Annotated in this window: 48 protein-coding genes and 2 pseudogenes (1 of these 50 running past the window's edge); 40 read left to right on the top strand and 10 right to left on the bottom strand. The window is 60.2% G+C overall.

Annotation, left to right across the window (positions count from 1 at the left end; translation table 11 throughout):
* Positions 1–620, bottom strand: a 620-nt coding sequence (locus AC1DIS_RS22015) for a carbon starvation CstA family protein (RefSeq protein WP_477781076.1), incomplete at its 3' end; no start/stop codon positions are given.
* Between the two features lie 242 nt (positions 621–862).
* Between AC1DIS_RS22015 and AC1DIS_RS22020 the strand changes: the two genes are divergently transcribed.
* Positions 863–2,224, top strand: a complete 1,362-nt coding sequence (locus tag AC1DIS_RS22020) for a cache domain-containing protein (RefSeq protein WP_018925860.1) — start codon at positions 863–865, stop codon at positions 2,222–2,224.
* Between the two features lie 33 nt (positions 2,225–2,257).
* The gene (locus AC1DIS_RS22025) at positions 2,258–2,890 is read left to right on the top strand and encodes a response regulator (protein ID WP_018925859.1); all 633 of its coding nucleotides are present in this window, start codon (positions 2,258–2,260) and stop codon (positions 2,888–2,890) included.
* A gap of 6 nt (positions 2,891–2,896) precedes the next feature.
* On the opposite strand, the pseudogene AC1DIS_RS22030 reads toward AC1DIS_RS22025, so the two are convergent.
* Positions 2,897–3,183, bottom strand: a pseudogene (locus AC1DIS_RS22030) (hypothetical protein).
* Positions 3,184–3,386: 203 nt separating this feature from the next.
* On the opposite strand from AC1DIS_RS22030, the gene AC1DIS_RS22035 reads away from it, so the two are divergent.
* From AC1DIS_RS22035 to AC1DIS_RS22045, 3 genes are read left to right on the top strand one after another with little or no spacing between them, the layout of a single operon-like run.
* Positions 3,387–4,925, top strand: coding sequence for an efflux transporter outer membrane subunit (locus AC1DIS_RS22035; RefSeq protein ID WP_258614326.1), 1,539 nt, complete (start codon positions 3,387–3,389; stop codon positions 4,923–4,925).
* Positions 4,918–6,057: an HlyD family secretion protein gene (locus AC1DIS_RS22040; RefSeq protein ID WP_018925856.1), complete on the top strand. Its 1,140-nt coding sequence runs from the start codon at positions 4,918–4,920 to the stop codon at positions 6,055–6,057. Before AC1DIS_RS22035 ends, AC1DIS_RS22040 begins: the two co-directional genes overlap by 8 nt.
* Complete coding sequence (locus tag AC1DIS_RS22045; RefSeq protein WP_018925855.1) at positions 6,047–7,078, top strand: DUF2955 domain-containing protein; 1,032 nt, start codon at positions 6,047–6,049, stop codon at positions 7,076–7,078. The genes AC1DIS_RS22040 and AC1DIS_RS22045 overlap by 11 nt, the downstream gene beginning before the upstream one ends.
* Here the strand turns inward: AC1DIS_RS22045 and AC1DIS_RS22050 are convergent.
* Positions 7,063–7,515 (bottom strand): YMGG-like glycine zipper-containing protein, encoded by a 453-nt coding sequence (locus tag AC1DIS_RS22050; protein WP_064617823.1) that lies wholly within the window; start codon positions 7,513–7,515, stop codon positions 7,063–7,065. The two genes, AC1DIS_RS22045 and AC1DIS_RS22050, sit on opposite strands and share 16 nt — an antisense overlap.
* Positions 7,512–8,438: a helix-turn-helix domain-containing protein gene (locus tag AC1DIS_RS22055; protein WP_477781077.1), complete on the bottom strand. Its 927-nt coding sequence runs from the start codon at positions 8,436–8,438 to the stop codon at positions 7,512–7,514. Before AC1DIS_RS22055 ends, AC1DIS_RS22050 begins: the two co-directional genes overlap by 4 nt.
* A gap of 162 nt (positions 8,439–8,600) precedes the next feature.
* Here AC1DIS_RS22055 and AC1DIS_RS22060 point away from each other — a divergent pair, with 162 nt between their 5' ends.
* The 7 genes from AC1DIS_RS22060 (at position 8,601) to AC1DIS_RS22090 (ending at position 16,038) form a co-directional block, all read left to right on the top strand.
* Positions 8,601–9,959 carry a glutamine synthetase family protein gene (locus AC1DIS_RS22060; RefSeq protein WP_018925852.1) on the top strand — a complete coding sequence of 453 codons (1,359 nt, stop codon included), beginning with the start codon at positions 8,601–8,603 and terminating at the stop codon, positions 9,957–9,959.
* Positions 9,960–10,009: 50 nt separating this feature from the next.
* Positions 10,010–11,098: a polyamine ABC transporter substrate-binding protein gene (locus tag AC1DIS_RS22065; protein WP_019578877.1), complete on the top strand. Its 1,089-nt coding sequence runs from the start codon at positions 10,010–10,012 to the stop codon at positions 11,096–11,098.
* Entirely contained in the window at positions 11,095–12,396 is a 1,302-nt protein-coding gene (locus AC1DIS_RS22070) for an NAD(P)/FAD-dependent oxidoreductase (RefSeq protein ID WP_477743116.1), read from the top strand. Before AC1DIS_RS22065 ends, AC1DIS_RS22070 begins: the two co-directional genes overlap by 4 nt.
* A gap of 174 nt (positions 12,397–12,570) precedes the next feature.
* A complete protein-coding gene (locus tag AC1DIS_RS22075; RefSeq protein ID WP_477748740.1) occupies positions 12,571–13,167 on the top strand; it encodes a paraquat-inducible protein A in 597 nt (198 codons plus the stop codon).
* Positions 13,164–13,832, top strand: a complete 669-nt coding sequence (locus AC1DIS_RS22080; RefSeq protein WP_064617819.1) for a paraquat-inducible protein A — start codon at positions 13,164–13,166, stop codon at positions 13,830–13,832. Before AC1DIS_RS22075 ends, AC1DIS_RS22080 begins: the two co-directional genes overlap by 4 nt.
* Positions 13,813–15,468: a PqiB family protein gene (locus tag AC1DIS_RS22085; RefSeq protein WP_086944305.1), complete on the top strand. Its 1,656-nt coding sequence runs from the start codon at positions 13,813–13,815 to the stop codon at positions 15,466–15,468. Before AC1DIS_RS22080 ends, AC1DIS_RS22085 begins: the two co-directional genes overlap by 20 nt.
* A 15-nt stretch (positions 15,469–15,483) precedes the next feature.
* A complete protein-coding gene (locus AC1DIS_RS22090; protein WP_064617815.1) occupies positions 15,484–16,038 on the top strand; it encodes a PqiC family protein in 555 nt (184 codons plus the stop codon).
* A 7-nt stretch (positions 16,039–16,045) separates the two neighbouring features.
* On the opposite strand, the gene AC1DIS_RS22095 is transcribed toward AC1DIS_RS22090, so the two are convergent.
* Complete coding sequence (locus tag AC1DIS_RS22095; protein ID WP_477743233.1) at positions 16,046–17,317, bottom strand: sensor histidine kinase; 1,272 nt, start codon at positions 17,315–17,317, stop codon at positions 16,046–16,048.
* Positions 17,318–17,615: 298 nt separating this feature from the next.
* Here AC1DIS_RS22095 and pmrG point away from each other — a divergent pair, with 298 nt between their 5' ends.
* The 3 genes from pmrG to AC1DIS_RS22110 all read left to right on the top strand — a co-directional run bounded on the left by pmrG (position 17,616) and on the right by AC1DIS_RS22110 (position 21,760).
* Positions 17,616–18,293 carry a lipopolysaccharide core heptose(II)-phosphate phosphatase PmrG gene (pmrG, locus tag AC1DIS_RS22100; RefSeq protein ID WP_086944307.1) on the top strand — a complete coding sequence of 226 codons (678 nt, stop codon included), beginning with the start codon at positions 17,616–17,618 and terminating at the stop codon, positions 18,291–18,293.
* A 188-nt stretch (positions 18,294–18,481) separates the two neighbouring features.
* The gene (gene arnT / locus AC1DIS_RS22105) at positions 18,482–20,203 is read left to right on the top strand and encodes a lipid IV(A) 4-amino-4-deoxy-L-arabinosyltransferase (protein ID WP_064617811.1); all 1,722 of its coding nucleotides are present in this window, start codon (positions 18,482–18,484) and stop codon (positions 20,201–20,203) included.
* 27 nt (positions 20,204–20,230) lie between these two features.
* On the top strand, positions 20,231–21,760 hold the full coding sequence (locus AC1DIS_RS22110; RefSeq protein ID WP_477743118.1) for an ArnT family glycosyltransferase: 1,530 nt from the start codon (positions 20,231–20,233) through the stop codon (positions 21,758–21,760).
* Between the two features lie 3 nt (positions 21,761–21,763).
* Here the strand turns inward: AC1DIS_RS22110 and secF are convergent, their stop codons facing one another.
* A complete protein-coding gene (secF, locus tag AC1DIS_RS22115) occupies positions 21,764–24,337 on the bottom strand; it encodes a protein translocase subunit SecF (protein ID WP_477743119.1) in 2,574 nt (857 codons plus the stop codon).
* A 188-nt stretch (positions 24,338–24,525) separates the two neighbouring features.
* Between secF and AC1DIS_RS22120 the strand changes: the two genes are divergently transcribed.
* The 14 genes from AC1DIS_RS22120 to AC1DIS_RS22185 all read left to right on the top strand — a co-directional run bounded on the left by AC1DIS_RS22120 (position 24,526) and on the right by AC1DIS_RS22185 (position 41,376).
* Positions 24,526–25,191, top strand: coding sequence for a response regulator transcription factor (locus AC1DIS_RS22120; RefSeq protein WP_086944310.1), 666 nt, complete (start codon positions 24,526–24,528; stop codon positions 25,189–25,191).
* Positions 25,181–26,596 carry a sensor histidine kinase gene (locus AC1DIS_RS22125; RefSeq protein WP_018925839.1) on the top strand — a complete coding sequence of 472 codons (1,416 nt, stop codon included), beginning with the start codon at positions 25,181–25,183 and terminating at the stop codon, positions 26,594–26,596. The genes AC1DIS_RS22120 and AC1DIS_RS22125 overlap by 11 nt, the downstream gene beginning before the upstream one ends.
* 265 nt (positions 26,597–26,861) lie before the next feature.
* Positions 26,862–27,878, top strand: a complete 1,017-nt coding sequence (locus tag AC1DIS_RS22130) for an iron ABC transporter substrate-binding protein (RefSeq protein WP_064617803.1) — start codon at positions 26,862–26,864, stop codon at positions 27,876–27,878.
* Positions 27,879–27,881: 3 nt separating this feature from the next.
* The gene (locus tag AC1DIS_RS22135; protein ID WP_477781083.1) at positions 27,882–29,480 is read left to right on the top strand and encodes an ABC transporter permease; all 1,599 of its coding nucleotides are present in this window, start codon (positions 27,882–27,884) and stop codon (positions 29,478–29,480) included.
* On the top strand, positions 29,477–30,547 hold the full coding sequence (locus AC1DIS_RS22140; RefSeq protein ID WP_477781078.1) for an ABC transporter ATP-binding protein: 1,071 nt from the start codon (positions 29,477–29,479) through the stop codon (positions 30,545–30,547). Before AC1DIS_RS22135 ends, AC1DIS_RS22140 begins: the two co-directional genes overlap by 4 nt.
* A 415-nt stretch (positions 30,548–30,962) precedes the next feature.
* On the top strand, positions 30,963–32,111 hold the full coding sequence (gene arnB / locus AC1DIS_RS22145) for a UDP-4-amino-4-deoxy-L-arabinose aminotransferase (protein WP_018925835.1): 1,149 nt from the start codon (positions 30,963–30,965) through the stop codon (positions 32,109–32,111).
* Positions 32,108–33,127, top strand: a complete 1,020-nt coding sequence (arnC, locus tag AC1DIS_RS22150) for an undecaprenyl-phosphate 4-deoxy-4-formamido-L-arabinose transferase (RefSeq protein WP_018925834.1) — start codon at positions 32,108–32,110, stop codon at positions 33,125–33,127. Before arnB ends, arnC begins: the two co-directional genes overlap by 4 nt.
* Positions 33,124–35,118 carry a bifunctional UDP-4-amino-4-deoxy-L-arabinose formyltransferase/UDP-glucuronic acid oxidase ArnA gene (gene arnA / locus AC1DIS_RS22155; protein WP_477781079.1) on the top strand — a complete coding sequence of 665 codons (1,995 nt, stop codon included), beginning with the start codon at positions 33,124–33,126 and terminating at the stop codon, positions 35,116–35,118. Before arnC ends, arnA begins: the two co-directional genes overlap by 4 nt.
* Complete coding sequence (gene arnD / locus AC1DIS_RS22160) at positions 35,118–36,002, top strand: 4-deoxy-4-formamido-L-arabinose-phosphoundecaprenol deformylase (RefSeq protein WP_477743121.1); 885 nt, start codon at positions 35,118–35,120, stop codon at positions 36,000–36,002. The genes arnA and arnD overlap by 1 nt, the downstream gene beginning before the upstream one ends.
* Positions 35,999–37,654, top strand: a complete 1,656-nt coding sequence (arnT, locus tag AC1DIS_RS22165) for a lipid IV(A) 4-amino-4-deoxy-L-arabinosyltransferase (protein WP_064617798.1) — start codon at positions 35,999–36,001, stop codon at positions 37,652–37,654. The genes arnD and arnT (AC1DIS_RS22165) overlap by 4 nt, the downstream gene beginning before the upstream one ends.
* Entirely contained in the window at positions 37,651–37,995 is a 345-nt protein-coding gene (gene arnE / locus AC1DIS_RS22170) for a 4-amino-4-deoxy-L-arabinose-phosphoundecaprenol flippase subunit ArnE (protein ID WP_018925830.1), read from the top strand. Before arnT (AC1DIS_RS22165) ends, arnE begins: the two co-directional genes overlap by 4 nt.
* A complete protein-coding gene (gene arnF, locus AC1DIS_RS22175) occupies positions 37,992–38,405 on the top strand; it encodes a 4-amino-4-deoxy-L-arabinose-phosphoundecaprenol flippase subunit ArnF (RefSeq protein ID WP_019578860.1) in 414 nt (137 codons plus the stop codon). The genes arnE and arnF overlap by 4 nt, the downstream gene beginning before the upstream one ends.
* Positions 38,402–39,781 carry a UDP-glucose dehydrogenase family protein gene (locus tag AC1DIS_RS22180; protein WP_018925828.1) on the top strand — a complete coding sequence of 460 codons (1,380 nt, stop codon included), beginning with the start codon at positions 38,402–38,404 and terminating at the stop codon, positions 39,779–39,781. The genes arnF and AC1DIS_RS22180 overlap by 4 nt, the downstream gene beginning before the upstream one ends.
* Positions 39,754–41,376, top strand: coding sequence for an ArnT family glycosyltransferase (locus tag AC1DIS_RS22185; protein ID WP_477781080.1), 1,623 nt, complete (start codon positions 39,754–39,756; stop codon positions 41,374–41,376). Before AC1DIS_RS22180 ends, AC1DIS_RS22185 begins: the two co-directional genes overlap by 28 nt.
* Positions 41,377–41,518: 142 nt before the next feature.
* On the opposite strand, the gene AC1DIS_RS22190 is transcribed toward AC1DIS_RS22185, so the two are convergent.
* Positions 41,519–42,484 (bottom strand): LysR family transcriptional regulator, encoded by a 966-nt coding sequence (locus tag AC1DIS_RS22190; protein WP_064617794.1) that lies wholly within the window; start codon positions 42,482–42,484, stop codon positions 41,519–41,521.
* Between the two features lie 328 nt (positions 42,485–42,812).
* Here AC1DIS_RS22190 and argH point away from each other — a divergent pair, with 328 nt between their 5' ends.
* The 11 genes and pseudogenes from argH to AC1DIS_RS22245 all read left to right on the top strand — a co-directional run bounded on the left by argH (position 42,813) and on the right by AC1DIS_RS22245 (position 54,594).
* Positions 42,813–44,240 (top strand): argininosuccinate lyase, encoded by a 1,428-nt coding sequence (gene argH, locus AC1DIS_RS22195; protein WP_477781081.1) that lies wholly within the window; start codon positions 42,813–42,815, stop codon positions 44,238–44,240.
* Between the two features lie 83 nt (positions 44,241–44,323).
* Positions 44,324–45,094 (top strand): annotated as a pseudogene (locus AC1DIS_RS22200) (amino acid ABC transporter permease); the annotation flags it as partial.
* A gap of 10 nt (positions 45,095–45,104) precedes the next feature.
* Complete coding sequence (locus AC1DIS_RS22205) at positions 45,105–45,869, top strand: amino acid ABC transporter ATP-binding protein (protein WP_018929141.1); 765 nt, start codon at positions 45,105–45,107, stop codon at positions 45,867–45,869.
* A 39-nt stretch (positions 45,870–45,908) separates the two neighbouring features.
* A complete protein-coding gene (locus tag AC1DIS_RS22210) occupies positions 45,909–46,733 on the top strand; it encodes an ABC transporter substrate-binding protein (RefSeq protein WP_028940620.1) in 825 nt (274 codons plus the stop codon).
* Positions 46,734–46,810: 77 nt separating this feature from the next.
* A complete protein-coding gene (locus tag AC1DIS_RS22215; RefSeq protein WP_018929139.1) occupies positions 46,811–47,659 on the top strand; it encodes a polysaccharide deacetylase family protein in 849 nt (282 codons plus the stop codon).
* Complete coding sequence (locus AC1DIS_RS22220) at positions 47,652–48,539, top strand: polysaccharide deacetylase family protein (RefSeq protein WP_477745488.1); 888 nt, start codon at positions 47,652–47,654, stop codon at positions 48,537–48,539. Before AC1DIS_RS22215 ends, AC1DIS_RS22220 begins: the two co-directional genes overlap by 8 nt.
* 14 nt (positions 48,540–48,553) lie before the next feature.
* A complete protein-coding gene (locus tag AC1DIS_RS22225; RefSeq protein WP_477781084.1) occupies positions 48,554–49,897 on the top strand; it encodes an MmgE/PrpD family protein in 1,344 nt (447 codons plus the stop codon).
* 55 nt (positions 49,898–49,952) lie between these two features.
* Complete coding sequence (locus AC1DIS_RS22230; RefSeq protein WP_477743125.1) at positions 49,953–51,131, top strand: MFS transporter; 1,179 nt, start codon at positions 49,953–49,955, stop codon at positions 51,129–51,131.
* Between the two features lie 160 nt (positions 51,132–51,291).
* Positions 51,292–51,987, top strand: a complete 696-nt coding sequence (locus AC1DIS_RS22235) for an HPP family protein (protein WP_477743126.1) — start codon at positions 51,292–51,294, stop codon at positions 51,985–51,987.
* A 345-nt stretch (positions 51,988–52,332) separates the two neighbouring features.
* A complete protein-coding gene (locus AC1DIS_RS22240; RefSeq protein ID WP_477743127.1) occupies positions 52,333–53,439 on the top strand; it encodes an enoyl-CoA hydratase/isomerase family protein in 1,107 nt (368 codons plus the stop codon).
* 3 nt (positions 53,440–53,442) lie between these two features.
* Positions 53,443–54,594, top strand: coding sequence for an acyl-CoA dehydrogenase family protein (locus AC1DIS_RS22245; protein ID WP_477743128.1), 1,152 nt, complete (start codon positions 53,443–53,445; stop codon positions 54,592–54,594).
* Positions 54,595–54,702: 108 nt separating this feature from the next.
* Here AC1DIS_RS22245 and AC1DIS_RS22250 read toward each other — a convergent pair whose 3' ends face one another.
* The 3 genes from AC1DIS_RS22250 to AC1DIS_RS22260 all read right to left on the bottom strand — a co-directional run.
* Positions 54,703–55,476, bottom strand: a complete 774-nt coding sequence (locus AC1DIS_RS22250; protein ID WP_019649661.1) for an enoyl-CoA hydratase — start codon at positions 55,474–55,476, stop codon at positions 54,703–54,705.
* Between the two features lie 30 nt (positions 55,477–55,506).
* Positions 55,507–56,634: an acyl-CoA dehydrogenase gene (locus tag AC1DIS_RS22255; RefSeq protein ID WP_019649660.1), complete on the bottom strand. Its 1,128-nt coding sequence runs from the start codon at positions 56,632–56,634 to the stop codon at positions 55,507–55,509.
* Positions 56,635–56,806: 172 nt separating this feature from the next.
* Positions 56,807–57,671: the 3' portion of an acetyl-CoA C-acyltransferase gene (locus AC1DIS_RS22260; protein ID WP_018929130.1), read on the bottom strand. The gene runs 329 nt beyond the window's last position; the window shows 865 of its 1,194 coding nt (coding positions 330–1,194); the start codon falls outside the window, past its right edge; the stop codon is at positions 56,807–56,809.

Genomic DNA, 57,671 nt, shown 5'->3' on the forward strand with positions numbered 1-57,671 from the left:
CCCATGAACATCGCGATCGGGATGGTCGCCATCACCGTGAAAATGCCCCACGGGCTCTCGGCCAGGGCCTTGACCACGATCAGCGCCAGCACCGCGAGGATGATGATCATGATCAGGAAGCAGCCGAACAGCGCTATGGTCCCGGGGATGCGGCCCATTTCTTCACGGACCATGTCGCCCAGGGAACGGCCGTTGCGGCGAGTGGACATGAACAGGACCATGAAGTCCTGAACCGCACCGGCCAGCACCACGCCGGCAATCAGCCACAGCGTACCGGGCAGATAGCCCATCTGCGCCRCCAACACCGGACCGACCAGCGGCCCCGCGCCGGCAATGGCTGCGAAGTGATGACCGAAGAGTACGTGTTTATTGGTCGGCACATAGTCCAGACCATCGTTGTTGAGTACGGCGGGAGTGGCCCGATTGGGGTCGAGCTGCATCACCTTGGTGGCGATGAACAGGCTGTAATAGCGGTATGCGACGAGATAAATAGCGACGGCTGCGACTACGATCCAGAGGGCGTTGATGGCTTCGCCGCGGCGCAGGGCCACGACACTTAGCGCAAACGCTCCCAAGACAGCCACGGCAAACCAGGCGAGGTGTTTAGCCAGACGGGGCATAGCGTGTCTCCTGCCGACAGTCAGTGACTGCGGCGGTAATTATTATAATTGTGTCCGCTTTGCGGAGCGGGCCCAATATCCACCCATGCTGTCGACAAATAAATCCGCGTTACTACGTACGTGGCGTCTACGTAGTTCTACGTAGACGGTTTGTCATTCTGTCCAGCACTGCTACTGGAGGCGCGTATCTTTGGCATATGATGCCGGGCCTTCGCCCTCCCTCGGTCTGGCCAGGAGTAGAGATGCAGCTCAAACACAAAATCGTCGCGCTCGGCATTCTGCCGCTGGTGTTGGCGATCGCGGTCATCTGCGCGCTGGTGATTTCCCTGAACCGCCAATTGGGTGATCAACAGGCGCAACTGATCGAAGACAGCATTCTGGCCAGCAAGCGCGCAGAGCTGAAAAACTACGTTGAAATGGCACAAAGCCTGATCGCACCGCTGTACGACAACGGCCGTGGTGACGAACACGCACAGCAACAAGTGCTGGAAGAACTGCGCAAGCTCAGTTTTGGCATCAATGGCTACTTCTTCGTCTACGACCGCGAAGGCCGCAGCCTGATGCACGCACGCCAGTCAGAGCTGGTGGGCCAATACCTGTGGGACATGAAAGACCCTCACGGCCTGCCGGTAATCCAGGCGTTGCTCAAAAGCGCGGCATCCGGCGAAGGCTTTCAGCGTTACGCCTGGAACAAACCCTCTTCCGGCCAAGTGACCGACAAGCTCGCCTACGTAGTGATGCTCGATCGTTGGGGCTGGATGCTCGGCACCGGCATCTACCTTGAAGACGTTGAACGCGCCACCCAACAAGCGCGTGCCGAGGTGGCTCAGGGCATCCGCACAACCATGCTGGCGATTGCCGCGGTGGCGCTTGTAGCGGTGCTGTTTGTGTTCGCCAGTGGCATGACGCTGAACGTCAGCGAGCACCGCCTGGCCGACAAAAAACTGCAGCGCCTGACTCAACGCATCGTCAGTTTGCAGGAGGAAGAACGGTCACGGGTTTCCCGAGAGCTGCACGACGGCATCAGCCAGCTACTGGTCTCTATCAAGTTTCAGTTCGAACTGGCCAGCCATGTGCTGGAGAATGGCCAAGACAAAGGCTTGAGCATTTTAAGAGACGCCACCGAGCGCCTGGGGGAAGCGATCGGTGAGGTTCGCAGCCTCTCCCACGACCTGCGCTCATCCTTGCTCGACACCCTCGGCCTGCCGGCGGCAATCGGTCAACTCGCCGCCGAGTTCGAGCAACGCAGCGGTCTTGTTGTAACCTTCAACGATAACGAATTCGACTGTCACCTGGCTGATGGCGCCGCCGCCTCGCTGTTTCGCATCGTGCAAGAAGGCCTGACCAACATCGAGCGCCACGCCCAGGCAAAACACGTCATCATTACCCTGCACGGCTGCGAAAAGTCCGTACGGTTGACGGTGATCGATGACGGCATAGGTTTCAATGTCGCCCAGGTCGAACGTCGCCAGGCCGGCATTGGTCTGCGTAATATCCGCGAGCGAGTCGAGCATTTTGGCGGTCGATTCGACCTGACCTCGATGCCGGGAAGAAGTGAGCTGGACGTGCTGCTGCCGATGAAGCCACCCGGTACAGAACGCTGACTCACCCCATAACAATTAGAGTGAATGCCTGCGATGAACCTGCCCTACCCGATCCGCGTCGCCCTGGTCGACGATCACTCCCTGGTCCGCGATGGCATCAAATCGCTGCTGGCGGTCATGGCGCCGCTGGAAGTGGTGGGCGAAGCCGAGAATGGCGCCGATGCCATTGAGATGGTCGGGCGCTGTCAGCCGGATCTGTTGCTGGTCGACATCAGCCTGAAGGATATCAACGGGCTCGAGCTGACCCGGCTGTTACGCAGCCAGTACCCGTCGCTCAAGGTGCTGGTGCTGAGCATGTACGACAACTACGAATACGTCAGTGAATCGGTTCGCTCGGGGGCTAGCGGCTATGTACTGAAGAACGCGCCTTCACGGGAAATCATTGCGGCCATCGAAGCCATTGTCAGTGGCGGGACGTTCTACAGTGCCGAAATCGCCCAACGGCTCATCGCCGATAAAAGTACCGACAACGAACTGACACCGCGCGAGAGCCAGGTGCTGTACAAAATGGCTCAGGGGTTGAACAACAAGGAAATGGCTCGCGAGCTGGACATCAGCGTCCGCACAGTGGAAACCCATCGCCTGAGCATCCGCCGCAAACTCAACATCGACAAACCCGCCGCCCTCGTRAAATACGCGATCGATCACGGGATCATCTCTCGTTAGAAGCACTCACACCGTACTCACGTTGACCACACGCGCCGTGCGGATAAACAAAGCACGCACCTTGTCCCAGAAATTCCCGCCCAGTACGAAAAAGCTGCCGACCAACATGGCATCGCCCAGCGCCTGGACCTGCCAGAGGTTCGGTCTCAGCCCCGGCCTGGGCCGGGCACATCCGCAGCGGCGGCGAGCGGCACCAACAGCCAGGCGAGCACTGTCAAACTGAGAATCCCGATGCCTGCTTTGAAACGCCAACCGGTGGAGCTGGGGGCAATCTCGTCCTGGGGACTGGTCATGGTCTTCGTACCCTTCTTTTTCACCCGAATGAATAACTTTCAAAAGCGTAGCAGTTGCTCGGTGCCCTGTTTGTCAAACATGACCTTGTGTTTGTCTTGGCTGTACTAACCTAAGCGGAACCGGTTCAAGCCCGCACAGCCAGGGCATTCAATATTGGGGACGCTAGGATGACGTTTTCCCGTGACCTACTTGCAGTGCTGCGATGCTGACGCGCTTGGGTCGGCTGCTTCTACTGAGCGCCTTCGCTCTTGGCGGCTGCGTGCGTCTGGGGCCGGATTTTCAAGCCCCGGGCGAGGCCTGGACAAAACTCTGGAGCAGCCCTGCGCTTGAACAGGCCAGCCAAAGACGCGCCTATCCCGATGTGCGCCAGTGGTGGCAAGTGTTCGCCGACCCGGTCCTCGACGGGCTGATCGCCGAAGCGGATGCGCACAATTCCAACCTGAAAATTGCCGGCCTTCGTGTCATGGAAGCCCGTGCCCGGTTGGGGATTGCCCAAAGCGGACGCTATCCGCAACTGCAGCAGGCCAGTGCCGAGAGCTTGTACATCAACCGTCGGCAATACGGCGGCAACAACCCGCAAGACAGCCATTTCTGGCAACACAGCGTGGGCTTTGATGTCGGTTGGGAGCTGGACTTCTGGGGACGTTTCAGTCGGGCCATCGAGTCGTCAGATGCCAGTTACTTTGCGGCTCAAGCCAATTATGAAGACGTACTGGTACTGCTGCGTGCTCAAGTGGCCGACACTTACTTCTCATTGCGCACCACCGAAGCGCGTTTACGCGTCGCCCGGGAAAACGCCGAACAGCAAAAGCGCAACTTTGAAATCACCGAGAAACTGTTCAACAGCGGCCAGAGCGCCGAGCTCGATTTGCAACAAGCCAAGACCCAGTACCTCGGCACCTTGAGCAGCATTCCCGAGCTTGAAGGGCAAGTGCTGCGCACCCGCAACGCATTGGCCGTACTGATCGGACAGCCGCCCAACGCCCTGCCCCGATTGCTCGAAAACCAGGGACTGATTCCGCTGGTAGACCGTGCCGTGCTGCAAGACGTACCCGCCAGCCTGCTGTTGCGTCGACCGGACGTACGCGCCGCCGAACTCAACGTCGCCGCCCAATCGGCACTGATCGGTGTGGCAGAAACCGACTTCTATCCATCGCTGACCTTGCTCGGCAGCATTGTCTGGTCGACCGACACACTGAAGGGCACCTCCAACAGCCTGGACCTGATCGGCGGCCCCAGTTTGCGCTGGAACCTGTTTGATCACGGTCAGATCAGCAACAACGTGCGGGTGCAGGATGCGCGGTTGCAGCAGCTGATCGAGGTTTATCGCGACAAAGTCCGCGAGGCTGCACGCGAAGCCGATGATGCCGCCAGCGGCCTGAGCAAATCACTGGAACGCGAGCGCATCCTGAGCGAAGCGCAGGTCGCCGCCAAGCGCTCGCTGAGCCTGGCCAACAGCCAATACCGCGAAGGCTACTCGGACTTCCAGCGGGTGCTGGATGCCCAACGCGCATTGCTCGAACAACAGGACAATTACCTGGTCAGCCGCAGCAATGCCGTGAGCAACCTGATCGCCCTGTACAAAGCCCTCGGCGGTGGCTGGTACAGCGCCCTGCCAACCGTCGACCCAGGCACTCGCCAACAAATGGAACACCGCACCGATTGGGGCAACCTGCTGCATGAACCAGCCCCTTCACCAGCCCTCTCTTCCACGTCAGACAAGGTCAAAGCCGATGAGTGAGCCCTCACCGCCCGCCACTGAAGCGCCCTCTTCCAAGGCGCCCGAACCGGCTGCCGATCCGGCAAAAAAAGGCATCAAATGGGTGCTGCTGCTGATCGTCCTGAGCCTGGCCTGGTATCTGTTGGCTGACCGTTTCACGCCGTATACGCAACAGGCTCGGGTCGGTGCCTTCGTGATTCCGGTGGCGGCTGAAGTGGCCGGTCAGGTGATCCGCGTGAATGTGCGCAACAACCAGGACGTCAAGGCAGGCGATGTGCTGTTCGAAGTCGATCAGCAGCCCTATCAGATAGCCGCCGACCGCGCACGCGCAGATCTTGAGTCTACCCGCCGGCAGATCGGTGCCAGCACTGCCGGCATTGCCTCCGCGCAAGCCTCGTTGCGGGCGGCCCAGGCCAATGAACTCAAGGCCCGGCAGGATAACGAACGCCTTGAAAGCCTGTACCGCCAAGACCGCGGAACCATTTCCGTGCGCCTGCTGGAAGCTTCGCGGGCCAGCCGTGAGCAGGCCGTCAGCCAAGTCGCCGCGGCCCGTGCTGAAGTCCAGCGAGCACGGGAACAGGAAGGCGGCAGCGAGGAAGACAACGCGCTGTTACGCAGCGCCGCCACGGCGTTATCAAAAGCCGAACTCGACATGGCCAACACCCAAGTCCGCGCGCGCTCGGCGGGTTTGATAACTGACCTGCGCACCGACGTCGGGCAATTCGCCTCGGTCGGCACGCCGGTCATGACCTTGATTGCCATCCACGATGTGTGGATCAGTGCGGACATGACCGAGAACAACCTGGGGCGGGTCAAGCCTGGAACTCCGGTGGCGATCGTGCTGGACGCGCTGCCGGGCGAGGTCTTCGAGGGGCGGGTGCGCAGCGTTGGCTACGGCGTCAGCGTGGGGCAGACGCCGGCGCCGGGCACCTTGCCCAGTGTGCAAAACAGTCGCGACTGGTTGCGTCCGGCCCAACGCTTCCCGGTGATCATCGAATTTTCTGACGAGGCGATGCAGGTGCTGCGTGACAGTCGCGCCATTCGTGCCGGGGGCCAGGCCGAAGTCATGGCCTTTCCTGCGCAGAATAATCCGCTGAATCCCTTGGGACGCCTGTTTTTCTGGCTGATGAGTTGGTTGTCTTATGCCTACTGATCGCCCGCCCGGATTCCAACGGGCGCCGCGTCTGGCCGTCGGCACGGCGCTGTGCCTGGCCATCAGCTTCGGCCTGGCACTGCCGATTCCGTTTATTGCGCCGGTGCTTTGCGTGTTGCTGTTGGCCACGCTTAACAAACCCCTGCCATTCAAGGCAGGCGTGATGCTGGCAGTGGTTGCGATGCTGACCACCGGCATCGGGCTGTTACTGATCCCGGTCCTGCGTTATTACCCCCTCAGCGGCGTGCTGCTGATCGGTGTCGGTCTGTTCCTGGCCTTTGGTTTCGGGCTGCGCGGCGGCAACACCTTGGTCGTGACCTTTCTGATCATCGGCCTGACGATGATTTCCTCGGCCGGCGTTGCCGAGTTCGATCTGGCGATAATGGTCATCGGTGCCCTGGTCAAGGCCTTGCTCCTCGCCGTCATCGTCGTCGCGATCAGTCACTGGCTGTTTCCCGACCCGGCCAATGCACCCTTGCCAGCTGCCGCCAGCGCTATGCCGGCGCAAGAAGTGCCAAGGATAGCGCTGCGTGCCACCCTGATCGTGATCCCAGCGTTCTTGTTGGCGCTGATCGACCCGGCCAGTTATCTGCCGATCATTTTGAAAGCGGTCAGTCTGGGCCAGCAGAGTTCAACGGTAACGACGCGCAACGCCAGTCGCGAACTGCTCGGCTCGACCTTGATGGGCGGGCTGTTGGCCATTGTGTTCTGGTGCGCGCTCAGCCTGTTCGTGCACTTGTGGATGTTCTTTCTGTGGATGCTGCTGTTCGGCTTGCTGTTGGCGCGCAAGCTCTATGCCCTGAGTCCGACTCGACAAACCCCGGGGTTCTGGCTCAACAGCCTGATCACGCTGATCATCCTGCTGGGCCAGTCGGTGCAGGACAGTCTTGCCGGCAAAGACGTCTATACCGCCTTCGCCGTGCGCATGGGGTTGTTTATCGCCCTCACGCTCTATGCCGACCTGATGGTTCACCTGATTGAACAGCGGCAGAGAACGCCCGGTGCTCAGGGCGTTACCTGATAACCCCGCCCTTGCAGGCAGCTGGTATAGGCGGTTGAACTGGTCGACGCGTTGGTCTTTTGCTGCGCCCGACGCTCCTGACGCTGGCGCGCGCCACCAACCACTGCGCCCGCCGCTGCGGTTTGCCCGGCCCGGTTCTGCCGATATTCCTGTTTCACATCGTCGTCGACCCCCTCGTAAAACTCGTCATGCTGACGCCCCCGGACCTCAGCGCCCACCGCCCCGGCAGCAGCACCCACCGCAGCACCGCGCAAGCGCCCGCCCGAGGGTGGTGGTGTTGAGGAACTCTGACTCGCCGCGACGTTGCGGCAATCGTTGATGTCCAGCTGGGTTTGTTGCGAACTCTGCCCTTTCAACGGCACAACCGTTTCGGCCTGGACCTGCGTACAGGCCATCGACACTACGACACACAGACTGAAAGACGATAACCGACTCATGATGACCTCCGACAAGGTCCACTGTGTTGGCGGGCGAGCGTCTGGCTGGGAAGCTCCTGGAACAACGCTCGATAACTGCTGGAAAACCGCCCCAAATGCCAGAACGACCAGTGCATCGCCACTTGCGCGACTGTCGTGTCGCTGGCCGTTGGGCTGAGCAACTCACGGCGCGCACTGTTGAGCCGGCGCAAACGCAACCAATGCGAGGGCGTCATCCCGGTGTACGCCTTGAACGCGTGCTGCAACTGACGCAACGAAACCCCGGCCACCTGGGACAGTTCCAGCAAGTTGAGGGTTTCTTCCGGGGTATCGGCGGCCCATTCGGCGACGCGCTYCATGATCGTTCGCTCTTCGGCCCGACGCTGCAAGCCTGCGCGATCCAGGCACACACAAGCGTTATCGAGGATGAACAAACAGTCCTCCAGCAACTGCTGGGTCAATGCCTCTTTGCTCGGCGGATCCAGCGTCTGCTCCAGTCGCGTCAAGGTGCCGCTCAACCAGCGGCTGAACAGCGCGTTCTGCCCGCAATTGAGCGGCGACATGAACAAGCCTTCGAGCCGCGCCACGTCCAGGCCATGCCGTTGAACGAATTGCGGTCCGAACACCACGGCGATTTCCTGGTAGTTCTCCGGGGTGATCCAGATGTTGCGGCTCTCGCCGTTCAACATGTACAGCGAGTTGTCGTTGCGATCGAAACAGAACGCCAGTGAACCTTCGGGGGCGCTGAAATTCTGCTCGACCCGGGTGTTCATCTGCTCTTCGTAAATCTCCACGCCTTGCAAGTCCAGATAGCGCACCCGCCCGGCGAAATGCCCCGGCGACATCTGCTGATAGTGCTGAACCCAACCCGGTGTGGCGCGGATCTGCTCGGCCACGTCGGCGGTGTTGAAGGCTTGAACCTGTAACGGATTGCACGCTGTCATGGGGTGACCTTACGCACTCGTTTGGTGCGTTTTGGTGCGGCTTAAAGTGGATAGATGGAACGCCACGGCTCACCCAAGATAGTCGTCAACGCGCCACAGGGGAAGTGTCCGGTGGATGAAGGCGCCTTCCCCGGCGTAATTCAAACCAACAATGAGGTCTTTATGAATGTCCCTTTCGATCAGCTGTTCACGTGGCTGAAAGATCACAAGATTACCGAGGTCGAGTGTGTGGTCAGCGACTTGACCGGCATTGCTCGCGGCAAGATTGCACCCACCAACAAGTTCCTGCATGAGCGAGGCATGCGCCTGCCGGAAAGTGTGCTGTTGCAAACGGTAACCGGGGACTTTGTCGACGACGACATCTACTACGACCTGCTCGACCCGGCCGACATCGACATGGTCTGCAAACCTGTCGCCGACGCGGTTTACGTGGTGCCGTGGGCCATCGAACCCACCGCCATCGTGATCCACGACACCTTCGACAAGTTCGGCAACCCCATCGAACTGTCGCCGCGCAACGTGCTGAAGAAAGTGCTGCAGCTTTACACCGACAAAGGCTGGCAGCCGATTGTCGCGCCGGAAATGGAGTTCTACCTGACCCAGCGCTGCGAAGACCCGGACTTACCACTCAAGGCGCCGCTGGGGCGTTCTGGCCGTGCGGAAAGCGGTCGACAGTCTTTTTCCATCGACGCCGCCAACGAGTTCGATCCACTGTTTGAAGACGTCTACGACTGGTGCGAACTGCAGGGCCTGGACCTCGACACGCTGATCCACGAAGACGGCCCGGCGCAGATGGAAATCAACTTCCGTCATGGCGATGCGCTGGACCTGGCGGACCAGATCACCGTGTTCAAACGCACCCTGCGCGAGGCGGCACTCAAGCACAACGTGACTGCGACTTTCATGGCCAAACCCATTGGTGACGAACCTGGCAGCGCCATGCACATCCATCAAAGCGTGGTCGACATCGCCAGCGGCCAGCCGATCTTCGCCGATGCCGACGGGCAGATGAGCGAGCTGTTCCGGCACCACATCGGCGGCCTGCAAAAGTACATCCCCAAAGTGCTGCCGATGTTCGCGCCCAACGTCAATTCGTTCCGCCGCTTCCTGCCCGACACCTCGGCACCGGTCAACGTCGAATGGGGCGAAGAAAACCGCACCGTCGGCCTGCGCGTGCCGACCTCGAGCCCCGACGCCATGCGCGTGGAAAACCGTTTGCCGGGTGCCGACGCCAACCCTTACCTGGCGATCGCCGCGAGCCTGTTGTGCGGCTACCTGGGCATGGTCGAAAAGGTCGAGCCGAGCGCCGCGGTGCAGGGTCGTGCCTACGAGCGACGCAACCTGCGCCTGCCGATCACCATCGAGGACGCACTCACGCGCATGGAAGAGTGCGAAACCATCAAGCGCTACCTGGGCAGCAAATTCGTCCGGGGGTATGTCGCGGTCAAGCGCGCCGAACACGAGAACTTCAAGCGCGTGATCAGCTCCTGGGAGCGCGAGTTCCTGCTGCTCAGCGTCTAAAAAACACACGCCCGCTCCCACAAAGCCAAATAACTCAAAGAGGTGTCGATATGCGTCTATTGAAATCCGTGGTTCCGGTCGCGCTGGCGGTATTGTTCAGCGCCGGGGCGCAGGCTCAGCCAAGCGTCAGCGTCTACAACTGGACCGATTACATCGGCGAGACCACCCTCGCCGACTTCCAGGCAAAAACCGGGATCAAGGTGATCTACGACGTATTCGATTCCAACGAAACCCTGGAAGGCAAACTGCTCGCCGGCCGCACCGGGTATGACGTGGTGGTGCCGTCCAACCACTTTCTCGCGCGGCAGGTGAAGGCCGGTGCGTTCCTCAAACTGGATCGATCGCAGCTGCCCAACTTCAAAAACCTCGACCCGAAACTGCTGACGCTGCTGGAGAAAAACGATCCGCAGAACGCGCATTCCGTACCGTATCTGTGGGGCACCAACGGCATCGGCTACAACGTCGACAAGGTCAAGCAAGTGCTGGGCATTGATCACATCGATTCCTGGGCCGTGTTTTTCGAACCCGAGAACCTGAAGAAACTCAGCCAGTGTGGTGTGTCGATGATGGACTCGGCTGATGAAGTATTCCCGGCAGTCCTCAACTACATGGGCATGGACCCACGCAGCGAAAACCCTGAGGACTTTAAAAAAGCCGAAGCCAAACTCTTGAGCATCCGGCCTTACATCACCTACTTCCATTCCTCCAAGTACGTCTCGGACTTGGCCAACGGCGACATCTGCGTGGCCTTCGGTTACTCCGGCGACGTGTTCCAGGCGGCCAATCGCGCCAAGGAAGCGAAGAACGGTGTGAACATCGCCTACTCGATCCCGAAAGAAGGCAGCAACCTGTGGTTCGACCTTCTGGCAATTCCCGCCGACGCCAGCAACCCGAAAGAAGCCCACGCCTTCATCAATAACCTGCTGGACCCGCAAGTGATCGCCAAGGTCAGTGCCTCGGTGGGCTATGCCAATCCGAACCCGGCAGCCAAGGCCTACATGGATGCTGAGTTGGTCAATAATCCTGAGGTCTACCCACCCCAGGACGTCCTCGACAAACTCTACATTTCCACCACCCCGCCCCAGGCGATCATGCGTCTGATGACCCGTTCCTGGAGCAAAGTGAAGTCCAACCAATGAATCAGCATGACAAGCAACATGCCCGCTCCTATTACGCGGCATCGGCCAATGGCATGGCACCCTACCCGACGCTGGATTCGGACCTTGAAGCCGATGTCTGCGTGATCGGTGGCGGGTTCACCGGGGTCAACACCGCGATCGAACTGGCACAGCGCGGGCTCTCGGTGATTCTGCTGGAGGGCCGGCGGATCGGCTGGGGCGCCAGCGGTCGTAATGGCGGGCAGTTGATCCGTGGCATTGGCCATGACGTCAGTGGGTTCGCCCGTTATGTCGGCGAGGAAGGCGTGCGTTATCTGGAGCGTGCGGGCATCGAGTCCGTGGAGCTGGTGGGCAATCGCATCCGTGAACATGGCATCGATTGCGACCTGCGCTGGGGCTTCTGCGAACTGGCCAATACACCGGCGCAGTTCGCTGCGTTCAAGGCAGAGCTGCAAAGCCTCGCCGAGTTGGAGTACCCCCATGAAACCCGACTCGTCGGCCCCGAGCAGATCCGCCAGCAAGTGGTGGGCTCGGACCTTTATGCCGGCGGCCTGATCGACATGGGTTCGGGGCATTTGCATCCGCTGAATCTGGTGCTCGGCGAAGCGCGGCTGGCGCAATCTCTCGGGGTACGGATTTTCGAGCAGAGCCCAGTGCTGGAGTTGGTCCACGGCAGCCCCGTGCAGGTTCGCTGCGCCGGCGGCACAGTGCGCGCCGGCAGCCTGGTGCTGGCCTGCAACGCACATCTGGAAGAACTCGAACCGCGCCTGAGCGGTAAGGTGCTGCCGGCGGGCAGTTACATCATCGCCACCGAACCGTTGGCACCCGAGGTGGCCGCTCAGCTGATCCCGCAGAACCTGGCGCTGTGCGACCAGAAAGTCGGTCTTGATTACTACCGGCTCTCGGCGGATCGACGTTTGTTATTCGGCGGTGCCTGCCATTATTCCGGGCGCGACCCCGTGGACATCGGCGCCTATATGCGGCCGAAAATGCTCAAGGTCTTCCCGCAATTGGCGGATGTGCGCATCGACTACCAATGGGGCGGCAAGATCGGCATCACCGCCAACCGTTTCCCCCAGGCCGGCCGCCTGAGCCAGTACCCGAACGTGTTCTACGCCCAGGGTTATTCCGGCCATGGCCTGAACGTGACCCACTGGTGCGCCCGGTTGCTGGCCGAAGTGATACAGGTCGGCCACAGCCGGGGGCTGGACGTGTTCAGCGCCGTGCCGCATATGACCTTTCCCGGCGGACGAACCCTGCGCTCACCGCTGCTGGCGCTTGGCATGTTCTGGTACCGGTTGCGCGAATTGCTTGGCTGAGATTCGTGGTAATGGCTTTGCACATACCCTGAAGCCGAAGTGCAGTCTGCTACAAATGCCCTCTAGTGCCGCATTCGGGTTATCCCTGGAGTAGCCTTTAGATTTGCTCAATCGCAAGTCACTTCTATATTGAGGGAGTGCTCTGACTTTTCTGCCTCCCGGCGAGTGCTGCCCATGGCGACGACTGCTCCATTGATCATCTGCGAGCACTGCGACTACGTGTATGAAAAAGTCACGCTCGCCAAACATCAAAAGGCCCTGTGTACACGTTGCGGCGGTGTGCTTGCGCGTTACAACGGCTTGTCGGTGCAGCAACGCCTGGCGCTGAGCTTCACGGCGGCCGTGCTGTGGACTTTCTCGAATTTCTATCCGGTCATGACCATCAGCCTCAAGGGCATGAAGAACAGCGCGACGCTGTGGGATTCGGTGGTGGCGCTGAGCCAGGGGCCGATCACTTTCATTGCGCTGGTGGCGGCGATTTCCATCATCATCGCGCCGATGTTCCAGCTGCTCCTGTTGATCTGGGTATTGAGCTTTGCCCTCACCTCCCGACGTTCCCCAGGCTTCAAGCTATGCATGCGCTGGCTGGAAACCCTCAGGCCCTGGAGCATGCTGGAAGTCTGCCTGCTTGGGGCGATGGTCGCGGTGTTCAAACTCGCCGGGCTGCTGGATGTGCTGCCGGGTATCGGCATGTTTGCCCTGGCGCTCCTCAGCCTGTTGCTGATCCGCATCGCCGGGCGCGATGTACGTGATTTGTGGGACACCCTATGAACAGGCCACCGCTCGCCAGCGAACTCAACCTGTGCCTGTGCCACAGTTGTGGCATGGCCTGCGACATGACCGATCAACCTCACGAATGCGAACGCTGCGGCGCGCCGTTGCATGCCCGCAAACCTGACTCTCTGACCCGGACATGGGCCTACCTGCTGGCCTCACTGGTATTTTATATCCCGGCCAATCTGCTGCCGGTCATGAACACCAGTCTGTTCGGCAACGGCTCCGACAGCACCATCATGAGCGGTGTGCTGGAGTTCTGGGCACACGGTGCATGGGACATTGCGCTGATCATTTTCATTGCCAGCATCGCGGTGCCGGGCATCAAGTTCGTTGCTCTCTCCCTGCTGCTGATCACGGTGCAACGCGGCAGCTTCTGGGCGCGCAAGGAACGTTCGAGGCTTTACCGTTTCGTCGAGCTGATCGGCTACTGGTCGATGCTCGACGTCATTGTCGTTGCGCTGGTGGCGGCATTGGTGAAATTCCAGGCTTTGGGCGATATCGAACCGCGCCCGGGCATTCTGTTCTTTGGTCTGGTGGTGGTGTTCACCATGCTGTCGGCGATGAGTTTCGACCCGCGGCTGATCTGGGATAACGAGCGGGATAGAGCGCTGCAAAACCTACAAGATGAGGAGCCCATGGATGAAGTCCCAAGCCACTGACGGTCCGCAAGCCCCTGGCCAAGCCGCGATCAAGACCCGTCGCTTCAGCGTTTCGCTGGTATGGATCGTGCCGATCGTAGCGGTGTTGGTGGGGATTTCCCTGGTGGTGCACAGCTGGCTGCAGGAAGGCCCGACCATCACCATCACGTTCAAGACCGGTAGCGGCCTGGTGGCCAACAAGACCGAGGTCAAATACCGCAATGTGGTCATCGGCCGCGTCTCGGAGGTGAAACTGAGCGGCGACCAGAAACGCGTCGACGCCACGATCCAGCTCGACAAACAAGCTGAAAGCTTCACCCGGGAAGACTCGCAATTCTGGGTTGTGCGGCCGCGCATCGGTGCCGGTGGCGTTTCGGGCATCGATACCTTGCTGTCGGGCGACTACATTGGTGCCGACATCGGCCAGGCCGATGCCCGTTCCAAACACTTCACTGGGCTGGAAAACCCGCCGCCCATTACCTATGGCGAGCCGGGCAAACGCTTTATGTTGCACACTCAGGACCTCGGTTCGCTGGACATCGGTTCCCCCGTCTACTACCGCAAGATCCCCGTCGGGCAAGTGGTGGCGTATGAACTGGATGCCGACGGCAAAGGGGTGAACATCGAAATCTTCGTACACGCACCCAACGATGCCTACGTTACCGAGAACACCCGGTTCTGGAACGCCAGCGGTATTGATGTGAATGTCGGCGCCAACGGTTTTTCGGTGAAGACCGAGTCCCTGTCAGCCTTGTTGGTGGGCGGCGTCGCCTTTCGCGCGCCGGAATACAGTCCCAACGATGAAGTGGCCATCGAGGATAAAGCCTTCGACCTGTTCGAGGATGAGCACACCGCCCTCGCCCCGCCCAACGGCAAGGCACAGTTCCTGAGCTTGCGTTTCGATCAGGCGTTGCGCGGGCTCAAGGTCGATGCACCGGTGGAGTTTCTTGGTGTGGAGATCGGCCGGGTGGTGGCAGTCAATCTGGATTTCGACGCGAAAAAACGCAGCTTCCCGGTCAATGTCGGCATCGTGATCTACCCGCAACGCCTCGGTAAGGCTCACATCAAAATGCTCGAGGCCTTGAAGCATGACCCCAATGACGAAACTGCAACCGTGCGTCTGCTAGGCTCCTTCATCGAAAACGGCCTGCGAGCTCAGGCCCGTAGCGGCAATCTGTTGACCGGTCAGCTTTACATTGCGCTCGACTTCTATCCCAAGGCGGAGAAAGTCGCGTTCGATCCGGCTGCCCGCCCTATCTCTATTCCAACCATTCCCGGCAGTCTTGAGCAGTTGCAGGAAAAACTGGAAAGCATGGTCAACAAAATCAACCAGCTGCCTATCGAACGCATAGCCGGCAACCTGGACAGCAATCTCGTCGAACTGCGCAAAGGCTTAGCGCAATTCAACGCCAAGACCCTGCCCGGCGTGCAAACCACCCTGTCGGACGTCAGCAAGACCTTGCAATCGGCCAGTTCGACCCTCGCCGAAGATTCGCCGCAACGGGAACAACTGAGCCAGACCCTGGACGAGCTTGGACGCATGTCGCGCTCGTTGCGTGAACTCTCGGACTACATGGGACGGCATCCGGAATCGCTGATTCGCGGCCGCCCCGACAATGCCGCGCCGATGGATCTGCAAGGGCCACCGCGCAACTGACCACAGGAGCTACCCATGGCATTTTCGCTGAAGATCACGCTGGTCACTGCGTTGTTGCTACTCGCCGCTTGCCGCAGTGAGCCGATTCAATTCCACACCCTGACCCCGGCTCAACCGAGCGGTGCAAGCGGCGGCGCGGACATCCAGATCGAAAGCATCACCGTGCCGCCCCAGGTCGACCGTCCGCAGATCGTCATTCGTCAAGGCAACGCCGGCCTGGCAATCCTCGAAACACAATGGTGGGGCGCAAGCCTGTCGGAGGAACTGCGCAGTGCCCTGGTCGATCAACTGGTCAACAGTAACCCGCAGCGCAAAGTGTCGTTGCGCCTGGACGTTCAGCGTTTTGATTCGATACCCGGTCAGTACGCATTGATCGACGTCAAATGGCGCCTGCGCAAACTCGGCGAAGGCGATGCTGCATTAGTCACCTGCCGCAGCACCTTGCAGACGCCTTCCGGCACGAGTATCGATGAGTTGGTGGTGGCTCATCAGAACAATGTGAAGCGCTTGGCCGCCACCATCAGCCAGGCTACCGCCGGCACATCGAAAAGCTGCCCGGCAACTAAATAAACAGTCATCAGACGCCTTCCAGTTCAATGGTGAAACAACTGCCGTTGGGCTGAAGGCTGCTGTGTTCCACTCGCCAATTCTGATGGGTGCAAATCCGTTGGACCAGTGAAAGCCCCAGTCCCAGGCCTTCTCCCCGGCGCTCGTCACCGCGAACGAACGGTTGAAACATCGTATGGCGTTTTTCTTCCGAAATGCCTATGCCACTGTCTTCGACGCTGAAACCGCGCGCCCGCAGGGTCAGGCGAATGTAGCCGTGATCGGTGTAATGCCAGGCATTGCGCAGCAAATTGCCCATGACCGATCGCAGGAACGTCAGGTTATGGCGATCCGACGAAACCTGTTCATTGTCGTAGATAAACTCGATGCCTTTTTCCCGGATCAGCGGCGCCCAGATATCCACGAGAGCATCGGCGACTTCTTTGAGCGTCGCACTTGCTGCGGTATCAGAGTCTTCCCGATCGCGAGCCAGCATCAGAAACGTATCGACCAATTGCCGCATTTCGTCGCTCGCGCGGGCAATTCGACTGACTTGAGCCACGGAGCGCCGGTCAAGCGTGGGATTGGCTAGCAGCAATTCGCAGGAACTGCCCAATACCATCAATGGCGTGCGCAGTTCGTGGCTGACATCGCTGGTAAAGAGTTTTTCCCGGTCCAGTGCCTCACGCAACCGGCCCAGGGTCTGATCGAAGGCAAGCGCCAGCGCTCCCACTTCGTCGGCCGCGTAGTCGGGATGAAGCTCAGGGGCCAGTTCCAGCAACTGCTCGCGTTGACGCACCTGGTGCGCCAGACGAATGACCGGCGCCATCACACGCCTGGCCAGCATCCGGCCTAACAAAACCGCGAGCAGGATGCTCAAGACGAACCCGACGATCACCACCGAGAATAACGCCTGTTCACGCTGTTCGACGCTTCGCCGGTCTCGCAACAAAACGTATTTGCGACCGCCCACCAGGCTTACCATGGCGTAGTACTTAGAACCCGCGTAGAGCGTTTCCTGAAAACCTGGTGCAAGCGCCGCCAGTTCCTTATCCAGCGCCATCGCACCCGGACCTTCCTGGATGAAAAACAGTTCGTCTTTCTCCGGCTGATGGCTCCACCCGGCGCTGTTTTCCATCGACAGCAAGCGGTGCAGCCCTCCTACCAGGCGGGAAGCCGTGATATTTCGATCCACCACATGCACAGTCGCGACGATGCCCATCGCAAATACGCCCGCGACCAAGGTACTCATCAAGGCAAATACGATGACAATCCGTTTATTCAGACTCAGTTTGAAATCCATTCTGTTGCTTGGCTCCACTGCCGGTTCAAACCGCGCCATCTGCTGAATCGGGCCGATGCCGCAGAGCCGAGACGCGAACCAAAGATAGACCATAGACCACTGTACGTGGTGTTCAAGACAAGCGCTGCAACAACCAACTAAAAAAAGTACTGAAATTTTTCTACGCAAATTTTTCACATCCCTTTCACCACTCCGACACCTGCCTTGAACTAGTGTCTTTCCAGGACCCTTCAAGCGTTGTTACGCTGGGTTGTATTTGAAAGTTGTTCTCTATTGCGTACCGACGGGTAAACAAAACATGGTTGATCATGTATCGCGCAAACAGCCAGCACGAATCGTTGCATCGCGGCTGGGCAAACTGGTCGCGGCAACGGCCGCTCTGGTTATCGCAGCACTCGTCACGGGGTTTGTCTGGTGGCCCAGATCTCCGATCAACCTGGCGACCGCCGGGTCCGAAGCGACCAACAGCCTGGTCGATCGCTGGCAAGCCGGTGAAGTGGTGGTACTGGTTCGCCATGCGGAACGCTGCGACCAGTCCAGCAATCCGTGCCTTGGCCCCGCCGACGGTATTACCCGAGTCGGCAGCGAAGCCGCCACAGCCGTGGGCCAAGGCTTTGTGCAGCTGGGCATGACCCAGACCGATGTGCTGAGCAGCCCAACCACCCGCACGGCGCAAACCTCGCGTTACATGTTCGGTAAAGATGCGGCGACCCAGGAATGGCTGGTCAGTTGTGGCAAAACCATGCGTAACGATGTGGTGGCGCACAAGCAAGCCCATCGAAATCTGGTGCTGGTCACGCACAGCGGTTGCATCAGCGACTTCGAAGCCCAGACCGGTTTCAAGCACGCGACGACCAGTAAGTATGGCAGTGCCTTGTTCGTGCAAATTGCCGCCGACGGGCAACCTCAGGTACTCGGCATTGTGAATGCCACTGACTGGCAGACGCTGTTGCACGGCAAAGCCTTGAAACAATAATCGCGGAAAAAAAAGTCGAAGCCGAGAAAGCCTTTTTTGCTCGGGCAGACTATAACTAGTCCGTAACCATTAGATGGCTGACGCAACTTCTGTAGTCCACATCGCTATTGTGTTGCTTTATGTAAAAAGTTCCGCTAGTGCAAGCGTGCACCTGGCGGAGCAACATCCTTCTGCGCCAAGGTCGAGTCATGACGTCCAATAACTTGTTGCCCCACCCCGACGGCTCTTTATTGCGTGGCACCGCGCGTGCGCTGCCCATCACCGAACGCTGGATCGTGCCCGGCTTGCTGCTGGCGTACGTGGTCTTCTACCTGCTGCCGCTAGTCACCCATGGTCTATGGATTCCCGATGAAACCCGCTATGGCCAGATCAGTCAGGAAATGCTGCTGAGCGGTAACTGGGTGTCCCCGCACTTCATGGGTATCCGCTACTTCGAGAAACCCATCGCCGGTTACTGGATGATCGCCATCGGTCAAGCGGTGTTTGGCGACAACCTGTTTGGTGTGCGTATCGCTTCGGCGCTGAGCACCGGGCTGAGCGTCTGGCTGACTTACCTGATTGCTCGCCGATTCTGGAATGATCCGAGCAAGAGCTTTATCTGCGCCTTGCTCTACATGAGCTTCGGCCTGATCGCCGGGCAAGCCGGATACGCCAACCTCGATCCGCAATTCACGCTCTGGGTCAACTTGAGCCTGGTCGCGTTGTGGTTTGCCATCGATAGCCATTCCTCCCGCGGCAAACTCGGCGCTTGGGCGCTGTTGGGTTTTGCCTGTGGCATGGGCTTCATGACCAAGGGCTTTCTCGCCTGGTTGTTGCCGGTGTTGATCGCCCTGCCCTACATGATCTGGCAGCGACGCCTGGGCGAGCTGTTGCGCTACGGACCACTGGCGGTGGTCGTGGCCGCGGTGGTCTGCCTGCCGTGGGTGCTCGCCATTCACCATCAGGAACCGGATTTCTGGCGGTTTTTCTTCTGGCACGAACACATCCGCCGTTTCGCTGGCGAAGATGCGCAACACGCGCGCCCGTGGTGGTTCTATTTGCCGCTGCTGGTCGCCTCGAGCCTGCCGTGGGCTGCCTTGTTGCCAACGACACTCGTCCAGGCCTGGCAGCAAAAGCGCCAGCCCGTAATCGGCTTTCTGTTGCTCTGGATGCTGTTGCCGCTGGCATTCTTCAGCTTCAGTAGCGGCAAACTGCCGACCTACATCATGCCGTGTCTGTTGCCTCTGGCGTTGCTGATGGGACACGCAGTGATGGAGCTATTGAATCAAGGACGAGGCCGGATCATTCGCATCAACGGCGTGATCAACGTCGTCATCGCCACCAGCGCCCTGATCGCCCTGCTTTATCTGCAAGCCACCAAGGAAGTCTACGAAAACACCGAGATGTTCACCCTGTCCCTGGCGTTCATCGTGTTGCTCGGCTGGATCATCACCAACGCCTTGCAGGTGCTGCGTCCATTGATATTCTGGGCCATGCCGGCACTCGGCATCTGGCTGCTGGTAGCGTTGTTGCCGGCAGCGATGCCGGCGCAGATCGTCAATAGCCAAATGCCTGACCAGTTCATCGCCGAGCATCTGGATGCCTTGAGTCAGACGACATCGTTGCTCAGCAACGATCTGGGCGCGGCGTCAGCCTTGTCGTGGCGCCTGAAGCGACCTCAGGTCGATCTGTTCAACACTGTCGGCGAGCTGAAATATGGCCTCGACGATCCCGCCATGGCGTCACGTAAAGTCACCCTGGACAACGTCGGGCAATGGATGACCGAGGCCCGCAAAAAAGGCGCGGTCGGCGTGGTGATGCGGGTTAACAGTGTCGCGGAGATGCAGGAAGTCGAGATGTTGCCCATCGATGGCAAGCGCTATCAGCGCGGCCACCTGGAGATTCTGATATTCCCGCAGAGCCAACCCTGACACCGTTCTTCCTACAGGAAACCCGCTATGAACCTTCGGGCTAGTGACAGGGGCGCCTTGGCGCTCCTGCTCGGCGCCTCTGCGCTGATTTTGTTGTTGGGCCTGGGCACGCGGGAGTTATGGGGGCCGGAAACCCGCTGGGCCAACATCGCGTTGCAAATGCTCCAGAGCGGTGACTATTTCGATCCCTACCTCAAGGGCGGGCCGTATTACGACAAACCGCTGCCCTCCTACTGGCTGATCACGGCCACCGCCTGGCTGACCGGAGGTTTAGGGCACTGGTCATTACGCTTGTCTTCGGTGGTTGCCGCCTGGCTGAGCGTCTGGCTGGTGTACTTGATCGGCGAGCAGCTAATGCGCAAAGGCACCGGATTGATTGCCGGGTGGATGCTGGCGACCACCTTTTATTTCGTGTTCTGGGCACGGGTCGCCACCGCCGACATCCTCACCGTCTGCGGTGTGCTGGCGGCGGTGTGGTGGTATTGGCGCGGGCCGCAAGACACGCGTTTCAGCCGTTACCTGGTGTTTTTCCTGCTGTTGTCCCTGACCTCATTGTTCAAAGGCCTGATCGGCTTCATTCTGCCGGGCTTGCTGCTATTGCCGCATGTGGTGCAGGACGGTCGCTGGAAAAGCCATCTCAATCTGCGGCTGTGCGGCGCCCTGGTCATCGCCGGGGCGTTTTACATGACGCCATTCATATTGTCGCACCTCTACGGCGCGCCGACTTATGGCGAAAGTGGCCTGGGCCTGGTGCTGCGGGAAAACGTCGTGCGGTTTTTCCAGCCCTTCGACAACATCGGACCGATCTACACCTATTTGATTTACCTCCCGGTCTACACTCTGCCATGGGCGCCTTGCTGGATGCTGGGGTTGTGGTTTGCGCTGCGCCACTGGCGCTGCGTCGAACCCAATACGCGCTGGCTGGTTTGGGGGTTGGGTCTGTTGATGCTGTTTTTCACGGCCAGCGGCAGTCGACGCAGTTACTACGTATTGCCCCTGGTGCCCTTCGCCCAGTTGCTGGGCGCCTGGTGGATCACCCGGCGAATGGCCGAACGCAACGCCACAGACAGGTTCGGTAGTCGCCGATTGAAAATCGGTTTCGGCCTGACCGCTGTGTTGTTGATGGCGATACTCGGTGTGTTCTATCCCTGGACCAACGGCGGTGGCGGCGTGGTTCAGTTCGGTGAGACGGTCAGGCTTGAGGCCAGCAAACGCGCACCGCTCAATACATGGCGCATGGTGATGATCGAGGTGGACAACAAAGTGCCRATGTACCTGCAAACCGGCGGCGCCCCCTTCTATTACGTGCAGCAAAGCCAGGACTTTCCTCGCACCGGCGATACCGCCGCGCTGATGACCTGGCTGGACAACACCAGCGGCCAGCACTGGGACCCGCAACGCACCATCGTTATCACCCAGTACCGCAACGGTGATGCAGTACCGCTGGACTACCTGAGTGCCGACCATCAGGTCATCACCACCACACCCACCAACGGCGAGCGCATATTCCACGGCCGTGAAGACCAGAGCGTGGCGTATATTCCCCGGGCCGAATAGGTGTCAGTGCAGGCGCTTGCTGTCGATCTTCGTCGCCAGGGTTTCCAGCGCCTCAGTACACGCAGTCAGATCCGGCGACCCAGTTCTGACTTGCTTCAACGCCCGGTCCAGGGACTTGTCGATGGAGGTCCAGCCTTCAGGATCAATCGGTCGCAGTTGTTCCTCGTTTTGGTCCCAGGCACTTTCCAGGTCAGTGATCCTGGCCCTTGCACCTTTCATGTCGCCACTGCCCAGTAGCTTTTTGGTGTCGGTAATGATGGCCATCAGGTAGGACAGATCGCCCATCGACCCGGCGGGAGTGGCTGCTACGGGGATGGCGGCACTGATCTGCTTGCTATCAAACTTGGCCAGCAGAGTCTTCAAGGCTTCGGCACAGGCTTGCGGATCCGGGTTGCCGGAGCGCAGTTGGGACAGTGCACGGTCAATCGATTTATCGACCGAAGTCCAGTCAGCCGGCGACTTCGGCTGCAAGGTTTCTTCGGCTTGATCCCACGCTGTTTCCAGATCGGTGATGCGAGCCTTGGCTGCTTTCAGGTCGCCGGCGTCCACTAAACGGGCAGTGTCTACGGTAATCGTCCGGAAACTCGACAAATCGCCAAGGGAACCGGTCACCGTCGAGGCGCTCACCGTCGTTTTACCGGCCGTTGCCTGAGCCGGCACCCAGAACCACCCACCGACGCCGACCGTGCAGACGAACAGCAGTGCCCCCAGGAACGGCGTGGACGCCAGATGCGGGACACGCTTGGGGCTGAGTTTCAATGTTGAACCAACCTTCGCCACCCGAAAGCTTCGCCGGGAAAGCGTCAGCCAGATAGCGCTGGACATGAAAATCGACGACACCGCGCCGGATATCAGACCCAGCACCAGAGCCAGCGAGAACATCTGCAACGGTTCGCAGGCAAACAGATACAGGCAGGTCGACGCCATCACCACTGTCAGCACGGTGTACAGCGAACGCCTCAGGGTCTGGCTGATGCTCAGGTTGATCAGGCTCCACAAGGCCAGCGCATCCACCGGCGGGGACTTTTTCACGTTTTCGACAATGCGTCCGAAGATCACGATCTTGTCGTTCAGTGAATAGCCGATGATCGTCAGCAATGCAGCGATGTAAGTGACGTCGATCTCGAACTTGAACAGCGAGAAGATCGCCGAAACGATGAGGATGTCCTGAACGATCGGCAGCAAGGTTGCCAAGGCGATGGCCCAGGAGAAACGCAGGCCGATATAGATTGCGATGCTGGCGAATGCCGCAATCACCGCATAAATGGCCCGAGTGGCAAAATCCCGTGCAACGCCCGGGTCTGCGGTGTTTTCCTCGTACTCTACGGTCTGATACTTACCCTTGAACGCAGTAATGATCTGCTTCAGATCAGCGGGCTTGAGCACTTCATCGAAGCGTACGGCGATGTGCTGATTCTGTGCACCGCCCACGGCCACGGTGGCCGGGATGGTGCCCGCCCCGGTCATGATTTGCGTGGCGGTTTCCTGAGTGATCGCACGGTCGACGTCGATGTCCAGCGCAGTGCCAGCGGTAAAATCAATGTCCAGGTTCAGGCCGTGAGCGCGGTAATACAGCGAGCCGGAAACGATGGTCAGCAACGAGACCACAATCGCCGTTTTACCCAGGCCCAAGAAGTTGAAACGGCGAGCCTTGGTGGCGCGCGGCTTGCTCTTTCCGATCAACCAACGCTGGCTGACCCACTGGGTATCGACCAGCCACAGCATCAGCTGGCGAATCAGCAAGAAGTTAGTGGCGACACTGATCACGATGCTCACCAGCATGGTCAGCGCAAATCCTTGAATCGGCCCGATGCCGGCCGCGAACAAGGCAATCATCGCCAGCGCGGTCACCAGGTTTGCATCACGTATCGTCGGCAGCGAGCCTTTGAAACCGTTATCCACGGCTTCGCGCAGAGACCGGCCAAGGTCGATTTCCTCGCGAATACGTTCCAGGCAAATGATGCTCGCATCCGCCGCCATGCCAATGCCCAGCACAAACGCGACCACCGCCGACAGCGACAAGGTGGCACCCGAGGCGGTGAATACAATCAGCAATAGCCACAGGTAGACCAGCGTACAAAACGCGGCGATCAAACCGGCAGTGCGGTACAGCCCCACCAGCAACAGGAAAATACAGGCGATGCCGATCAAACCTGCCTGAACGGTTTCCGCCAGCGCGGTTTTGCCGAGTACGCTGCCGACGGTCTGGGTGTATTTCTCGGTCAGCTGCGTGGGCAACCCCTGCGAACTTCCGAGCAGCGAGCGTGATTCTTCGGCGGACGTCAGGCCTGCCAGTTTCACCCGAATATGGTTGGCGCCCTCGACCCGGATGTCCGGTTCGGTAATACCAATGCTGTCGGCGCGTTTACTCAGGATCGCGACCGTCTGCAACAAGTCATCCTTGGCGAGCCGGGTTTTGCCCGGTGCCGGGTTCACAACGTAATAAATCTCGTAACCACCGCGAAACTCCAGCCCGAAGCGCACATGAGTGGCCAGGCTGGAAAATGTCGCAGCCACCAGACAGGCCAGCAGCCCCGTCAGGAGGATGAACGACAGGCGTCGACTGGAAAGGCTCATGGAAGAAATCCAGAAAAGGGACTGAAAAGCGAATCGAAGCCGAAGGGCTCGCTCACCACTGGCGGGCAGTCTAAAGAAGCGAAAATGAACCGCTTGTTAACGAAGTCACATGGCTGTGCGACGGCTTGCCAGTGCGTGCCGGACATGCAATGAATGCACGCCTGCAATGCCTGATCAGGAAGCGAGCGATGAAGGTTCTGGTGGCCGAAGACAATGCCCTGCTGGGTAACAGCATCAAGCGCGGGCTTGAGGAAGAAGGCTGGGTGGTGGATCTGGCCAGGGACGGCAAAGAGGCCTTGTACTATGCCGATGCCAGTGAATACGACGTGTTGGTGCTGGACTGGATGCTGCCGCAGATATCGGGTCTGGAAGTACTCGGCGTGGTGCGCGGCAAGGGCAACGACGTGCCGGTGATCATGGTCACGGCCAGAAGCGAAGTAGTGGATCGGGTGCAGGGCCTGGATCGCGGCGCCGACGATTATCTGAGCAAACCTTTCGAAATGATCGAATTGGTGTCGCGGCTCAATGCCCTCTATCGGCGCTCGATCGCCCGTGGCTCGAAATCGCTGACACTGGGCAATCTGAACATCGAACTCGACACCTTGCGGGTCAGCATCGGCGGCCGTCCGCTGGATCTCACGGGCATGGAATACAATCTACTGGTGGCGCTGGCCGGCAAGGCGAATCAGTTGCAGACCCGCACGGTATTGCTGGGGTTGCTCTACCCTTTCGACAGCGAGCCGGACAGCAACAGCCTGGACGTGCTGCTCAATCGCCTGCGACGCAAGTTGGCTGGGGCCGACGTCGAGATTGAAACCGTTCGCGGCAAAGGGTTGATCCTTCGTGTGGCGTAACCTGGCACTGAACATCAAAATCGCGCTCACGTTGTTCGTGGTTCAGGCGTGTGTGTTGTTCGTCGGCTATGTGTGGCTGAGTCATTGGGTGCAAACCACCCGGCTCGATGAACTGCGGCACCATCTCGATACCCAGTCGGACGTCATCGAGTCGCTGATCAGCGTCGAAAACGCGCAGTTGGTCTATCAGCGCCAGGGTGAATTCGCCTCGGAACTGGATCACGATCACGACCTGTTTTTTGACTTGTCATCGATATCGGGTGAGATGCTGCAAGAATCCTGGGGACCAACGCCGTCAATGCGCAAAGCGCTTCGCGAGGCCATGAGTCAGGTTCGCGCGGGCGACGAAGAGACGTTCCTGTTCGATGTCGGTCACGAGAAATGGATCGCACAGATGGGCGACCTTGAGCGCGCCAGCCCCGAAGGCCCGCTGAAAGCCAGGCTGCTGGTGGCCACCAACGCGCAACCGGTGCTCAATGCGGTCAACGCCTTCAAACGGGTGGTGGCGCTGGCCGCGATAGGGATATTGCTGTTGACGACGCTTGGCAGTTTTATCGTGGTGTCGCTCTCCACCCGAAACCTTCGCCATTTCGCTCGACAACTGCGCACCTTGAAGCCGCCGGAATTCACCCGCCGGGTGGTGTTCGAGGCGCACTCGGCGGAAGAAAAACTGCTGTTCGACAGCTACGCGCAAATGGAAGCGGCGGTTCAGGAGGTGCTGGAACATCAACGGCTGTTTATCGCCAACGCCTCCCATGAACTGAAGACGCCGATTGCTGCCGTGACCTCTGCGCTGGAGGTCATTCTGGCGCGGCCACGGCACGCCGAAGATTACGCCCAGACCTGTCGTGATGTGCTGGCCGAAATGCAGGTGCTCAAGCGCCTGTCTCTCGGCCTGTTGGACCTTGCGCAACTGGAGGGCACCGCCGAGATTGCCGGGCAGGCAAGTGGGTTGAATGACAATGCGCTCAATGCTGTCGAGCGTTGGCGCAAGGCTGCCGAACTCAAAGGTCTCAGTCTCTCCCTGCATCTGCTGGAGGATTATCAGGCCCAAGTCGCCGGAGGACCGGAACAGTGGGAAGTGGTGTTTGGCAACCTGCTGGACAACGCCATCAAGTACACCCCGGCCGGCGGCGCCGTCGACGTCATGCTGGACGAACATCCGGGCAGCGGTTTGATCATCAGGATCACCGATAACGGTGCAGGCATGTCCACGCAAGAAGTCCGGCAATTGGGGCAAGTGTTTTTCCGTGCCGACGCCGCACGGTCGCAATCATCGTCGTTCGGGCTTGGCTTTGCCCACTGCAAGCGGATTGTCGAAAGACTGGGTGGACATCTGACGGTTCAAAGTACGCCGCAGACAGGGACGCGCGTGACCATTGCCATGATGCGTTATAAGCCTTGAGCCCCGCGTCACCTCAGACCAGGCCAAAGTTCAGCCAAGAGGCCCAAGGCCACACTCCGATCGAAGATATCGTTTGAAAGTTGCCCACCACCGTGTCGGCTCAAGTTTTCCGTCGACCGTGAAATGACATCTATTTACGATTTTTTTGACGTTTTTTTCTCATTTGGCGCTCTACATTCGCGGCGACTCAAACATGCAAATGATTCGCATTGTTCCCATGATGAATCTGCGCGTGTTGACTAAAAAAACAGGAGCCGTCGACAGAATGATTTCCCGTATCCCCTCGTTCCTTAAAAACGCATTGCTGACCACTGCTTTCCTCAGCGCCGGTCACGTGTATGCCGCTGCGCAGACGGAGGGTATCGTGGTCTACAACGCTCAACACGAAAGCCTGACCAAATCCTGGGTCGAAGGTTTCACCAAGGAAACCGGCATCAAAGTGACCGTGCGCAATGGCGACGACACCGAGATGGGCAATCAGCTCGTGCAGGAAGGTGCAGCGTCCCCGGCCGACGTGTTCCTGACCGAAAACTCCCCGGCGATGGTGCTGGTCGACAACGCGGGGCTGTTTGCACCGGTTGCGCCGAGCACGCTGGAACAAGTGGGCGCGGCCTATCGTCCGGCGCATGGCAAATGGGTAGGGATTGCCGCACGCTCCACGGTGTTCGTCTACAACCCGAGCAAGCTGGCTGAAGCAGACTTGCCAAAATCGCTGATGGACCTCGCAGCACCGAACTGGAAAGGCCGCTGGGCCGCTTCGCCGGCCGGTGCCGACTTCCAGGCCATCGTCGCAGCGGTACTGGAACTCAAGGGTGAAGCCGCCACCCTCGACTGGCTGAAAGCCATGAAAACCAACTTCACCGCCTACCGGGGCAACAGCGCCGTGCTCAAGGCGGTCAATGCCGGTCAGATCGACAGCGGCGTGATCTATCACTATTACAGCTTCGTCGATCAGTCCAAGACCGGCGAGAACAGCAAGAACACCTCGCTGAGCTACTTCAAACACAAGGATCCAGGTGCCTTTGTCAGCCTGTCCGGCGGTGGCGTCCTGGCCTCCAGTCAACACAAGGAACAGGCTCAGGCATTCCTGAAATGGATTACCGGCAAAGACGGCCAGGCGATCCTCAAGAACGGCAACTCGTTTGAATACGCCGTGGGCAAGAATGCAGAGTCCAATCCGAAACTGGTGCCGCTGCAGCAACTCGACGCTCCGACTGTCGACGTCTCGAAACTCGACAGCAAAAAGGCGGTTGAGCTGATGACCCAGGCCGGGTTGCTCTAATTGTTGCCTGAAACGCTACCGGCAGAGGTCGCTGCGGCGTCCTCTGTAAACTTGCGCGCACGCTCTCGCGGCGTCTTCTCGGGCCGCGGCGGCGCCTGGGTGATTAGCCTGTCGGTGCTGATGTCGTTGCTGGCGTTGCTGCCGATTGCTTTCGTGATCGGCGTATCGGTGCAGACTGGCTGGGCGACGCTGGTGACGCTGGTATGGCGCCCACGCGTCRGCGAGTTGCTGATCAACACCGTGCTGCTGGTGGTGCTCACCATTCCCTTGTGCATCGCACTGGGTCTGGCGCTGGCCTGGTTGACGGAACGCACCAACTTGCCGGGGCGGCGCTGGTGGTCGCTGTTGGCGACGGCGCCGCTGGCGGTGCCGGCATTCGTGCACAGCTATGCGTGGGTCAGTCTGGTGCCACCGATTCATGGCCTGTTTGCCGGCGTTCTGGTGTCGGTCATCGCCTATTTCCCGTTTCTTTACCTGCCGATAGCAGCGACTTTGCGCCGGCTCGATCCGGCCATCGAAGATGTCTCCGAGTCGTTGGGGCTCAAGCCCTGGGCAGTGTTCTTTCGCGTGGTGCTGCCGCAGTTGCGCCTGGCCATCTGCGGCGGTGCCTTGCTGGTGGGGCTGCACCTGCTGGCCGAGTACGGTCTGTACGCGATGATTCGCTTCGACACCTTCACCACGGCCATCTTCGATCAGTTCAAGTCCACCTTCAACGGGCCTGCCGCCAATATGCTGGCCGGCGTCCTCGCGCTCTGCTGCCTGGCCATGCTGACGGCCGAGTCGGCTGCTCGCGGCACGGCGCGCTACGCCCGGGTCGGGTCGGGAAGCGCGCGCGAACAAAGGATTGTGCGCTTGAAGTTGCGCACCACCCTGCTCGCGCTGACGCTGCAAGGCATGACCTGTGTGCTGGCACTCGGTGTGCCGTTGATCACCCTTGGCAAGTGGCTGATCGACGGTGGCGCGCAAGTCTGGAACCTGAGCGAACTGCTGCCGGCGCTGGAGCAGACGCTGATGCTCGGGGCCGCCGGCGCGCTAATTACCACATGCGCGGCCATCCCGATCGCCTGGCTGTCGATTCGCTCACCGGGCCCGTTGCAACGTGTGCTGGAAAGCTGCAACTACATTACCAGCGCGTTGCCGGGGATTGTCGTTGCGCTGGCGCTGGTAACGCTGACGATTCATTTTGCCCGGCCGATTTACCAGACCACCATCACGGTGCTGCTGGCGTATTTACTGATGTTTTTGCCCCGCGCCCTGGTGAGTTTGCGCGCAGGCATCGCCCAGGCGCCGGTGGAACTGGAGAACATGGCGCGCAGCCTCGGCCGTTCGCCTGGTCGGGCGTTGTGGCTGATCACTCTGCGCCTGGCCGCACCCGGTGCTGCCGCCGGCGCTGCGCTGGTGTTTCTGGCGGTCAGCAATGAGTTGACCGCCACCCTGCTGCTCGCCCCCAATGGCACGCGCACCCTGGCTACCGGTTTCTGGGCAATGACCAGTGAAATCGACTATGCCGCCGCGGCGCCCTATGCCTTGCTCATGATTCTGCTGTCGCTTCCGTTAACCGGACTTCTTTACCATCAATCCAAACGCACGGCTGGCCGATGAACACTCTTGAACTCCACTCGATCTGCAAGTCCTACGGTTCTCACCGAGCCCTGGAGAACATCAGCCTGTCGGTGCCGACGGGAAGCCGTACGGTGATCGTCGGCCCGTCCGGTTCGGGCAAGACCACCTTGCTGCGAATGATCGCCGGTTTCGAGTTCCCGGACTCGGGCAGCCTTGCGCTCAATGGTCAAATGCTGGTCGACGGCACCCGCGAGGTCCCCGCGCATCAACGCTTGATCGGCTATGTTCCGCAGGATGGTGCGCTGTTCCCGCACATGACCGTAGCCGCCAACATCGGTTTCGGGCTGGCGGCCAAGGGCGTTGCCAAACAGGAACGTGTCGCCGAGTTGATGGACAGCGTGGCACTGGACTCGAGTATGGCCAATCGTTGGCCGCATGAACTCTCCGGCGGCCAGCAACAGCGTGTCGCGCTGGCCCGGGCCCTGGCGCAACAACCACGGCTGATGTTGCTGGACGAGCCGTTTTCGGCACTCGATACCGGTTTGCGCGCCGCCATGCGCAAATTGGTCGCAAGGCTTCTGGCTGACGCCGGTGTCACGACCATTCTGGTGACTCACGATCAAAGTGAAGCGTTGTCATTCGCCGATCAGTTGGCGGTGATGCGTCAGGGCCGGCTAGTGCAATCCGGACATCCGCTGGACCTTTACCGCTATCCCGCCGATGAACAAACCGCCCTGTTTCTCGGGGATGCCGTGGTCATGCCGGCCAGAATCGAAGCGGGTTGGGCTCATTGCGATCTGGGTCGCATACCGGTCAACAACCACAGAAACAACCGATCAGCGCAAATCATGCTGCGCCCCGAGCAACTTCAGCTGATCAGCGCGCCCCACGGCCTGGAGCAACAGGACGGCTGTCGCGGCGTGGTCACCGAATGCGACTTCGGCGGTAATACCTGCACATTGACCGTGGAATTGYAGACGTTGAACGCTGATGACCGTCCGGGGCGTTCATTGCTGGTGCGCAGTTCCGGCATGCATGCGCCACCCGCTGGGAGCGAGGTTCATGTGTCGACCATCGGCCATGCTCATGTACTGAGCGAACCTTAAGCTTTTGAATCGGTAACGGGCGAGAAACGAAATCGCCCCCGAATATAACAATTCAAAAAAACAACTAAGCAATGCAGCGCAAGTCCATCAAGGCAGACACTTCTGTACGCCTTTCCCTACAAAAAATGCGATGAGCCGGTAGAAGCCTGAACAGTGCCTGTATGGGCTTGAAATAAAACGAATCACCTACCGGTTTTTCATGTTCCTTTCACAAAATCGCGCTTACCCTCAACGGATCACAGATGGCGTCTTGATAGCGTCCAACCCGTCGGGCATGACAAGCAAAGTCAACCGATGTAATTTGTCACAAATTACTGGCAACTGCTTGATGCCGCTTTTGTTTTAGCGTCTACGCTGATGTTGGATCCAACGTTCAAGCCTGATAGTCTTATTTTTTTTCAGTTCCGAGGTGCCCATGAGTCAGGCGTTTCTCCCCTTCTCTCGCCCGAGTATCGGCGATGAAGAAATTGCTGCGGTAGAGCAAGTACTGCGCTCTGGCTGGATCACTACCGGGCCGAAAAACCAGCAACTGGAAGAACACTTCGCCAACTATGTCGGCTGTCGGCATGCCGTCGCATTGTCCTCGGCCACCGGTGGCATGCACATTACTTTGTTGGCCTTGGGTATCGGTCCCGGTGACGAAGTCATCACTCCGTCCCAGACCTGGGTGTCGACCGCCAACATGATCTGCCTGCTCGGTGCGACGCCGGTTTTCGTCGACGTTGACCGCGACACGTTGATGAGCGACCTGGAGAGCATCGAAGCGGCGATCACGCCTCGCACCAAGGCAATCATTCCGGTGCATTACGCCGGCGCGGCATTCGACCTCGATCCGCTCTACGCTCTGGCCGACAAACATGGCATCACCGTCATCGAAGACGCGGCTCACGCAGCGGGCACTTTCTATAAAGGTCGGCATGTCGGCGCCCAAGGCACGGCGATCTTCTCGTTCCACGCGATCAAGAACATGACCTGCGCCGAGGGCGCGATGTTCGTCAGCGACGATGAAGCCCTGGCCAATCGGGTACGCATGCTCAAGTTCCATGGCCTGGGCGTCGACGCCTACGACCGCCTCACCCACGGCCGCAAACCCCAGGCCCAGGTGATCGAACCCGGCTTCAAGTACAACCTGGCCGACATCAATGCCGCCATCGCCCTGGTTCAGCTGGAACGCCTGGACGCGATCAACGCCAAGCGCACAGAGCTGGCCCAGACCTACCTGCAACGCCTTGAAGGCCTGCCGGTGCAACCGCTGGCCATTCCGGCCCATGCGCAACAGCACGCCTGGCATCTGTTCATCCTGCGCATCGACGCCGAACGTTGCGGGCTGGATCGCGAGGCGTTCATGAAGGCGTTGCAGGAACAGAACATCGGCACAGGTATTCACTTCATCGCCACCCACCTGCACACTTACTACCGGCAGCGTTTCCCCAACATCTACCTGCCCAACACCGAATGGAACTCGGCGCGGCTGTGTTCGATCCCGTTGTTCCCCGACATGACCACCGATGATGTCGATCGTGTCGTCGGCGCCATTGAAAAAACACTGGACAGAAGCCTGTGAAACCTTATCCGATCCGTTGCGTATCAATCGTCATCCCGGTCTATAACGAGGAGGACAGTCTGCCCGAGTTGCTTCGGCGCACCGAAGCGGCGTGCCAGCAACTGCACCATGACTACGAAATTGTGCTGGTCGACGACGGCAGCCGCGACAACTCGGCGCAAATCCTCGAGGAGGCGGCCAGTCTCGACGGCAGCCCGGTGGTGGCGGTCATTCTCAACCGCAACTACGGCCAGCACGCGGCGATCATGGCAGGGTTCGAACAATGCAAGGGCGACGTGGTGATCACCCTCGACGCCGACCTGCAGAACCCGCCTGAAGAAATCCCGCGGCTGGTGGCTCAGGCCGAACTGGGCTATGACGTAGTCGCCACGGTGCGCAACAACCGTCAGGACTCGGCCTTGCGTCGCTGGCCGTCGAAGCTGATCAACCTTGCCGTGCAACGCTCCACCGGTGTTGCCATGAGCGACTACGGCTGCATGCTGCGCGCCTACCGCCGCACCATCGTCGACGCCATGCTCGCCTGCCGCGAACGCAGCACGTTCATCCCGATCCTGGCCAACAGCTTCGCCCGGCACACCACGGAAATTCTGGTGACCCACGCCGAGCGTGAACACGGCGAATCCAAATACAGCCCGATGCGCCTGATCAACCTGATGTTCGATCTGATCACCTGCATGACGACCACGCCCCTGCGATTGCTGAGCATCGTCGGCTTCGGCATGGCCGGCCTAGGCGTGCTGTTCGCCATCGCGTTGATTGTGCTGCGCATGGCTTTCGGCGCCGGTTGGGCGGGCGGCGGTACGTTCGTCCTGTTCGCCGTACTGTTCGTTTTCACCGGCGGGCAATTCATTGGCATGGGCCTGCTGGGCGAGTACCTGGGTCGCATGTACAGCGACGTCCGGGCACGTCCACGGTTCTTTATCGAAAAAGTTTTACGTAGCACCCCTTCTGCTCCTGCCCCCGTTGTCACCGTTGACGGTCTCACTTCCACTTCTTCAGATCAGGTTCTCTCATGAGTGCAAAAGCTGTTGTCTTCGCTTATCACGATATTGGCTGTGCCGGCATCGAATCCCTGCTTGCCAGCGGTTTCGAGATTGCAGCCGTGTTCACCCATCCCGATGACCCGAAGGAAAATGCGTTCTATGGCTCGGTTGCGCAACTGTGCGCCCGTAAAGGCATCCCGGTGCATGCTCCGGAAGACGCCAACCACCCGCTGTGGATCGAGCGCATCAGCAAACTCAATCCCGAGTACCTGTTTTCGTTCTACTACCGCAACCTGCTGAGCGAACCACTGTTGRCCACGGCCAGCAAAGGCGCCTTCAACCTGCACGGTTCGTTGCTGCCTCGCTACCGTGGCCGCGCACCGGCCAACTGGGTACTGGTCAACGGTGAAACCGAGACCGGCGTGACCCTGCACCGCATGGTCAAACGTGCCGATGCCGGCGCCATCATTGCCCAGGAGCGGGTAGCGATCGAGCGCGCCGACACCGCGCTGACCCTGCACGCCAAATTGCGCCAGGCCGCCAGCGATCTGCTGCGCGACACCTTGCCTGCCTTGCTTCAGGGCAAAATCAGCGAAACCCCACAGGACGAATCCAAAGCCACAGTGTTTGGCCGTCGCACCCCGGCGGACGGCAAACTGGTCTGGAGTAAACCTGCCGAAGAACTGTTCAATCTGGTCCGCGCCGTGACCCAACCTTACCCGGGCGCGTTCTGTGCCGTGGGCGAGCACAAGTTGATTGTCTGGAGCGCGGATGTCGTCAAGGGCAACGAAGGCCAGGCACCGGGCCGGGTTATCAGCGTCGATCCGCTGCGCATCGCCTGCGGCGAAGACTCGCTGGTGGTCAACGCCGGCCAACGCAACGACAACGGCCTGTACCTCAGCGGTCCACAACTGGCCAATGAGCTGGGGCTGGTCGACGGTTCTGTGCTGCGTGGCGCCGAATCGGGCCGTGCACCGCGTCGCACCCGCGTGCTGATCCTTGGCGTCAACGGCTTCATCGGCAATCACCTGTCCGAGCGCCTGCTGCGTGACGACCGCTATGAAGTGTACGGCCTGGACATCGGCTCGGACGCCATCGAGCGCCTGCGCAGCCATCCGAACTTCCACTTCGTCGAAGGCGATATCAGCATCCACTCGGAGTGGATCGAGTACCACATCAAGAAATGCGACGTGGTCCTGCCGCTGGTGGCGATCGCCACGCCGATCGAATACACCCGCAATCCGCTGCGTGTATTCGAACTGGACTTCGAAGAGAACCTGAAACTGGTTCGCTACTGCGTCAAATACAACAAGCGCGTGATCTTCCCGTCGACCTCCGAAGTCTATGGCATGTGCCAGGACGCCAACTTCGACGAAGACAGCTCCAACCTGGTGGTTGGGCCGATCAACAAGCAACGCTGGATCTACTCGATCTCCAAGCAGCTGCTTGACCGAGTGATCTGGGCTTACGGCCAGAAAGGCCTGAACTTCACCCTGTTCCGCCCTTTCAACTGGATGGGCCCACGCCTGGACCGTCTGGACTCGGCGCGTATCGGCAGCTCCCGGGCCATCACCCAGTTGATCCTGAACCTGGTGGAAGGCACGCCAATTCGCCTGTTCGACGGCGGCGAACAAAAACGCTGCTTCACCGACATCGCCGATGGCGTCGAAGCCCTGGCGCGGATCATCGACAACGACAACGATGTCTGCAACGGCCAGATCATCAACATCGGCAACCCGGACAACGAAGCCAGCATTCGTCAGCTGGGCGAAGAACTGCTGCGTCAGTTCGAAGCTCACCCGTTGCGCGACAACTTCCCGCCATTCGCCGGTTTCCGCGATATCGAAAGCAAGGCTTTCTACGGCACTGGCTATCAGGACGTGTCTCACCGCAAACCGAGCATCGCCAACGCCAAGCGTCTGCTTGACTGGGCACCCACCGTGGAGATGAAGGAAACCATCGGCAACACGCTGGACTTCTTCCTGCGCGAGGCCATGCTCGAAATCGCGGACAAAAAACGTTGATGCAGGCAGGCCTTCGAATCGATGTCGACACCTACCGAGGCACCCGTGAAGGGGTGCCGCGGTTACTCGAAATGCTCGATGAAGCACAGGTCAAGGCGACGTTTTTCTTCAGCGTCGGGCCAGACAACATGGGGCGCCACTTGTGGCGCCTTATCCGTCCGCAGTTTCTCTGGAAGATGCTTCGTTCCAACGCTGCCGGCCTGTATGGCTGGGATATTTTGTTGGCAGGCACTGCGTGGCCGGGCAAACCGATCGGTCGCGACCTCGGGCACCTGATGCGTCAAGCCCAGGCGGCTGGGCATGAAGTCGGCCTGCACGCCTGGGATCACCACGGCTGGCAGGCCAATGCCGGACGCTGGAGCCAGGCGCAACTGATCGAGCAGATTCGTCGTGGCGTCGACAGCCTCAGTGACATCCTCGGCCAAAAAGTCGAATGCTCGGCTTCCGCCGGTTGGCGGGCGGACGAGCGTGTGATCGAAGCCAAGCAAGGTTTCGGCTTTCGCTACAACAGCGATTGTCGGGGCCAGCACCTGTTCCAGCCAATCCTGACCAATGGTAGTCTGGGCGCACCGCAGATTCCGGTGGACCTGCCGACCTTCGACGAAGTGGTTGGCCCGACCGTTGCGGCCAAAGACTTCAACACCTTCATTCTTGAGCGGTTCTCCCCGCAAAAACTCAATGTCTACACTGTCCATGCCGAAGTAGAAGGGATTCTGATGGCCAACGATTTTCGCCAATTATTGGCCGATGCTCGCCAACGTGATATTCATTTCCAACCCTTGGGCAATTTGCTTCCCGACGCCCCCGCCATCTTGCCTAAGGGCCGGGTCGTACGCGGCACTCTTGAGGGTCGCGAAGGCTGGCTAGGGGTTCAAGGCGCATGAGCAAACCTTGGGCATTGCCGTTATTACTGGTCGTTCTGGCGCTGGCGTACCTGCTGCCGCTAGGCTCTCACGGCCTTTGGATTCCCGACGAAACCCGTTACGCCCAGATCAGCCAGGACATGCTCCTGAGCGGTAACTGGGTGTCGCCGCATTTCATGAGCCTGCGTTACTTCGAAAAGCCCATCGCGGGCTACTGGATGATCGCTATCGGCCAGGCGCTGTTTGGCGACAATCTGTTTGGCGTACGTATTGCCTCGGTGCTGAGCACCGGGCTGAGCGTGTTGCTGTGCTACCTGATCGCTCACCGGCTGTGGAACGAGCCGCGCAAGAGTTTTGCCTGTGCGCTGCTGTACATGAGCTTTGCGATCATCGCCGGGCAAGCCGGCTACGCCAACCTCGATCCGCAATTCACCTTCTGGGTAAACCTGAGCCTGGTGGCTTTGTGGTTTGCGCTGGACAGCACCAGCCGTGGCCAGCGTCTGCTCGGCTGGACTGTACTGGGGCTTGCCTGTGGCATGGGTTTCATGACCAAAGGCTTCCTCGCCTGGGCGTTGCCGGTGTTGATCGCCCTGCCCTGGGTGCTCTGGCAGAAACGCTGGCGGGAACTGCTGACTTACGGCCCGGTGGCGATTATCGTCGCCATCGCGGTGAGCCTGCCGTGGGCCTTGGCGGTGCACGCGCAGGAACCCGATTACTGGCGGTTCTTCTTCTGGCACGAACACATTCGCCGCTTCGCCGGGGATGACGCCCAACACGATGCGCCATGGTGGTTCTACCTGCCGCTGCTGGTAGCGTTCAGCCTGCCATGGGCGGCGTTGCTGCCATCGGCGCTGAAACAGGCCTGGCAGACCCGGCGTCAGGCCAACATCGCTTTCCTGCTGCTGTGGTTGCTGATGCCCTTGCTGTTTTTCAGCCTGAGCAACGGCAAGCTGCCGACCTACATCATGCCCTGCCTGCTGCCTCTGGCGTTGTTGCTGGGCCATGCCCTGGCGGACCGACTGAAGCTGGAACAAGGCCGGGTGCTGGGGATCAATGGCCTGCTGAACATGACGCTGGGCCTGATCGTCCTGATTGCGCTGGTTTATCTGCAACTGAAAAAACCGCTGTACACCCACGAACTGCACAACCTGGTATTGGTGTTCATCGGGTTGATCGGCTGGATCATGGCCAACCTGCTGCAGGCCTTCCGTCCCTTGCAATGCTGGGCGGCACCGGCTTTTGGCAGTTTGCTGCTGATCGGCGTGCTGCCGGCCGGCATGCCGGATTCGGTGGTGGCTAACAAGATGCCCGACCAGTTCATCCTCCAGCACGCCCCGGAACTGGCGCAGACCGACAAGCTGTTGAGCAACGACCTGGGCGCTGCCTCGGCCCTGGCCTGGCGCTTGAAACGCCCGGAGGTGGCGTTGTACAACACGATAGGCGAATTGAAATACGGCCTCGACTATCCTGATCCAGATGCAATACAGCAGCGGGTCGATCTTGAGCACGTGCAACAGTGGATGCGCGAAGCGCGTCAGAGTGGTTCGGTCGGCGTGGTGATGCGGGTCAAAGGGGATGACGAACTGCAAGAAATCGAACTGCTGCCCAAGGATGGCAAACGTTATGAACAAGGCAACCTGGTGATCCTGATCTTCCCTCGGGATGCGTCATGAGCCTGTTGCTGCTCCTGACCGCCTGCCTGCTGACTTGCCTTGGCCAGATCGCCCAGAAGTACGCCGTGGAAAGCTGGCGTGGCAAGACCTCGGGTTGGGGCGAGAAACTGCGTTCGCCTTGGCTGTGGCTGGCGCTCGCCTCTCTGGGGCTGGGCTTGCTGGTCTGGCTGCTGGTGTTGCAGCGCCTCGAAGTCGGTATCGCCTATCCCATGCTCAGCCTGAATTTCGTGCTGATCACACTGGTCGCCCGTTTCGTCTTTCACGAAGTCATCGACCGCCGTCACTGGTTGGGCGTGGCGCTGGTGATTGGTGGCGTGGCGTTGCTGGGGCAACACGCATGAGCCTGCGTCGCGGAATCGCCTTTGCCATGGGCAGCGTAGTGCTGGGCACCGCCGCGCAGTTGGGCATGCGCTGGAGCATGACTCGCTTGCCACATCCCGAACAGTGGTTAGCGGCCTTGAGCAGCGGCAGCGTCGATATGCCCGCTGTGATTGTCGTACTGGCCGCCATCCTCGCCTATGCCGTGTCGATGCTCACCTGGCTCGCGGCCCTGCGGGATGTGCCGCTGGGTCGGGCCTATTCGCTGCTGAGCATCAGCTACGCGCTGGTGTATGTGCTGGCCGCCAGCCTGCCACTGTTCAACGAATCCTTCAGTCTTTCAAAAACCCTGGGAGTGGCGCTGGTCATCCTGGGGGTCATTACTATTAATTCTCGACCTGCTCGCGCGCCCGAACTTAGGAGTGCATCATGAAAATCAGTGTATTTGGTAGCGGTTACGTTGGTCTGGTGCAAGCCGCCGTCCTGGCTGAAGTCGGCCATGACGTAGTGTGCATGGACATTGACGAGAAAAAAGTTGCGTTGCTGCAACAAGGCCACGTCAGCATCTTCGAGCCGGGGCTGGCCAGCCTGGTGCGTGAAAGCCTGGATGCCAAGCGGCTGCACTTCACCTCGGACGAAAAGTTCGCGGTGCAACATGGCCAGGTGCTGTTCATCGCCGTCGGCACGCCGTCCCGGGAGGATGGTTCGGCGGATCTGCAATACGTGTTGTCCGTGGGTGAAGCGGTCGCGCGTCATCGTGAACAGCCGGTGATCCTGGTGGAGAAATCCACGGTGCCGGTGGGCACCGGCGATACGCTGCGCGCCCATATCGACCAGTACCTGCTCAAGGCCGGCCGTCAGCTGCAGTTCGATATCGTTTCCAACCCGGAGTTTTTGAAAGAAGGTTCGGCCGTGGCCGATTGCCGGCGCCCGGACCGCATCATCATCGGCTGTGAAGGCGATGAAGTGCGCGACGTGATGCGCGACCTCTATGCACCGTTCAACCGCAACCATGACCGCGTCATGTTCATGGACCTGCGCAGCGCCGAGCTGACCAAATACGCCGCCAACTGCATGCTGGCGACCAAAATCAGCTTCATCAACCAGATCGCCGAACTGGCCGAACACCTGGGTGCCGACATCGAATCGGTACGGCTGGGCATCGGTGCCGACTCGCGTATCGGTTACCACTTCATCTACCCCGGCTGCGGTTACGGCGGCTCGTGTTTCCCCAAGGATATGCGCGCTCTGATCCACAGTGCCGAAGAAGCCCACTGCAACAGCGACCTGCTGCAAGCGGTGGAAGCCATCAACGAGCGGCAGAAACACAAATTGTTCGAACGCATCAACGCGTTCTACAAGGGTGATTTGCGCGACAAGACCTTCGCCGTTTGGGGCCTGGCCTTCAAACCCAACACCGACGACATGCGCGATGCGCCGAGCCGGGTGCTACTGGAATCGCTGTGGGCTGCGGGGGCCAATGTACGGGCGTTCGACCCGGAAGCCATGCAGGAAACCCAACACCTTTATCCTGACGAACCGAAGCTGATGCTCATGGGCACGCCGGAATCAGTCCTTTCGGGTGCCGACGCTTTGATCATCTGCACCGAATGGCAGCAGTTCAAGGCGCCAGACTTCGACCTGATCCAGCAACGCCTGAATGCACCGGTGATTTTCGACGGACGTAACCTGTACGACGCAGAGCGCCTGGCCCGCAGCGGCTTCCTGTATTTCCCGATGGGCCGTGGTGAATCCCGCAAATTGCCAATTCCCCTTCAGCAATGGCCATCGGCCTCAGGCGTCGCGTGAGTACGGTATCGCCCAGCATTCGTCGGCAGTCCTTAGGGTTCGGGCTGCTGACGTTCATGCTGTTCATCGCGGGGGTCTATCAGCAAACAGCAATCGGTTTCGATTCGCGGTTCGTGCTGTTCGCCCAGGAGATGCTGCGCCACGGGCCGTCGTTTTTCCCGACCACCTATGGCCAGCCCTATGCCGATTACTCGGCGCTGTCTACGGTGTTTGTCTGGCTGTTGTCCCTGCCGTTCGGTCAGGTCAATAGCCTCACCGCGTGGTTGCCGACTGCCATCGGCGCTGCGGTGATCGTCACGTTGATGTACCGGTTGGTCGCGCCCTGCTCCACACGCTGGGCGCTGCTGAGCATCGCGTTGATGTTGCTCACCAGTACATTTGTCACTGAAACCCGTGCCGTGTCCCAGGACCTGATGCTGGCGGCCGTGGCCTTTTCGGTGTTCTACCTTGGGTACGCCGCCGATCATTTCGCGATGCCCCGTCGGTGGCCGCTGATTTTTGTGCTGCYGCTGTTGGGCTTCGGGATTCGCGGGCCGATCGGGCTGGTTATCCCCACCGGTATGTTGTGCAGCTACTACCTGCTCAATCGCCAATGGTCACGGTTGTTCGGTTTTGGCCTGTTGGCGGCGGTGTTGTTGGTGGTGTGCGTCGGCGCGCTGCTGTGGCTGGCCGAAGCCAGTGGTGGAACGGCCTTCATGCATGACGTGGTGCGCATGCAGTTCATGGGGCGCATGGACGGCAGTGAAGGCGTCAGTGGTTCGCTGTATTACTTCACCGCTTCGTTTGGCAACTATGCGCTCGCTTATCCATTGGCACTGCTGGTATTGGCCGCGGTCTGGCTGACGAACCCACGGCAGGCAGGTCCGGCATTACGCTTGTTGCAATACTGCACGGCGGCCGGGTTGATCGTGATGATTGGCTTATCGATTCCCCAGGCGAAAAAGGCCCGTTACCTGCTGCCGATGCTGCCCATGGCGGCGATCATTGCGGCGTACCCGTTTCAGGTGGCGCAAGGTCGGGTATTCGGTTGGTTGCGGGGTTTGATGCAAGGGCTGTGGCTGGTGATACCGGGGGTGTTGATTGTCGCATTGCTGATCATTCAGCGGCGTCTGCCAGCACAACCTCCTGCCTTTGTGCCGGTATTGATCGTGCTTGCGGCTCTGCAAGTCATCACACTGGCGGCTTGGTTCCGCGCTCACTGGCGAGCCGAGGTGCTGGCCTGTTGCGCAGTCCTGGCGCTGTGGTCGGTTTATATCCTGGTGTATGAACCGGTCGAACGTCAGCTTTACGACACGCAAGCCTTCAGTCGAGCCGCGTTCGCAGAGATTCAAAAAGCGCCGGCGCCGTTGGTGCTGCACGGCATGGGCAAAGACGCCAAGGCGATCAAGTTCATGGTCAATATCGAGCAGGACTTTCAACCGGTGTTCACCGAATCGACACAGGAACTGGAAGCCCTCTCGGGGCCGGCCTGGCTGATGATGGACCGAAACGACTACAACGCCCTGCAAGGCACTCCGCTGGGTGCCCAGCCACCGGTATTGAGCGGACGTTTCGATAAGAACGATTTCGTATTGCTGCACACGCCGCCCTTGTAGGAACTGCCGTAGGCTGCGATCTTTTGATGGTTTCGATGTTGCTGAAGAGCAAGATCAAAGATCGCAGCCTGCAGTAGCTCCTGCGTATCCATGTATTGTCCTTTAGTTACTGTTAACCACACTTGAACGCCTACGTTTGAGGTTAAACCGGCGCCTTCAAATCCACCCCCAGCGACTGGGCAAACGCCTTCACCAACGGACTGCGCACAGTGTTGTGGCGCAGGATCAGATTGAACGGCGTGACGATGTTGATCAGGTCCGGACGCACCGCCCGAAACTGTCCCTGAGCCACCAGGTTTGCCGCGTAATGCTCGGGCAGAAAACCGACGAAACGCCCCGTCTTGACCAGCAGCGCCACAGCTTCCACTTGAGTCGCCGAAGCGGAAAAGCTGTCGTAGCGGGCAAAGTTCAGTTTGTCCCGATGGATCGCGTAGCGGTGGTTGATGCACTCGTAATCCTGCAGCACATTGCCGCCCATGTCCGCCTCCGGCACCGAGAACAGTGGATGACCGACGGCGCAATACACATACGAGCGTTCTTCATACAGCGGGAAGTAATCGAACTCTTCTCTTTTTTGATAAACCGGCACGATCCCGGCCACTAACCGCCCCTCGACCACACCTCTTTCCACCTCATCTAACTGGGAGGCCTGAAGTTGAAATCTTACTTTCGGCGACTCTTCATTTATTCTTCTAAGCGCCGCAACTAACGGAGAATTCGAGTCCGTAATTGTATTATCAATGACGCCCACCCCAAGGTCGCCAATAAGTTCATTCTGCGCCGAACTAAGCCGATCACGAAAGTTATCGACCGAGGCAAATAAATCGATCGACGCCTGATACACCAGGCGCCCTTCTTCGGTCAGGTGAAACCCTTCCCGCCCCCGGGTACACAGGCGCATGCCGATGCGAATCTCAAGGTCGGAAATCTGTTTGCTGATGGCCGCCAAGCCCACGTTCAGCTCATTCTGCGCCGCACTGAAGCCGCCAGCCTCGACCACGGCCTTGAATACTTTGAGCAGTTTGAAGTCCAGGCCGCTGAGGGCCAACGGCGCCCGATGTACCGTTTTTAACGGCGGGTTTCCGGAATTGGAAAGTGGGGTTTCCATAATGCTTATTTACCTCTGGCGCCCTATTCAACAACCTGTGTCCAACAACAAAAACAGTGCTGGCTAATAATAATGAACACAGAAAACAAGGCTTGGCAACCGTTAATAAATCCCGCCGATCAGTGCCAACTCACTGATTTCGAACTATTAAAAGCTGACACTTCGATCAGCTCTCGCCATTTCGCAACTGCCCTCTTGAACACTGCTTTGGCCTAACTACGCCCGGTTGAATTTTTTTCGACCTGTAGGAGCGAGGCTTGCCCGCGAAGCTCTTCGGCATCACACCAGATTAACTATTAACTTCCGAGCAACGACGAGGAAAACAACAATGTCTCAAACCACCGACCGTCTCTGGGGTGCCCGTTTCAAGAGCGGCCCGTCTGAAGCTCTGGCGGCGCTGTCCCGTTGCCCCGAGCGCTACTTTCGCCTTACCCCATATGACCTCGCCGGTTCCAAGGCCCATGCCCGGGAGTTGCAGCGAGCCGGCCTTCTGAGCGAGCAGGAAACCCAGACCATGCTCGACGCCCTGCAGGGCATCGGTGATGACTTCCGTGCCGGCAACATCGCGCCGACCCTGGACGACGAAGACGTGCACACCTTCATCGAGCGCCTGCTGACCGAACGCCTCGGCGCACTGGGCGGCAAGCTGCGCGCCGGCCGTTCGCGCAACGACCAGACCGCCAACGACCTGCGGCTGTTCCTGCGTGATCACGTCCGTACGTTGGCCGTTGAAGTGCTGGCCTTGCAGCAAGCGCTGGTGGAACAGGCCGAGCAACACGTCGAGAGCATCTGCCCGGGTTTCACTCACTTGCAACAAGCCCAGCCGATCGTGTTCGCTCACCACTTGCTGGCCCACGCCCAATCGATGCTGCGCGATGTGCAGCGCCTGGTGGACTGGGACGCGCGCACCTCGCTGTCGCCACTGGGTGCAGCGGCCATGGCCGGTTCCGCCATCGCTCGCCTGCCCCAGCAGTCAGCCAAGGAAATGGGCTACAGCGGCGTGTGCGAAAACTCCATCGACGCCGTGGCCAGCCGCGATCACGTCGCCGAATTCCTGTTTATCGCCAGCATGCTAGGGATCAACATTTCCCRCCTCGCCGAAGAATTCTGCCTGTGGTCGTCGCGGCAATTTCGCTGGGTCGCACTGGACGATGCCTACGCCACCGGCAGTTCGATCATGCCGCAGAAGAAAAACCCGGACATCGCCGAACTGGCCCGGGGAAAGGCTGGCCGCTTGATCGGCAACCTGACCGGTCTGCTGTCGACGCTCAAATCCCTGCCGCTGTCCTACAACCGTGACTTGAGCGAAGACAAAAACGGCGTGCTCGACAGCGTCGACACCCTGCTGCTGGTGCTGCCGGCCATGGCCGGGATGGTCGCGACCATGAAGGTCAACGTCGAAGAACTGCGCCGTCAGGCACCGCTGGGTTTCACCCTTGCCACTGAAGTCGCCGACTGGTTGGCGGTACGCGGCGTGCCGTTCAAGGAAGCGCATGAAATCACCGGCGCATTGGTCCAGGCCTGTGAGAAACATGACATCGAACTGTGGGAAGCCTCGCCGGCGCTGCTGGCCGAGATCGATCCGCGCCTGACGCCTGAGGTGCGCGAGAGCCTGACCCTCGAAGCGGCTATCGCCGCCCGCAGTGGCTGGGGTGGCACCGCACCGCAACAGGTGCGCGAGCAGATCGGCCGACTGAAAACCGCCCTCGCCGCGCAGCAAGCGTGGACCGAGAACTATCAGGGCTTCCGCCTCTGATAGACAACGCAAAACCTTGTAGGAGCCGGCTTGCTGGCGATGGTGTGTCAGCTGAATTGATGTCGACTGACACTCCATCGCCTTTTTTCGCTACCGTCATTGTCATCGCCATTGTCGGCCTGGTGCGGGCCTTCGCCGAAGGCAAGATCGAATGGTCGTACATCGGCCAGTTCCTCACTTCGCAAGCGATCATGTGGGGCTTGCTCAACACCATCGTCATGGCGGTGCTGGCGATGGCGCTGGGCATTGTCTTCGGGGTGATCACGGCGATCATGCGCATGTCGGCCAACCCGATCCTGCGCTATGTGGCGCTGACCTACACCTGGCTGTTCCGTGGCACGCCGCTGATCCTGCAGCTGTTGCTGTGGTTCAACCTGGCGCTGATCTTCCCCACCATCGGCATCCCCGGCCTGTTCGAAATGGACACCGTGAGCCTGATGACGCCCTTCGTAGCCGCCCTCCTCGGCCTGAGCATCAACCAGGGCGCCTATACCGCCGAAGTGGTGCGTGCCGGCCTGTTGTCGGTGGACACCGGCCAGTACGAAGCCGCCAAGTCGATCGGCATGCCGCGCTTGCAAGCGCTGCGCCGGATCATCCTGCCCCAGGCCATGCGGATCATCATTCCGCCGGTCGGTAACGAATTCATCGGCATGGTGAAAATGACCTCCCTGGCGAGCGTCATCCAGTACTCGGAACTGCTCTACAACGCGCAGAACATCTACTACGCCAACGCCCGCGTGATGGAGTTGCTGATCGTTGCCGGTATCTGGTACCTGGCCACGGTCACCGTGCTGTCCTTTGGTCAAAGCCGTCTGGAGCGTCGTTTCGCTCGCGGCGCCGGCAAGCGTTCTTGAGGAGCCCAACATGAGAAGCATCGTCAAGGCCGTGAGCCTGAACAAGTATTACGACCATTTCCACGCGCTCAAGGACATCAACATCGAAGTCGAGCAAGGCGAAGTGCTGTGCATCATCGGCCCGTCCGGCTCCGGCAAAAGCACCCTGCTGCGTTGCGTGAATCAGCTGGAAAAAATCGACAAGGGCGGCCTGTGGGTCGACGGCGAACTGGTGGGTTACCGGATCGTCGGCAACAAACTGCACGAGCTCAACGAGTCGCAGATCGCCCGCCAGCGCCTGGCCACCGGCATGGTGTTCCAGCGTTTCAACCTGTTCCCGCACATGACTGTGCTGCAAAACATCATCGAAGGGCCGTGCCAGGTGCTCAAGCGTTCGCCCAAAGAGGCGCACGAAGAAGCCGTGGAACTGCTCGCTCGCGTCGGCCTGGCCGACAAGCGCAACAGCTACCCGATCGAACTGTCGGGTGGTCAGCAACAACGTGTCGCCATTGCCCGTGCATTGGCCATGCGCCCCAAGCTGATGCTGTTCGATGAACCCACTTCGGCACTCGACCCGGAACTGGTCGGAGAGGTGCTGTCGGTGATGCGCGATCTGGCGCAAACCGGCATGACCATGATCGTCGTCACCCATGAACTGGGCTTCGCTCGCGAGGTTTCCAACCGCATGGTGTTCATGGACGGCGGGCAGATCGTGGAGGCTGGAAGCCCCGAAGAAATACTAATAAGTCCGCAAAACCCACGCACCCAAAGCTTCATTTCTGCCGTTCGAACCTAAGCGTCCTTTGGCGCTCACAACACTCATAAGAGAACGACCATGAAGAACCTAGTCATCCCTGCAGTACTTGCCAGCGTCCTGGCATCCGGTTTCGCCTTCGCTGCCGAGTTGCCGGCCAGCATCAAGGACAAGGGCGAGATCGTTGTTGCGATCATGCCGAACTACCCGCCGATGGATTTCAAGGACCCGGCCACCAACACCCTCACCGGCCTTGACTATGACCTGGGCAACGCCCTGGCCGAACGTCTGGGCGTGAAGATCAAATGGCAGGAAACCGGCTTCGAGCAAATGATCAACGCGCTCACGACCGACCGCGTAGACATGGTGCTCTCGGGCATGACCGACACCGCCGAGCGTCAGGCCAGCGTGACCTTCGTCGATTACTTCACCAGCGGTCCGCAGTTCTACACCTTGCAGAAAAACAAGGACACCAACGAGATCGTCGACTTGTGCGGCAAGAAAGTCGGCACCAGCCGCCGTACCACCTTCCCGGCGGAAATCGCCGCGTGGAGCAAGGAAAACTGCGAAGCCGCCGGCAAACCYGCGATCAACGTGATCGGCACCGAAGGCTCGGCCGACGCCCGTGCGCAACTGCGTCAGAGCCGTATCGACGCGGCCATGCAAGGCAGCGAAACCCTGCCGTACCTCAAGACCCAGGAAAAGGACATGTACAAAACCGTGGGACTGCCGATCTCCAAGCAGTTCTCGGGCATGGGTGTGAGCAAGAAAAAACCTGAGCTGAGCGAAGCGGTGAAAGTCGCGTTGCAAAGCATGATCGACGACGGCAGCTACCAGGCGATCCTGAAGAAATGGGACCTGGAACTGGGCGCGATCAAGACCGTGACCATCAACGCCGGGAAATAACACGGTTCGTAGCAGCTGCCGAGCTTGCGAGGCTGCTGCTACGGGTGTTTCAACTATTAATTCTGGAGCGCCATACGATGTCCTCCTCGCTGCAACCCACCTGGCCCGACCAGCACCAGGCCTGCCTCGCCCTGGCCTTCGACCTCGATGGCCCCACCGGCGATGCCATGCTTAACGGCTCGATCTGGCGCAAGCCCGAGTATTTCGGTTTCGGCGGTTACGGCCCCTATCGGGCGCTGCCGCGGATTCTCGATCTGCTGGATGAGTTCCGCATCCCGACCACGTTTTTCGTTCCGGCCTGGGTCGTGGAGAACTGGCCGAAACAGTGCCAGGCGATTGTCGAGCGCGGGCATGAGGTGGCCTATCACGGCTACAAACACGAATCTTTTTACGCCCTGACGCTGGAGCAGCAGAAGGACGTGATGCACAAATCCCGCGAGGTGTTCTGGAAGTACCTGAACATCCGCGCTGAAGGTTTCCGCACGCCGTCCGGCGACTGGCGGGCCGAAACGCCGGCCATGCTGGTGGAAGCCGGTGTGACCTATTCCAGCAGCATGCGCGGCGATGACCGGCCCTACCTGGTCAAGGTGCCGGGCTTCGATACACCACTGGTGGAAATCCCCGGCCGCTGGGAAATGGACGACTACGCCTCCCTCGCCTACACCCGCGCACCGGACTTCCCTTCCGGGCTGGACCGAACCGCCAGCTACGAACTGACCCTCGATAACTGGTGCCGCGAGTTCGATGGCGCCATGGCTGAAGGGCTGTGCCTGACCACCCTGTTCCATCCCAAGATCACCGGCAAACCGGGCCGCATCCTGTTACTGGAAAAACTCTTCGAACACATGCGCCAACGCGATGACGTGTGGTTCGCCACCTGCCGCGATGTCGCCCACTGGTGGCTGAAGGAGCATCACCATGGCTGATTCCATTGTCTGGCCCAACGGCTACCGCTGCGCCGTGGTGCTGACCGTCGATTACAACGACATCCACGGCATCCTCACCCAGGCGCCGGAAGTCGCCGGGCGCGACAAGACCTTGTCGGTGTGGCGCTACGGCACCCAGCGCGGGGTCGAGCGTTTGCTTGGCGTGTTCGCAGAACTGGGGGTTTCCAGCAGCTGGTTCGTGCCCGGCATCGTTGCCGAGGAAAACCCGCAACACCTCCGGGCGATCCAGGCCGGCGGGCACGAGATTGCCTGCGCCGGCTACCGCCATCAGCACTACGACCACCTGACTCTGGCCGAGCAAAGCGCCGAAATCGCCAAGGGCTGCGCGGCCTTGAGCGCGCTGACCGGTCAGCGTCCGACAGGCTTTCGCATTCCCGCCGGCAATGGCGCACCCGGCTTCATCGAGGCGTTGCGCGAGCACGGTATCCGTTGGTCCTCGTCATGGCGCGGCGATGATTTGCCCTTCGCTCACCCGACGGCGCCCGAGGTGATCGAACTGCCGTTGCACTACGAACTGGAGGACGAGCCCTATTTCGCCTTCAACCTCAGCCCGGCGGTGCCACCGGCGCAATCGCGCATCGCCTCTTACAGCCACACCCTTGGCAATCTGAAGATGGACTTCGCCGGGTTTCACCGGTTCGGCTTGTGTTACGTGCTGCGGCTGCACCCGGAAATCATCGCCACGCCAGGGCGGATCGGCGTGTTGCGCGAGTTGCTGCAAAGCATTCAGCAGCACGATGACGTGTGGATCGCCACCGGTGCCGAAGTGGCTCAGTGGTGGGCAGAGTCGGCGGCGCCAGTGACCGAGGATCATCCGGCGGCTGTATATGAGCGGCATTATCGGGATTACGGCGTATGAAAGATCAGGCGGGCATGCGGATGGAGCGGTTGGCGCAGTTCTGCGTCGATACGCGCTTCGAAGATTTACCCGCCGCGTTGGTGGAGCAGGCCAAGCGGCACATTCTCGACACCTTCGGCGCAGCCCTGGCCGGGGCCGGCAGCGATGTCGCCAGACAGGCGCATCAGGTGTTCAAGGGGGAAGCCGGCAGCACGTTGGTCTGGGGCACCGATCAACGAGTCGGCGCGGCGCAAGCCGCCATGCTCAACGGTATCGCCGCGCATGCCCTGGAGCTGGACGATACCGGCGGCTGCGACCATTCCGGCGCGGTGGTGCTGCCGGCGGTGATGGCGGCGCTGTCGATGTCAACGAAGCCAGTAGACGGCCGCGAACTGATCACTGCGGTGGTGATCGGCTACGAAATCGGCCGTCGGGTGCTCGAAGCCTGCGGCAGTTACTCGGCCCATAACGGCGCCGGTTGGCACTCCACGGCGACGTGCGGAGYGTTTGGCGCGGCGGCGGCCAGTGCACGGATTCTGGGGCTGGATGCACAACAAACCTTGTCGGCACTGGGCATCGCCGGCAGCTTCAGTGGTGGTCTGTGGGCGTTTATCCATGACGGCTCGCAAAGCAAAAGACTCCACAGCGGACGCGCCGCCGAAGGTGGATTGCTGGCCGCGCGGTTTGCTCAACAAGGCATCACCGGCCCGACAAAACTGTTCGATGACGTCTGGGGCGGTTTCCTCAAGACCCTCGCGGCGGACACCGCCGCGCCCGAGGCGTTGGACGCCGAACTGGGCCACGTATGGAAACTCGCGCGCTGCTCGATCAAGCCCTATGCGGCTTGCCGTGGGACCCATTCGGCGATCGACGCATTGGGCCTGTTGCTCGATCAATTGCAGGTCAGCGCCGAGCAGGTCGAGGACGTTCAGGTATCGCTGTGCGGATTCCTTCAAGACATGTGCGGTGGCCAGGACGTCAGCACGTTGCCGGCGGCGCAGATGAGCCTGCGTTATGCCCTGGCGGCCCGGCTGCTCCATGGGCATTGCCGATTGGAAGCCTACGACGATGAACAGCGCCGCCACCCGCGGATTGCGCACTGGATGTCGCGTATTCGCCTTGAAGTCGACCCGCAACTGTCCGAGGATGGCGAGCCTATGGTCAGCGTGCGGACCGTGGACGGTCGGCAAGCAAGCCTGTGCGTTGAGGTGCCGTTGGGGGCGCCGGGCAATCCGCTGAGTGATGGGGCGCTGGAGGAGAAATTCTTCAGCCTGGCCGAGCGGGTGATACCGCTACAGCAGGCAAAAGAGCTGCTGGAGCAGTTGTGGCGGCTGGAAGAACTGGAGTCGGTTCGGGCGCYTGATCGGTGGCTGAGTTGAGCCTGGCGTTGCGCGTCGAACACCACAGAATCTGAATAAGGACATTTGCCCCATCGTGGCCACTTACTCCCTCGTTATCCGCCGGCTGATGATCTGCTCGCTGACCATCGTCGTCAGTCGCGCCATCACCAGCCCGTTGCTCACGCTGTTCCTGAGCACCAAGCTCGGCCTCAACCAACAGGACGTCGGCCTGCTGCTCGGGATTGCGGTGTTCATCGCCACCCTGCTCGCGCTCTATGGTGGTTACATCATCGACCGCCTCGAAAAGCGTCGGCTGTTGATCCTGGCCATGCTCTCCAGTGCCATCGGCTTCGTGCTGCTGACCTTTGCCGAAAACCTCTACCTGACCACCGCGACCCTGGTGATCACCGAAACCGCCTCGGCGCTGTTTCTGATCGGGTCCAAGGCGATTCTCAGCGACAACCTGCCCATGGGCCAACGCGCCAAGGCTTTTTCGCTGCGCTACACCCTGACCAACATCGGCTACGCCACCGGCCCGATGCTCGGCGTGGTGATCGCTGGCGTGTACCCGATTGCGCCGTTCCTGATCGCCGGCGGCATCGCGTTCTTCAGCATTTTCCTGATGAGCGGCATTCCCAAGGACCCGGCCCAGACATCCGCCATCGGCCAGCCCCAAAGCTTTCTCAAAACCCTGGTCACCCTGAAAAACGACCGCACGCTGATCATGTTCACCTGCGGCTGCCTGCTCAGCACCGTGGTCCACGGTCGTTTTACCTTGTACCTGTCGCAATACCTGCTGGTGACCCACGACTCCAAACGAGCGCTGGAAACCATGGCCGCCCTGCTCGCCTGCAACGCCATCAGCGTGATCCTGCTGCAATACCAGATCGGCCGGTTTCTCAAACGCGAACAACTGCGTTACTGGATTGTCGGCGGCAGCAGCCTGTTCATCCTCGGCTTGATCGGTTTCAGCCTGGCCGACAGCCTGGTGAGCTGGTGCATCGCAATGTTCATTTTCACCCTCGGCGAAATGATCATATACCCGGCCGAATTCCTCTTCGTCGACACCCTGGCCCCGGAAGAACTGCGTGGCAGCTACTACGGCGCGCAGAACCTCGCAGCCCTCGGTGGTGCGCTGAGCCCGGTGATCTGCGGCTTCTTGCTGATGCACATGCCCGCGCCCACCATGTTCTACGCCCTGAGCGCGTTGACGGCGATGGGTGGTTTTCTCTGTTTCATGAGCGGTCGACGCGTCGCGATACTGCAAAAATAATGCATTGAAGCTGCATTAATATGAATTTGTCAGTATCGGTAATGACCGGCACACTGTGCGCCGTTCCTCCCCCAATAGTTGGAACCACTTCAAGGGCTTTCCGGGTATCCGGACAAGCCTTTTTTTTGCCCTGGTTTTTGTCAAAGGATCGATGTTCGTCATGCTCGCTCACTGGTTGCCCGCCGCCATCAACACCCGCCCCTCCGAATGGAGCCGTGCCGCCATCGGCATGGCCATGGGGACGATGTTCAGTGTCTGGTTGTGCGGCCAGGTGTTCGGCATCGACGTGGCGCTGCATCTGATAGGTCCGTTGGGCGCGTCGGCGGTATTACTGTTCGCCGTGTCCTCGGGTGCGCTGGCCCAGCCGTGGTCGATTCTTGGCGGTTACCTTTGCGCGGGGGTGATCTCGCTGCTGGTCGCTCACGTACTCGGCCGCACCCTCGGCAGCGCCTGCCTCGCGGCGGGCATGGCGCTGATTCTGATGTGCTGGCTGCGTTGCCTGCACCCACCCGCCGGGGCGCTGGCGCTGCTGATGGTGCTGGCAGACCCGACGACCATCGCCATGGACTGGAAAGCCCTCGGCCCGGTAATGCTCAGTGGCTCGACGATGCTGCTCAGCGCGTTGGCGTACAACAACTTCACGCGCATTCGTTACCCCAAGCGTCCCGCCGAACCGGCCCCGCTAATGCCCGCGGCCGACAGCCAGGCGATCACCGCCGAAGATCTGCGACGGGCACTCGCCGACATGGAGGCCTTTTACGACGTCACCCCTGAAGACCTCGAGCAGTTGATTCATGCCAGTGAATTGCATGCCAAGCGCCGCAGTATCGGTGAAGTGCTGAGCAGCAGAACCTGAAGGCATCTTTGTGGCGAGGGGGCTTGCCCCCGTTGGGTCGCGAAGCGGCCCCAAAACCTGCTAACGAGTTTTTCCAGGCATACCTCATTGCCCTTATCTGCGGCTGCTGCGCAGTCGAACGGGACGGTGCGGCGATCCGACAAGCCCCCTCGCCACAAATTCAAGGTTGATTCAAAACGGAGTCAGGCTGCCGAAGGCTGCGATCTTTTGATTTTGCACTAAGGTAAAAATGCAGAAAGAACCTGCACGTATCTCGGTTGTACAGGGCAAATTTGCACTGTTACGATCCTGCATCGCTCGCGCGCGAGCTTCTCAATAAAGAACAATAAAAGCAGGGAGTTAGTGATGACTGCTCAGGTTTCATCCCCGGGGACACCGTCCATGGATGCCACGCAAAACGAAGTGTTGGCCGAGGTTCGCAATCACATCGGTCACCTGACCCTCAACCGCCCCGCCGGCCTCAACGCCATTACCCTGGACATGGTCCGCAGCCTGCAACAGCAACTCGATGCCTGGGCACAGGATCCGCAGGTGCATGCGGTAGTGTTGCGCGGTGCTGGCGAGAAAGCCTTCTGTGCCGGCGGCGATATCCGCTCGCTGTACGACAGCTTCAAAAGCGGCGACACGCTGCACGAAGATTTCTTCGTCGAGGAATACGCCCTCGACCTCACGATCCATCACTACCGCAAACCGGTCCTGGCCTTGATGGACGGCTTTGTCCTGGGCGGCGGCATGGGGCTGGTGCAAGGCGCCGATTTGCGGGTGGTCACCGAGCGTAGCCGTCTGGCGATGCCGGAAGTGGCCATCGGTTATTTCCCGGACGTCGGCGGCAGCTACTTCCTGCCGCGCATTCCCGGTGAGCTGGGCATCTATCTCGGCGTCAGCGGGGTGCAGATCCGCGCCGCCGATGCGCTCTATTGCGGCCTGGCCGACTGGTATCTGGAGAGCGCCAGACTGGGCGAGCTGGACGAGCGACTCGACCATCTGGAATGGCACGACACCCCGCTCAAGGACCTGCAAGGCGCGCTGGCGAAACTCGCCGTGCAGCAACTGCCGGTAGCGCCGCTGGCGGCGCTGCGGCCGGTCATCGACCACTTCTTCGCCCTGCCCGATGTGCCGAGTATGGTGGAACAACTGCGTGCAGTGACCGTCGCCGACAGCCATGAGTGGGCCATGGCCACCGCCGACTTGCTGGAAAGCCGTTCACCGCTGGCCATGGGCGTGACCCTGGAAATGCTGCGGCGCGGTCGGCACCTGAGCCTGGAGCAGTGCTTCGCCCTCGAACTGCACCTGGATCGCCAGTGGTTCGAACGTGGCGACCTGATCGAAGGCGTGCGCGCCTTGCTGATCGACAAAGACAAGAACCCGCGCTGGAACCCGCCGACCTTGCAGGCGCTGGACGCCGAGCACGTCGCGAGTTTTTTCACCGGGTTTGACCAGAGCGGGAGCTGAGCCATGCACGATATCGAATTGAGCGAAGAACAAGTGATGATCCGCGACATGGCCCGGGATTTTGCCCGCGGCGAAATCGCGCCCCACGCACAAGCCTGGGAAAAGGCCGGCTGGATCGATGACGGTCTGGTGGCAAAGATGGGGGAACTGGGGCTGCTGGGCATGGTGGTGCCCGAGGAATGGGGCGGCACCTATGTCGACTACGTGGCCTACGCGCTGGCGGTGGAAGAGATTTCCGCCGGTGACGGCGCCACCGGCGCGCTGATGAGCATCCACAACTCCGTGGGCTGCGGGCCGGTGCTGAATTACGGCACCGAAGAGCAAAAACAGCAATGGCTGCTGGACCTCGCCAGCGGCCAGGCCATCGGTTGCTTCTGCCTGACCGAACCGCAAGCCGGTTCCGAAGCCCATAACCTGCGCACCCGCGCCGAACTGCGCGACGGCCAGTGGGTGATCAACGGCGCCAAGCAATTCGTCAGCAACGGCAAACGGGCGAAGCTGGCAATCGTTTTCGCCGTGACTGATCCGGAGTTGGGCAAGCGTGGCATCTCGGCATTCCTGGTGCCGACCGAAACAGCGGGGTTCATCGTCGACCGCAGTGAACACAAGATGGGCATCCGCGCTTCCGACACCTGCGCCGTCACCCTGAACAACTGCACCGTCCCTGAAGCCAATTTGCTGGGTGAACGCGGCAAAGGCCTGGCCATCGCCCTCTCCAACCTCGAAGGCGGCCGTATCGGCATCGCTGCGCAAGCCCTGGGCATCGCCCGTGCGGCGTTCGAAGCGGCGCTGGCTTACGCGCGGGATCGGGTGCAGTTCGACAAGCCGATCATCGAACACCAGAGCATCGCCAATATGCTGGCCGACATGCAGACCCGACTGAACGCCGCGCGCCTGTTGATCCTGCACGCCGCGCGCTTGCGCAGTGCCGGCAAGCCGTGCCTGTCGGAGGCTTCACAGGCCAAGCTGTTTGCCTCGGAGATCGCGGAGAAAGTCTGCTCGTCGGCGATTCAGATTCATGGCGGGTATGGGTATCTGGAGGACTACCCGGTGGAGCGTTACTACCGGGATGCGCGGATCACGCAGATTTATGAAGGGTCGAGCGAGATACAGCGGATGGTGATTGCCCGGGAACTCAAGAACTACCTGATCTAAAAAGCTTCGCGGGCAAGCCTCGCTCCTACAGGGGAATGCATATCCTCTGTAGGCGCGAGCGGTGCGGCGATCCGACTTGCCCGCGAATACGTCCGTGAGAACGCTACATCACTTGCCTTGGAATTCGGCCTCACGCTTGGCAATAAACGCCGCCATCCCTTCCTTCTGATCCTGCGTGGCAAACGCCGCATGGAATACCCGGCGTTCAAAACGCACGCCTTCCGACAGGCTGACTTCAAAGGCGCGGTTGACGCTTTCCTTGATCATCATCGCAATCGGCAGTGATTTCTTCGCAATCAGCGCCGCGACTTTCAGCGCTTCGTCCACCAGATCATCCGCCGGCACGATGCGCGCCACGATCCCGCAACGCTCGGCTTCCACCGCATCGATCAAGCGCCCGCTCAAGCACATTTCCATGGCCTTGGCCTTGCCCACGGCGCGGGTCAGGCGCTGGGTGCCGCCCATGCCCGGCAAGACGCCGAGGTTGATTTCCGGTTGGCCGAACTTTGCATTGTCGCCGGCCAGGATGAAGTCGCACATCAGCGCCAGTTCACAGCCACCGCCCAAGGCGAAACCGTTGACCGCGGCAATGATCGGCTTGCGGCGGTTGGCCACGCGATCGCTGTCGCTGAACAGGTCGTCGAGGTAGATCTGCGGGTAGGTCAGCTCGGCCATTTCCTTGATGTCGGCACCGGCGGCGAAGGCTTTTTTCGAGCCGGTCAGCACGATGCAACCGATGTTCGAATCGGCTTCCAGGCCATCGAGGGCGTGGTTCAGTTCACTGACGATTTGGGCATTCAACGCGTTCAAGGCTTGCGGACGGTTGAGGGTGATCAGGCCGACACGGCCGTGGGTTTCCAGCAAAATCGTTTCGTAGTTCAGCTCTTTATTGCTCACAGACGGGACTCCTTCTCAAAGATTGCGCGAAATGACCATGCGCTGAATGTCGCTGGTGCCTTCGTAGATCTGGCACACCCGCACGTCGCGGTAGATACGCTCCAGCGGGAAGTCGTTCAGGTAACCGTAACCGCCAAGGGTTTGCAACGCCGAGGAACAAACCTTTTCGGCCATTTCCGAGGCGAACAGTTTTGCCATCGACGCTTCGACCAGCGCCGGTTTGCCGCTGTCGCGCAATGCCGCCGCGTAATGCACCATCTGCCGGGCCACGGCGATCTGGGTGGCCATGTCGGCCAGGCGGAACGCTACCGCCTGGTGCTCGATGATCGGCTTGCCGAAGCTCTCGCGTTCGCGGGCGTAGTCGCGGGCCGCTTCGAATGCGGCGCGGGCCATGCCCACCGATTGCGAGGCGATGCCGACACGTCCGCCTTCGAGGTTAGCCAGGGCGATCTTGTAACCTTCGCCCTCCTCACCCAGTCGATTGGCCACCGGCACTTTCACATCCTCGAAGAGGATCTGGCAGGTATCGGAGGCATGTTGACCGAGCTTGTCTTCGACCCGCGCGACTTTATAGCCCGGCGAATCGGTGGGCACGATCAGCGCGGTGATCCCGCGTTTGCCGGCACTCGGGTCAGTCACCGCAAACACAATCACCACCCCGGCGTTTTGCCCGGAAGTGATGAACTGCTTGCAGCCGTTGAGCACGTAGTGATCGCCTTCCAGCCGGGCACGGGTTTTCAGGCTGCTGGCATCGGAGCCGGCTTGCGGTTCGGTCAGCGCAAACGCACCGAGCATCGCGCCGCCGGCCAGCGGTTTGAGGAAACGTTCTTTCTGGTCGTCGTTGCCGAACTTGAGGATCGGCACGCAACCCACCGAGTTGTGCACGCTCATGATGGTCGAGCAGGCGCCGTCGCCGGCAGCGATTTCTTCCAGGGCCATGGCGTAAGCCAGGTATCCGGTGTCACAACCGCCCCACTGCTCCGGCACCAGCATGCCGAAGAAGCCCAGGTCAGCCATCTCGCTGATGGCTTCCTTGGGGAAGCGATGTTCGCGGTCCCATTCGGCGGCGAACGGTTTCAGCCGTTCCTGGGCAAACTGCCGGGCCGCGTCGCTGATCTGAAGTTGTTCGTCGTTGGGGATCATGCCAAGTCCTTAAAATTCAAGTTGAAACGCAAGACCTGTGGGAGCCTTGTGGCGAGGGGGCTTGCCCCCGTTGGGCCGCGCAGCGGACCCAAGAATCTGCGAGCGCTGCGCACTCGAACGGGGGCAAGCCCCCTCGCCACAAAGCTCGCTCCCACAGGGATTGGCGTCAGCCTCAGTACAGGCATTCAACGGCCATGGCCGTCGCTTCGCCGCCACCAATGCAGATCGCTGCAACGCCACGTTTCAGGCCTTTCTGGCGCAGGGCCGAGAGCAAGGTCACGAGAATCCGCGCGCCGGATGCACCAATCGGGTGGCCCAAGGCACAGGCACCGCCGTGGACGTTGATCTTCTCGTGGGAGATTTCCAGCTTGGTCATGGTCACCAGGCTCACCACGGCGAAGGCTTCGTTGACTTCGAACAACTCGACTTCATCCAGCGACCAGCCGGTTTTCTTCATCAATTTCTTGATCGCGCCCACCGGTGCCACCGGGAACAGCCCCGGGGTGTCGGCGAACGCCGCGTGGCCATGAATCACTGCCAGTGGTTTCAAGCCTTGTTTCTCGGCTTCGGAACGGCGCATCAGCACCAATGCCGCGGCGCCGTCGGAAATCGAACTGGAGTTGGCCGCCGTCACCGTGCCGCCCTCGCGGAACGCCGGTTTCAGCGAAGCGATCTTGTCCAGTTTGGCTTTCGGCGGTTGTTCGTCGTGGCTGATCAGCACTTGCTGTTTGCCGACCGTCACGGTGAGCGGCACGATCTCGGCGTTAAAACTACCTTCCTCGATCGCCTGTTGGGCGCGGGTGGTCGACGCGATGGCAAACGCGTCCTGATCTTCACGGCTGAAGCCATTGGTCTCGGCGCAATCCTCGGCAAAGGTGCCCATCAGGCGGCCCTTGTCGTAGGCGTCTTCGAGGCCATCGAGGAACATGTGATCGAGCACCTGGCCATGGCCCATGCGGTAACCGCTGCGGGCGCGGTCCAGCAGGTACGGCGCGTTGGACATGCTTTCCATGCCGCCAGCGACCACCACGTCGGCG

The organism is Pseudomonas sp. 05N433 (genome assembly GCF_056396925.1).

Coding starts and splice junctions, on each gene's coding strand:
- AC1DIS_RS22020 (WP_018925860.1), top strand. CDS start 863: ATGCAGCTCAAACACAAAATCGTCGCGCTCGGCATTCTGCCGCTGGTG.
- AC1DIS_RS22035 (WP_258614326.1), top strand. CDS start 3,387: ATGCTGACGCGCTTGGGTCGGCTGCTTCTACTGAGCGCCTTCGCTCTT.
- AC1DIS_RS22040 (WP_018925856.1), top strand. CDS start 4,918: ATGAGTGAGCCCTCACCGCCCGCCACTGAAGCGCCCTCTTCCAAGGCG.
- AC1DIS_RS22045 (WP_018925855.1), top strand. CDS start 6,047: ATGCCTACTGATCGCCCGCCCGGATTCCAACGGGCGCCGCGTCTGGCC.
- AC1DIS_RS22050 (WP_064617823.1), bottom strand. CDS start 7,515: ATGAGTCGGTTATCGTCTTTCAGTCTGTGTGTCGTAGTGTCGATGGCC.
- AC1DIS_RS22060 (WP_018925852.1), top strand. CDS start 8,601: ATGAATGTCCCTTTCGATCAGCTGTTCACGTGGCTGAAAGATCACAAG.
- AC1DIS_RS22065 (WP_019578877.1), top strand. CDS start 10,010: ATGCGTCTATTGAAATCCGTGGTTCCGGTCGCGCTGGCGGTATTGTTC.
- AC1DIS_RS22070 (WP_477743116.1), top strand. CDS start 11,095: ATGAATCAGCATGACAAGCAACATGCCCGCTCCTATTACGCGGCATCG.
- AC1DIS_RS22075 (WP_477748740.1), top strand. CDS start 12,571: ATGGCGACGACTGCTCCATTGATCATCTGCGAGCACTGCGACTACGTG.
- AC1DIS_RS22080 (WP_064617819.1), top strand. CDS start 13,164: ATGAACAGGCCACCGCTCGCCAGCGAACTCAACCTGTGCCTGTGCCAC.
- AC1DIS_RS22085 (WP_086944305.1), top strand. CDS start 13,813: ATGAAGTCCCAAGCCACTGACGGTCCGCAAGCCCCTGGCCAAGCCGCG.
- AC1DIS_RS22090 (WP_064617815.1), top strand. CDS start 15,484: ATGGCATTTTCGCTGAAGATCACGCTGGTCACTGCGTTGTTGCTACTC.
- AC1DIS_RS22095 (WP_477743233.1), bottom strand. CDS start 17,317: ATGGATTTCAAACTGAGTCTGAATAAACGGATTGTCATCGTATTTGCC.
- pmrG (WP_086944307.1), top strand. CDS start 17,616: ATGGTTGATCATGTATCGCGCAAACAGCCAGCACGAATCGTTGCATCG.
- arnT (WP_064617811.1), top strand. CDS start 18,482: ATGACGTCCAATAACTTGTTGCCCCACCCCGACGGCTCTTTATTGCGT.
- secF (WP_477743119.1), bottom strand. CDS start 24,337: ATGAGCCTTTCCAGTCGACGCCTGTCGTTCATCCTCCTGACGGGGCTG.
- AC1DIS_RS22120 (WP_086944310.1), top strand. CDS start 24,526: ATGAAGGTTCTGGTGGCCGAAGACAATGCCCTGCTGGGTAACAGCATC.
- AC1DIS_RS22130 (WP_064617803.1), top strand. CDS start 26,862: ATGATTTCCCGTATCCCCTCGTTCCTTAAAAACGCATTGCTGACCACT.
- arnB (WP_018925835.1), top strand. CDS start 30,963: ATGAGTCAGGCGTTTCTCCCCTTCTCTCGCCCGAGTATCGGCGATGAA.
- arnD (WP_477743121.1), top strand. CDS start 35,118: ATGCAGGCAGGCCTTCGAATCGATGTCGACACCTACCGAGGCACCCGT.
- arnT (WP_064617798.1), top strand. CDS start 35,999: ATGAGCAAACCTTGGGCATTGCCGTTATTACTGGTCGTTCTGGCGCTG.
- arnE (WP_018925830.1), top strand. CDS start 37,651: ATGAGCCTGTTGCTGCTCCTGACCGCCTGCCTGCTGACTTGCCTTGGC.
- arnF (WP_019578860.1), top strand. CDS start 37,992: ATGAGCCTGCGTCGCGGAATCGCCTTTGCCATGGGCAGCGTAGTGCTG.
- AC1DIS_RS22180 (WP_018925828.1), top strand. CDS start 38,402: ATGAAAATCAGTGTATTTGGTAGCGGTTACGTTGGTCTGGTGCAAGCC.
- AC1DIS_RS22190 (WP_064617794.1), bottom strand. CDS start 42,484: ATGGAAACCCCACTTTCCAATTCCGGAAACCCGCCGTTAAAAACGGTA.
- AC1DIS_RS22205 (WP_018929141.1), top strand. CDS start 45,105: ATGAGAAGCATCGTCAAGGCCGTGAGCCTGAACAAGTATTACGACCAT.
- AC1DIS_RS22215 (WP_018929139.1), top strand. CDS start 46,811: ATGTCCTCCTCGCTGCAACCCACCTGGCCCGACCAGCACCAGGCCTGC.
- AC1DIS_RS22220 (WP_477745488.1), top strand. CDS start 47,652: ATGGCTGATTCCATTGTCTGGCCCAACGGCTACCGCTGCGCCGTGGTG.
- AC1DIS_RS22235 (WP_477743126.1), top strand. CDS start 51,292: ATGCTCGCTCACTGGTTGCCCGCCGCCATCAACACCCGCCCCTCCGAA.
- AC1DIS_RS22240 (WP_477743127.1), top strand. CDS start 52,333: ATGACTGCTCAGGTTTCATCCCCGGGGACACCGTCCATGGATGCCACG.
- AC1DIS_RS22245 (WP_477743128.1), top strand. CDS start 53,443: ATGCACGATATCGAATTGAGCGAAGAACAAGTGATGATCCGCGACATG.
- AC1DIS_RS22255 (WP_019649660.1), bottom strand. CDS start 56,634: ATGATCCCCAACGACGAACAACTTCAGATCAGCGACGCGGCCCGGCAG.